The organism is Caulobacter zeae (genome assembly GCF_002858925.1).
Taxonomy (GTDB): Bacteria; Pseudomonadota; Alphaproteobacteria; order Caulobacterales; family Caulobacteraceae; genus Caulobacter; species Caulobacter zeae.
Genome location: NZ_PJRS01000021.1, coordinates 1 through 56,138, shown reverse-complemented (window position 1 = coordinate 56,138; position 56,138 = coordinate 1). Strand labels below are relative to the sequence as shown.

47 protein-coding genes, 3 pseudogenes and 1 other annotated feature (1 of these 51 running past the window's edge) are annotated in these 56,138 nt (G+C 69.5%); of the genes and pseudogenes, 18 read left to right on the top strand and 32 right to left on the bottom strand.

The features are described 5' to 3' along the window. Nucleotides 1-1,075: the 3' portion of a hypothetical protein gene (locus SGCZBJ_RS11500; protein ID WP_101718146.1), read on the top strand. The gene continues 89 nt to the left of window position 1, outside the view; 1,075 of the gene's 1,164 nt are visible here — the last part of the coding sequence; its start codon lies off the left edge, out of view; its stop codon occupies nucleotides 1,073-1,075. A gap of 13 nt (nucleotides 1,076-1,088) precedes the next feature. Here SGCZBJ_RS11500 and SGCZBJ_RS26515 read toward each other — a convergent pair. Next, nucleotides 1,089-1,242: pseudogene (locus SGCZBJ_RS26515) on the bottom strand (hypothetical protein). 6 nt (nucleotides 1,243-1,248) lie between these two features. Beyond that, a complete protein-coding gene (locus SGCZBJ_RS11495) occupies nucleotides 1,249-2,469 on the bottom strand; it encodes a multidrug effflux MFS transporter (protein WP_101718145.1) in 1,221 nt (406 codons plus the stop codon). Nucleotides 2,470-2,574: 105 nt separating this feature from the next. Between SGCZBJ_RS11495 and SGCZBJ_RS11490 the strand changes: the two genes are divergently transcribed. Further along, the gene (locus tag SGCZBJ_RS11490; RefSeq protein WP_101718144.1) at nucleotides 2,575-3,555 is read left to right on the top strand and encodes an alpha/beta fold hydrolase; all 981 of its coding nucleotides are present in this window, start codon (nucleotides 2,575-2,577) and stop codon (nucleotides 3,553-3,555) included. An 8-nt stretch (nucleotides 3,556-3,563) separates the two neighbouring features. Continuing rightward, nucleotides 3,564-3,626: pseudogene (locus SGCZBJ_RS26085) on the top strand (hypothetical protein); the annotation flags it as partial. A 64-nt stretch (nucleotides 3,627-3,690) separates the two neighbouring features. Here SGCZBJ_RS26085 and SGCZBJ_RS11485 read toward each other — a convergent pair. Next, nucleotides 3,691-5,943 carry a TonB-dependent receptor gene (locus SGCZBJ_RS11485; protein ID WP_101718143.1) on the bottom strand — a complete coding sequence of 751 codons (2,253 nt, stop codon included), beginning with the start codon at nucleotides 5,941-5,943 and terminating at the stop codon, nucleotides 3,691-3,693. 148 nt (nucleotides 5,944-6,091) lie between these two features. Here SGCZBJ_RS11485 and SGCZBJ_RS11480 point away from each other — a divergent pair, with 148 nt between their 5' ends. Together SGCZBJ_RS11480 and SGCZBJ_RS11475 are read left to right on the top strand one after the other, a co-directional pair. Continuing rightward, nucleotides 6,092-8,323, top strand: a complete 2,232-nt coding sequence (locus tag SGCZBJ_RS11480) for a S9 family peptidase (RefSeq protein ID WP_101718142.1) — start codon at nucleotides 6,092-6,094, stop codon at nucleotides 8,321-8,323. A 68-nt stretch (nucleotides 8,324-8,391) separates the two neighbouring features. Beyond that, complete coding sequence (locus SGCZBJ_RS11475; protein WP_101718141.1) at nucleotides 8,392-10,023, top strand: amidase; 1,632 nt, start codon at nucleotides 8,392-8,394, stop codon at nucleotides 10,021-10,023. Nucleotides 10,024-10,059: 36 nt separating this feature from the next. On the opposite strand, the gene SGCZBJ_RS25640 is transcribed toward SGCZBJ_RS11475, so the two are convergent. The 8 genes and pseudogenes from SGCZBJ_RS25640 to SGCZBJ_RS11445 form a co-directional block, all read right to left on the bottom strand. Further along, nucleotides 10,060-10,209 carry a hypothetical protein gene (locus tag SGCZBJ_RS25640; protein ID WP_165799305.1) on the bottom strand — a complete coding sequence of 50 codons (150 nt, stop codon included), beginning with the start codon at nucleotides 10,207-10,209 and terminating at the stop codon, nucleotides 10,060-10,062. Beyond that, on the bottom strand, nucleotides 10,203-10,694 hold the full coding sequence (locus SGCZBJ_RS11470) for a hypothetical protein (RefSeq protein WP_240621486.1): 492 nt from the start codon (nucleotides 10,692-10,694) through the stop codon (nucleotides 10,203-10,205). Before SGCZBJ_RS11470 ends, SGCZBJ_RS25640 begins: the two co-directional genes overlap by 7 nt. Then, nucleotides 10,691-12,103, bottom strand: coding sequence for a hypothetical protein (locus SGCZBJ_RS11465; RefSeq protein ID WP_101718140.1), 1,413 nt, complete (start codon nucleotides 12,101-12,103; stop codon nucleotides 10,691-10,693). The genes SGCZBJ_RS11470 and SGCZBJ_RS11465 overlap by 4 nt, the downstream gene beginning before the upstream one ends. Continuing rightward, nucleotides 12,100-13,680, bottom strand: coding sequence for a tetratricopeptide repeat protein (locus SGCZBJ_RS11460; RefSeq protein ID WP_101718139.1), 1,581 nt, complete (start codon nucleotides 13,678-13,680; stop codon nucleotides 12,100-12,102). Before SGCZBJ_RS11460 ends, SGCZBJ_RS11465 begins: the two co-directional genes overlap by 4 nt. Before the next feature lie 175 nt (nucleotides 13,681-13,855). Continuing rightward, nucleotides 13,856-14,323, bottom strand: a complete 468-nt coding sequence (locus SGCZBJ_RS11455; protein ID WP_101718138.1) for a hypothetical protein — start codon at nucleotides 14,321-14,323, stop codon at nucleotides 13,856-13,858. An 18-nt stretch (nucleotides 14,324-14,341) separates the two neighbouring features. After that, nucleotides 14,342-15,562, bottom strand: coding sequence for an acyl-CoA dehydrogenase family protein (locus tag SGCZBJ_RS11450; protein ID WP_101718137.1), 1,221 nt, complete (start codon nucleotides 15,560-15,562; stop codon nucleotides 14,342-14,344). 4 nt (nucleotides 15,563-15,566) lie between these two features. Then, a pseudogene (locus tag SGCZBJ_RS26510) lies at nucleotides 15,567-15,673 on the bottom strand (hypothetical protein); the annotation flags it as partial. Between the two features lie 37 nt (nucleotides 15,674-15,710). Next, nucleotides 15,711-16,826, bottom strand: coding sequence for an acyl-CoA dehydrogenase family protein (locus tag SGCZBJ_RS11445; RefSeq protein WP_101718136.1), 1,116 nt, complete (start codon nucleotides 16,824-16,826; stop codon nucleotides 15,711-15,713). Nucleotides 16,827-16,968: 142 nt separating this feature from the next. On the opposite strand from SGCZBJ_RS11445, the gene SGCZBJ_RS11440 reads away from it, so the two are divergent. After that, on the top strand, nucleotides 16,969-17,520 hold the full coding sequence (locus SGCZBJ_RS11440; RefSeq protein WP_101718135.1) for a hypothetical protein: 552 nt from the start codon (nucleotides 16,969-16,971) through the stop codon (nucleotides 17,518-17,520). 110 nt (nucleotides 17,521-17,630) lie between these two features. On the opposite strand, the gene SGCZBJ_RS11435 is transcribed toward SGCZBJ_RS11440, so the two are convergent. From SGCZBJ_RS11435 to SGCZBJ_RS11425, 3 genes are all read right to left on the bottom strand, one after another. Next, on the bottom strand, nucleotides 17,631-18,284 hold the full coding sequence (locus tag SGCZBJ_RS11435; RefSeq protein WP_101718134.1) for an OmpW/AlkL family protein: 654 nt from the start codon (nucleotides 18,282-18,284) through the stop codon (nucleotides 17,631-17,633). Nucleotides 18,285-18,367: 83 nt separating this feature from the next. Then, a complete protein-coding gene (locus tag SGCZBJ_RS11430; protein ID WP_101718133.1) occupies nucleotides 18,368-19,276 on the bottom strand; it encodes a hypothetical protein in 909 nt (302 codons plus the stop codon). 51 nt (nucleotides 19,277-19,327) lie between these two features. Further along, nucleotides 19,328-20,164, bottom strand: coding sequence for a hypothetical protein (locus tag SGCZBJ_RS11425; protein ID WP_133149235.1), 837 nt, complete (start codon nucleotides 20,162-20,164; stop codon nucleotides 19,328-19,330). A 180-nt stretch (nucleotides 20,165-20,344) separates the two neighbouring features. On the opposite strand from SGCZBJ_RS11425, the gene pepN reads away from it, so the two are divergent. The 4 genes from pepN (at nucleotide 20,345) to SGCZBJ_RS11405 (ending at nucleotide 27,010) form a co-directional block, all read left to right on the top strand. Beyond that, nucleotides 20,345-22,936, top strand: a complete 2,592-nt coding sequence (gene pepN, locus SGCZBJ_RS11420) for an aminopeptidase N (RefSeq protein WP_101718131.1) — start codon at nucleotides 20,345-20,347, stop codon at nucleotides 22,934-22,936. Nucleotides 22,937-23,278: 342 nt separating this feature from the next. Then, nucleotides 23,279-25,747 (top strand): cell cycle histidine kinase PleC, encoded by a 2,469-nt coding sequence (gene pleC / locus SGCZBJ_RS11415; protein WP_101718130.1) that lies wholly within the window; start codon nucleotides 23,279-23,281, stop codon nucleotides 25,745-25,747. 84 nt (nucleotides 25,748-25,831) lie between these two features. Continuing rightward, on the top strand, nucleotides 25,832-26,584 hold the full coding sequence (locus tag SGCZBJ_RS11410; protein WP_133149234.1) for a hypothetical protein: 753 nt from the start codon (nucleotides 25,832-25,834) through the stop codon (nucleotides 26,582-26,584). Between the two features lie 48 nt (nucleotides 26,585-26,632). Beyond that, nucleotides 26,633-27,010, top strand: a complete 378-nt coding sequence (locus SGCZBJ_RS11405) for a VOC family protein (protein WP_101718128.1) — start codon at nucleotides 26,633-26,635, stop codon at nucleotides 27,008-27,010. A 33-nt stretch (nucleotides 27,011-27,043) separates the two neighbouring features. Here SGCZBJ_RS11405 and SGCZBJ_RS11400 read toward each other — a convergent pair whose 3' ends face one another. Beyond that, nucleotides 27,044-28,492 carry a SulP family inorganic anion transporter gene (locus SGCZBJ_RS11400; RefSeq protein WP_101718127.1) on the bottom strand — a complete coding sequence of 483 codons (1,449 nt, stop codon included), beginning with the start codon at nucleotides 28,490-28,492 and terminating at the stop codon, nucleotides 27,044-27,046. Between the two features lie 45 nt (nucleotides 28,493-28,537). Further along, nucleotides 28,538-28,591: a sequence feature (sul1 is cis-regulatory element that is thought to sense ions involved in sulfur or methionine metabolism; They are found in Alphaproteobacteria), on the bottom strand. A gap of 69 nt (nucleotides 28,592-28,660) precedes the next feature. Between SGCZBJ_RS11400 and SGCZBJ_RS11395 the strand changes: the two genes are divergently transcribed. After that, nucleotides 28,661-31,525, top strand: a complete 2,865-nt coding sequence (locus SGCZBJ_RS11395) for a M14 metallopeptidase family protein (RefSeq protein WP_420808160.1) — start codon at nucleotides 28,661-28,663, stop codon at nucleotides 31,523-31,525. 189 nt (nucleotides 31,526-31,714) lie between these two features. Here SGCZBJ_RS11395 and SGCZBJ_RS11390 read toward each other — a convergent pair whose 3' ends face one another. The 7 genes from SGCZBJ_RS11390 to SGCZBJ_RS11360 form a co-directional block, all read right to left on the bottom strand. Then, nucleotides 31,715-32,824 carry a sugar kinase gene (locus SGCZBJ_RS11390; RefSeq protein ID WP_101718125.1) on the bottom strand — a complete coding sequence of 370 codons (1,110 nt, stop codon included), beginning with the start codon at nucleotides 32,822-32,824 and terminating at the stop codon, nucleotides 31,715-31,717. Continuing rightward, the gene (locus SGCZBJ_RS11385; RefSeq protein ID WP_058348668.1) at nucleotides 32,824-33,498 is read right to left on the bottom strand and encodes a bifunctional 4-hydroxy-2-oxoglutarate aldolase/2-dehydro-3-deoxy-phosphogluconate aldolase; all 675 of its coding nucleotides are present in this window, start codon (nucleotides 33,496-33,498) and stop codon (nucleotides 32,824-32,826) included. The genes SGCZBJ_RS11390 and SGCZBJ_RS11385 overlap by 1 nt, the downstream gene beginning before the upstream one ends. 426 nt (nucleotides 33,499-33,924) lie before the next feature. Further along, nucleotides 33,925-36,651, bottom strand: coding sequence for a phosphoenolpyruvate carboxylase (gene ppc, locus SGCZBJ_RS11380; protein WP_101718124.1), 2,727 nt, complete (start codon nucleotides 36,649-36,651; stop codon nucleotides 33,925-33,927). Between the two features lie 285 nt (nucleotides 36,652-36,936). Further along, complete coding sequence (gene kduD / locus SGCZBJ_RS11375; RefSeq protein WP_101718123.1) at nucleotides 36,937-37,692, bottom strand: 2-dehydro-3-deoxy-D-gluconate 5-dehydrogenase KduD; 756 nt, start codon at nucleotides 37,690-37,692, stop codon at nucleotides 36,937-36,939. Between the two features lie 152 nt (nucleotides 37,693-37,844). After that, nucleotides 37,845-38,687, bottom strand: coding sequence for a 5-dehydro-4-deoxy-D-glucuronate isomerase (kduI, locus tag SGCZBJ_RS11370; protein WP_101718122.1), 843 nt, complete (start codon nucleotides 38,685-38,687; stop codon nucleotides 37,845-37,847). Nucleotides 38,688-38,712: 25 nt separating this feature from the next. Next, a complete protein-coding gene (gene uxaC / locus SGCZBJ_RS11365) occupies nucleotides 38,713-40,167 on the bottom strand; it encodes a glucuronate isomerase (protein ID WP_101718121.1) in 1,455 nt (484 codons plus the stop codon). 105 nt (nucleotides 40,168-40,272) lie between these two features. After that, a complete protein-coding gene (locus SGCZBJ_RS11360; RefSeq protein WP_101718120.1) occupies nucleotides 40,273-41,355 on the bottom strand; it encodes a LacI family DNA-binding transcriptional regulator in 1,083 nt (360 codons plus the stop codon). Between the two features lie 161 nt (nucleotides 41,356-41,516). Here SGCZBJ_RS11360 and SGCZBJ_RS11355 point away from each other — a divergent pair, with 161 nt between their 5' ends. Beyond that, the gene (locus SGCZBJ_RS11355; RefSeq protein ID WP_101718119.1) at nucleotides 41,517-43,025 is read left to right on the top strand and encodes a UxaA family hydrolase; all 1,509 of its coding nucleotides are present in this window, start codon (nucleotides 41,517-41,519) and stop codon (nucleotides 43,023-43,025) included. Nucleotide 43,026: 1 nt separating this feature from the next. Here SGCZBJ_RS11355 and SGCZBJ_RS11350 read toward each other — a convergent pair whose 3' ends face one another. From SGCZBJ_RS11350 to SGCZBJ_RS11335, 4 genes are all read right to left on the bottom strand, one after another. Beyond that, the gene (locus tag SGCZBJ_RS11350; RefSeq protein WP_101718118.1) at nucleotides 43,027-44,787 is read right to left on the bottom strand and encodes a serine hydrolase; all 1,761 of its coding nucleotides are present in this window, start codon (nucleotides 44,785-44,787) and stop codon (nucleotides 43,027-43,029) included. A gap of 133 nt (nucleotides 44,788-44,920) precedes the next feature. After that, nucleotides 44,921-45,220, bottom strand: a complete 300-nt coding sequence (locus SGCZBJ_RS25635; protein WP_165799304.1) for a hypothetical protein — start codon at nucleotides 45,218-45,220, stop codon at nucleotides 44,921-44,923. An 80-nt stretch (nucleotides 45,221-45,300) separates the two neighbouring features. After that, nucleotides 45,301-46,833: a M20/M25/M40 family metallo-hydrolase gene (locus SGCZBJ_RS11340; RefSeq protein ID WP_101718117.1), complete on the bottom strand. Its 1,533-nt coding sequence runs from the start codon at nucleotides 46,831-46,833 to the stop codon at nucleotides 45,301-45,303. 70 nt (nucleotides 46,834-46,903) lie between these two features. After that, complete coding sequence (locus tag SGCZBJ_RS11335; protein WP_240621484.1) at nucleotides 46,904-48,073, bottom strand: acyltransferase family protein; 1,170 nt, start codon at nucleotides 48,071-48,073, stop codon at nucleotides 46,904-46,906. Nucleotides 48,074-48,200: 127 nt separating this feature from the next. Here SGCZBJ_RS11335 and ygiD point away from each other — a divergent pair, with 127 nt between their 5' ends. After that, nucleotides 48,201-48,971, top strand: a complete 771-nt coding sequence (gene ygiD, locus SGCZBJ_RS11330) for a 4,5-DOPA-extradiol-dioxygenase (protein WP_101718115.1) — start codon at nucleotides 48,201-48,203, stop codon at nucleotides 48,969-48,971. 107 nt (nucleotides 48,972-49,078) lie between these two features. On the opposite strand, the gene SGCZBJ_RS11325 is transcribed toward ygiD, so the two are convergent. Then, on the bottom strand, nucleotides 49,079-49,783 hold the full coding sequence (locus tag SGCZBJ_RS11325; protein WP_101718114.1) for a DJ-1/PfpI family protein: 705 nt from the start codon (nucleotides 49,781-49,783) through the stop codon (nucleotides 49,079-49,081). A 100-nt stretch (nucleotides 49,784-49,883) separates the two neighbouring features. On the opposite strand from SGCZBJ_RS11325, the gene SGCZBJ_RS11320 reads away from it, so the two are divergent. After that, the gene (locus SGCZBJ_RS11320) at nucleotides 49,884-50,825 is read left to right on the top strand and encodes a GlxA family transcriptional regulator (RefSeq protein WP_101718113.1); all 942 of its coding nucleotides are present in this window, start codon (nucleotides 49,884-49,886) and stop codon (nucleotides 50,823-50,825) included. Here the strand turns inward: SGCZBJ_RS11320 and SGCZBJ_RS11315 are convergent. Continuing rightward, nucleotides 50,822-51,376 (bottom strand): DUF1003 domain-containing protein, encoded by a 555-nt coding sequence (locus SGCZBJ_RS11315; protein ID WP_101718112.1) that lies wholly within the window; start codon nucleotides 51,374-51,376, stop codon nucleotides 50,822-50,824. The two genes, SGCZBJ_RS11320 and SGCZBJ_RS11315, sit on opposite strands and share 4 nt — an antisense overlap. A 144-nt stretch (nucleotides 51,377-51,520) precedes the next feature. On the opposite strand from SGCZBJ_RS11315, the gene SGCZBJ_RS11310 reads away from it, so the two are divergent. Both SGCZBJ_RS11310 and SGCZBJ_RS11305 read left to right on the top strand, forming a co-directional pair. Next, entirely contained in the window at nucleotides 51,521-51,700 is a 180-nt protein-coding gene (locus SGCZBJ_RS11310) for a YegP family protein (RefSeq protein WP_101718111.1), read from the top strand. A 78-nt stretch (nucleotides 51,701-51,778) separates the two neighbouring features. Beyond that, a complete protein-coding gene (locus SGCZBJ_RS11305; protein ID WP_101718110.1) occupies nucleotides 51,779-52,576 on the top strand; it encodes an SDR family oxidoreductase in 798 nt (265 codons plus the stop codon). Here the strand turns inward: SGCZBJ_RS11305 and SGCZBJ_RS11300 are convergent. Then, the gene (locus SGCZBJ_RS11300) at nucleotides 52,536-53,630 is read right to left on the bottom strand and encodes a cell wall hydrolase (protein WP_101718109.1); all 1,095 of its coding nucleotides are present in this window, start codon (nucleotides 53,628-53,630) and stop codon (nucleotides 52,536-52,538) included. The genes SGCZBJ_RS11305 and SGCZBJ_RS11300 overlap by 41 nt on opposite strands. Nucleotides 53,631-54,012: 382 nt before the next feature. Between SGCZBJ_RS11300 and SGCZBJ_RS11295 the strand changes: the two genes are divergently transcribed. Continuing rightward, nucleotides 54,013-54,231 carry a hypothetical protein gene (locus SGCZBJ_RS11295; protein ID WP_101718108.1) on the top strand — a complete coding sequence of 73 codons (219 nt, stop codon included), beginning with the start codon at nucleotides 54,013-54,015 and terminating at the stop codon, nucleotides 54,229-54,231. A gap of 189 nt (nucleotides 54,232-54,420) precedes the next feature. On the opposite strand, the gene SGCZBJ_RS11290 is transcribed toward SGCZBJ_RS11295, so the two are convergent. Continuing rightward, a complete protein-coding gene (locus SGCZBJ_RS11290) occupies nucleotides 54,421-54,801 on the bottom strand; it encodes a YybH family protein (RefSeq protein WP_101718150.1) in 381 nt (126 codons plus the stop codon). 72 nt (nucleotides 54,802-54,873) lie between these two features. Here SGCZBJ_RS11290 and SGCZBJ_RS11285 point away from each other — a divergent pair, with 72 nt between their 5' ends. Next, a complete protein-coding gene (locus tag SGCZBJ_RS11285; RefSeq protein ID WP_101718107.1) occupies nucleotides 54,874-55,422 on the top strand; it encodes a GNAT family N-acetyltransferase in 549 nt (182 codons plus the stop codon). On the opposite strand, the gene SGCZBJ_RS11280 is transcribed toward SGCZBJ_RS11285, so the two are convergent. Both SGCZBJ_RS11280 and SGCZBJ_RS25865 read right to left on the bottom strand, forming a co-directional pair. Next, nucleotides 55,423-55,710, bottom strand: a complete 288-nt coding sequence (locus SGCZBJ_RS11280; protein WP_101718106.1) for a type II toxin-antitoxin system RelE/ParE family toxin — start codon at nucleotides 55,708-55,710, stop codon at nucleotides 55,423-55,425. It lies immediately after the preceding gene. A gap of 211 nt (nucleotides 55,711-55,921) precedes the next feature. Further along, on the bottom strand, nucleotides 55,922-56,138 hold a 217-nt coding region (locus SGCZBJ_RS25865; protein WP_205685372.1), incomplete at its 5' end, for a hypothetical protein.

The window sequence follows — 56,138 nt, the reverse complement described above, 5'->3', positions numbered from 1 at the left end:
CGACTTCCAGCCCCCCGACTTCCAGACCTACGACCAGGGCCGCTTCATCCCCTTCACGCCCTGGGCGGCCGGACAGGCGCCGTTCGACGGGCCGCCGACCGTGTCGCTGCGGCTGGACGGACCGCTGGGCGCCTATGCGCCGCCGCCGGTGGTGATGGACACCGGCTCGACCGGGGTGGTGATCTCGGCCGCCGACCTGCCCGGCTGGTCGCCCGACAAGGCCAAGGCCTATCCGCGCGGCTGGGAGTTCCTGAGCAGCAGCAAGCGGCTGTGGGTGGGACACTGGGTCCCTACCAGCGTCGCCTTCGTCGATGCGGGCGGCGCCGAGCTTGCGCGGGCGCAGGTGCCGATCCTGGTGGTCGACATCGAGCACAAATGCCCCGGCTACGACGTGAAGACCTCGCCGGGGACCTGCGCCGCGCCCAAGGCCACGATCAACATGCCCAAGGGCATCGCCTATATGGGCGTCGGCTTCGGACGCGAGGGCAATGGCCAGACGCAGGGCACGCCGCAGAAGAACCCGTTGCTGAACCTTGCCGCCATCGACGGCCGGCCGATCGCGCCGGGGACCTATCGCCGGGGCTATGTGGTCACCCGCGACGGGGTGCATGTGGGCCTGACCCCGGCCAACACCGGCGGCTTCCGGTTCGTGAAGCTGGGCCAGCAGGGGCCCAACGGCGCCATGGACTGGCCGCAGGCGCCGATGCAGGTGGCCGCCGGCGGCCTGCCCGCCCAACCCGGCGCGCTGCTGATCGATACCGGCATCCCGACCATGTACCTGGGCGTGGCCGATCCGGCCGCGCTGCAGACGCGGACCCAGACCAACGCCAACGACAAGGCCCAGTCGACGGTGCTGGCGGACGGCCAGACGGTGACCATCACCGTGCCGACCCAGCCGGTCACGACCCTGGCCTTCACGACCGGCCAGGGCGACGCGGTCGCGCCGACCCAGGTGCTGGTCAACTCGCCGATGCCGACGGCCTTCGTGAACACCGGCCGGCACGCGCTGCGCCGGGTCGACGTCTTGTTCGACGCCGACGGCGGATGGTTCGGCCTGCGGCCGACGGCGCCTTAGAACCCCTCAGCCGTCATCCTGGGCGTAGGTCCGCGAAGCGGGCCGCAGACCCGGGACCCAGGGGCCGGCGCAATGCGTCGGCCGTCGCCGGGTGGAGGATCCAGGCGCGGCGCCCAGTCCCCTGGGTCCCGGCTCTCCGCTTCGCTGCGGCCGGGATGACGGGGAATTTGGTGCTAGGCCGAAACCGCCGCCTTCTTCGGAACCGCCAGCAGGAAGATCGCCAGGCTGGAGCCCACGAGGCAGGCGAACATCACGATCGCCACCGGGCGCGGGGTGCCGTCGTGCAGCAGGCCGCCGGCCCAGGCGGCCACGGCGCCCGCGCCGAAGGAGGTCCCGCCCATCAGGGCCGAGATCGAGCCGGCGCGGCGCGGGTCGACGCTGAGGGCGCCGGCCATGGTGTTGCCCGACATCAGGCCGTAGGTCGACAGCGCCAGGAACAGCACCGGCAGCACGGTCCACTCGCCGCCCAGGCCCGTCCAGGCGAAGAAGCTCAGCACCAGGGCCAGGGTGGTGGAGGCGAGGCTGGCGCGGGTCAGCACCTCGTCCGGCTTGAACCGGCGCAGCAGCAGGCGGTTGACCTGGCTGGCGCCGATGATGCCGACGGCGTTCGCCGCGAAGACGATGTTGAAGACCAGCGGCGAGTGGCCGTAGGTCCCCATGACCAGATCGGGCGAGGTCGAGATGTAGGTGAACAGCACCGAGCCGTTCAGCGCCCCGGCGATGCCGTAGCCCAGAAGGCGCTTTTCGCGCAGCAGCAGGGCGAAGGCGCGCAGCGGGTTCTCGGCCCGGGCCTGGGCGGCGGTCTCTTCCGAGCGCGACTCCTTGAGGCCCAGCAGCACCCACAGGCCGATGGCCAGGCCGAACAGCGCCATCACCCCGAACACCGCCCGCCAGCCGGCCAGGGCGAAGATCAGCCCGCCCAGTTGCGGCGCCAGCACCGGCGCCAGGCCCATGATCAGGGTCATCAGCGACAGCACCCGGGCCGTCTCGGCGTGGTCGAAGCGGTCGCGCACCACCGCGCGGGCCACCACCGCCCCGGCGCAGCCGCCCAGGGCCTGGACGAAGCGGGCGCCCAGCAGCACCTCGATGTTCGGCGCCAGGGCGCAGGTCACCGAGGCGACGGTGTAGATGACGACGCCCAGCAGGATCGGCGCGCGGCGGCCCAGGCGATCCGACGCCGGGCCATAGAGGAACTGGCCGATGGCCATGCCGGCGAAGAAGGTCGCCAGGGTCAGCTGCACCTGCTCGGGACCCGCCTTCAGCGTCTGGCCGATGGCCGGGAAGCTGGACAGGTACATGTCGATCGACATCGGCGCGAAGGCCGTCAGCGCCCCCAAAAGCAGGACGAGCCGCCAGGGCGTGGCGGAGGGAGAAGCGGGAGCGGCGGAAGTCATGGGCGCCTTCTACTCCCGTCCGCCGCCACGGGAACCCTTTATCGCTTGCCCGGTCGATCACCGCCCCGCAATCTGACCACTGATAACATAACAAGGGAGACGCCGATGGCCGCCGCGCAGACCTGGCCGCAGCCGCAGTTCGCCGACATCAACGGCTTGCGGATGGCCTATTACGAGGCCGGACCGCGCCAGGGCGTTCCCATCGTCTTCTCCCACGGCTTTCCCGAGCTGGCCTGGTCGTGGCGACATCAGGTCGCAGCCCTTGCGCAGGCCGGCTACTGGGTGATCGCCCCCGACCAGCGCGGCTATGGCCTGACCGGCAAGCCCGCCGCCGTCACCGACTACGACATGGAGCACCTGACGGGCGACCTTGTCGCCCTGCTCGACCACCTGGGCGTCGAGAAGGCGATCTTCTGCGGCCACGACTGGGGCGGCATCGTCGTCTGGGCCATGCCGCTGCTGCACCCGGACCGCGTGGCCGGGATCATCGGGCTGAACACCCCGTTCGTGCCCCGGCTGCCGATCGACCCCATCGAGATGTTCAAGGCCGCATACGGGCCGGACATGTACATCGTGCACTTCCAGACGCCCGGCGCGGCCGACGCCCTGTTCGCCCAGGACGTGGACAAGACCATGCGCTTCTTCATGCGCCTGCCGGGCGACAGCGTGGTCGGCTTTTCGTCGCGCCCGGCCGAGCGCCGCTCGCTGGCCCTGCAGCTGGCGCTGGAGCACTACGATCCGGCGACCGACGACAAGCAGTTCCTCAGCGACGAGGAGCGGGCCGTCTATGTGGAGGCGTTCGAGAACGGCGGCTTCACCGGGCCGATCAACTGGTACCGCAATTTCACCCGCAACTGGGAGCGATCCGAGCCCCTGCCCCGCCGTATCGACGGCATCCCCTGCCTGATGATCATGGCCGAGCACGACGTGGTGCTGCCGCCCTCGCTCGCCGACCGCATGGGCGACCAGATCGACGACCTGGAGAAGGTGCTGATCGAGGGCAGCGGCCACTGGACCCAGCAGGAGAAACCCGCCGAGGTGAACGCGGCGATCATCGACTGGCTGGGGCGGCGGTTTTCTAAGTAGCTCCACCTTCTTCTCGTCATCCCGGCCGTAGCGTAGCGGAGAGCCGGGACCCAGGGGCCGACGCATTGCGGTAGCCCCTGGGTCCCGGGTCTGCGGCGCTACGCGCCTCCGCCCGGGATGACGAAAAATGTGGTTCTAGAACCTAGCCCTCAGCCCCACGCGCGCCGCCCGGCCCGCCATCGGCGCCCGGTAGCGCAGGAACGAGTTGTGGGCCCGAGCCTCCTCGTCGAGCAGGTTGGTGGCGTCGACGAAGGCCTCCCACTTGGCGCCGCGCGCCGTAAAGGCGTAGGCGGCATGGGCGTCGACCAGGGTGTAGGCCGCGGTCGGAGCCTCGTTCTTGGCGACGCGATCCTGCTTCTCGTAACGGACCGCGCCCAGGCTGGCGCTCCAGACGCCCCGCGACCACGACACGTCGCCGCCGAACCGGGAGACGGGCATGCGCGGCAGGTAGTCGCCATCGAGGTTGCGGCGGAAGTACTCCTTGTCCCAGTCGGCGGTCGTCACCTTGGAGGTGAAGGGGCTGTAGCCGTCCGGCAGGGTGTAGCGGGGCTTGCTGCGCACCCGGTCGACGAAGCCGCCGAGCACGATGTCGCCGACGGCCGTGCCGCGGAAGGCCACCGAGCCCTCGATCTCCAGCCCCTCGATCCGGGTGTCGCCCTGGCGCCATTCGCGCACCGGCAGGGTTCGGGAGACGCCGGTGTTCCCCAGATAGAGATAGTTGTCGTAGTCGGTGCGATAGGCCGCCGCCGTCAGGCGGTAGCGGCCGCGCTGGAAGCCCGCGCCGAGCTCGGTGGTCTTGGCCCGCTCGACCTTCAGGCGGGCGTCGCCCTGCTCCTCGGTGAGGATGCCGAAGTGATCGCTGTTGGCGTAGAGCTCGATCAGCGACGGGGCGCGTTCGGTCTCGTCGTAGCGGGCTTCGACGAACAGGCCCTCGATCACGTCGTAGCGGACGGAACCCGACAGGTCGGTGGTCGAGTAGTCGCGGTCCTTGGCCAGCGAGCCCAGGCCCCGTCCCGGGCGGATGGTGGCCTCGTCGACGTCGTAGCGGGTGCGGCCCGCGCGGGCGCCGGCCTTCACGGTCAGGGCCCGCCAGGCGAACTGCTCGGTCCAGTAGACGGCGTCCTCGCGGGTGGCGACCGAAGGCAGGTAGGCCTTGGCGCCGTCGGTGATGAGGTCGCGCTGGCTGGCCTGCACGCCGACCAGGCCCGTAAAGCCCGCGAACGGCTTGTGCGTCACGTCGATGCGCAGGTCGTCGGCCTCGGTGCGCAGGCGGGTGTGAGCCTGGCCGTCGATGACCTCGCGGTCGTCGCCCTCGGTGCGGGCCAGGGCGAAGTCGAGGCGCGCCACGCCCAGGGCGTCGGGCGTCAGGCCGCCCTTGACGTCGAAGCGCGTCGAGCGGACCTGCAAGGCTATCGGCGAGGGCTGGGGGTGGCTGGACGTGATGTAGGCGAAGCCCGGCACGCCGTAGTCGCTGACATAGCGCTGCACGGACGCGCCGAAATAGCCGTCGGCGGTGATCCGGCTGGCGCCCAGGGTGACGACCTTGGTCGTCAGGCCGCTGCTCGACAGCCGGCCGTCGGCGCCGGGATTGCGGTCGGTGATCACCTGACGCTCGGGCGGCGTGCCGTCGACCCACAGGCCGGTGGCCGGGTCGCGCACCCAGGTCGGGTTGGACAGGCGCACCTGGCACAGGGTCTGGACATAGGTGCTGGACACCAGGGATTTCCAGGTGCGGCAGGCCGCGTCCTTGGAGCCGGACGGAATGCGCAGGTCGGGCACGTCGCGATAGAGGGCGTCGACATGCCAGGCCCACTCGCCCTGGCCGCCGTCGAGGCGGGCCATGGCGGCCGAACCGGTGTTGTAGCCGCCGCTGATCTCGGCGCGGCCGGAGAAGGCCTGGCCTGGAACACGGGTCGGGATGCGGCCGTCGCTCACGTCGACCGCGCCGCCGACGGCCTGGCCGCCGTTCAGCACCGAAGCCGGGCCCTTGGAGACGACGATGCGGTCGGCCAGGAACGGCTCGATGGGCGCGGCGTGATCGCCCGACAGGGTCGAGGCGTCGCGCGAGGGCATGCCGTTGACCAGCAGCGCCACGCGCGGACCCGACTGGCCGCGAATCTCGGGACGGCCGGCGGCGGGGCCGAAGGCGCTGTTCTGCACGCCCGGCGTCTTGGCCAGGGTCTCGCCAAGGCTGGCGGCGCGCACGCGGGCCAGGGCCTCTCCGGCCAGGACCGAGCGCGAGGCGGTCAGGACCGGGCCAAGCTCGTCTTGGGCGCCCTCGACGAGGACCGGCTGCACGGCGGTGGGGGACTCGCCCCCCTCCTGGGCATGGGCGGGAATGGCCGTGAGCGGCAGGAGCGAGGCGAAGGCGAGCAGGAATCTACGCAAGGGGGCACGCTGTCCGGGAAGGAAATGACGATGAGGGACGCGGCGGCTCGACTGAGCCGATCCGCGCGGCGCATTTCCGTTATGTTATATTGTAACTATTCTCAAGGGGAGCTTGGCAACGCACGTGCGGGGCTCTAGCGTCCGCGCCATGATCCGCCCCTCGCTCATGGCCCTGTCGGCCTGTCTCGCCCTGGCCTCCCCCGTGATGGCCGAAAAACTCACCCCCGAGCGCCTGTTCTCCGACCCGGACATCAACGGCCCGACCGCCAAGGGCGTGGCCCTGTCGCCGGACGGCAAGCGGGTGACCTACCTGAAGGCCAAGCCCGAGGCGGCCAACGTGCAGGACCTGTGGGCGGTGGACGTGAAGGGCGGCGAGCCCTACCGGCTGATCGACGCCAACGCCCTGTCGTCGGGCGACAAGGCGCTGTCGGAAGCGGAGATCGCCCGTCGCGAGCGCGCCCGGGTGCTGGCCCGCGGCGTCGTCGAATACAGCTGGGACAGCGAAGGCCGCTTCGTGCTCGTGCCGCTGGACGGCGACCTCTATGTCGACAGCGTCGCCGACGGCAAGGTGACCCGCCTGACGGAGACCCCGGGCGACGAGGTCGACGCCAAGGTCTCGCCCAAGGGCAGGTTCGTCTCCTATGTGCGCGACCAGAACCTCTATGTCCGCCCGCTGACCGGCGGCGAGGAGACGGCGGTGACCGCCGAGGGCAAGGGCGCCCTGTCGTTCGGCGTGGCCGAGTTCATCGCCCAGGAGGAGATGGACCGCGACACCGGCTACTGGTGGTCGCCCGACGAGCGCCTGATCGCCTACACCCGCGTCGACGAGAGCGGCGTCGACATCGTGCCGCGCGCCGACATCGGCCCGGCGGGCGCCACCGTGATCGACCAGCGCTATCCGCGCGCCGGCCGCCCGAACGCCATCGTCGACCTGTTCGTCAAGGACCTGGCCTCGGGCAAGGTGGTGCAGATCGACCTGGGCGCCGACAAGGACATCTACCTGGCCCGCGTGGCCTGGTCGAAGGACGGCAAGACCCTCTACGTCCAGCGCCAGAGCCGCGACCAGAAGACCCTCGACCTGATCGCCTTCAGCCCGGCCAGCGGCCAGGGCCAGATTGGGGGCAAAACGATCCTGACCGAGACCGACCCGCACTGGGTGGAGCTGCACGACGACTTCCGCCCGCTGAAGGACGGCAGCTTCCTGTGGTCGTCGGAGAAGTCGGGCAACAAGCACCTCTATCACTACGCCGCCGACGGCAAGCTGCTCGCGCAGGTGACCAAGGGCGACTGGCCGGTCGACAAGATCGAGGCCGTCGACGAGGTCGACGAGAAGCGCGGCCTGGTGTTCTTCAGCGCCTCGATCGACACGCCGATCGAGCGCCGGCTCTATTCGGTCTCCTACATCAAGCCCGGCGCCCCCAAGGCCCTGACCTCGGCCGGCGGCTGGTGGACCACGAAGGTCGCCGCCACCGGCGCCTTCGTCGGCTCGTACTCGGATCCGAAGACCCCGCCGCAGACCGCGCTCTACGACCCGAGCGGCAAGCGCGTGCGCTGGATCGAGGAAAACAGGCTCGACGCCGCCCACCCCTACGCGCCCTACGCCGCCGACCACCTGGTTCCGGAGTTCGGCACGCTGAAGGCCGCCGATGGCCAGGTCCTGCACTACTCGCTGCTGAAGCCGGCGAACTTCGACGCGGCCAAGAAGTATCCGGTGATCGTCTCGGTCTATGGCGGACCGCACGCCCAGCGCGTGACCAAGGCCTGGGGCGTCAACGACGAGGCCTTCGCCAACGCCGGCTACGTGGTGTTCAAGCTGGACAACCGCGGCTCGTCCAACCGCTCGACGGCGTTCAAGACGGCCCTGGACCGCCGCATGGGCACGGTCGAGGTCGAGGACCAGTTCGCCGGCGCGGCCTTCCTGAAGACCCTGCCCTACGTCGACGCCGAGCGCCTGGGCGTGATGGGCTGGTCGTACGGCGGGTTCATGACCCTGATGATGCTGAGCGCCGAGGGCACGCCCTTCAAGGCCGGCGTCTCGGGCGCGCCGCCGACCGAGTGGGGCCTCTACGACACCCACTACACCGAGCAGTTCATGGGCAAGCCCGACGAGAACAAGGCCGGCTACGCGGCCTCGGACTTCCTGGGTCGCGTCGACAAGCTCAAGCCCGGCAGCCTGATGCTGATCCACGGCATGGCCGACGACAACGTGATCTTCGAGAACAGCACCCGCGTGCTGGCGGCCTTGCAGAAGAAGGGCATCGCCTTCGAGACCATGCTGTATCCGGGCGAGCGCCACAGCGTGATCCGCAGCCGGTCCAAGGGCCTGCACGTGATGAAGACGCATCTCGACTTCTTCGACCGCAAGCTGAAAGGCGAGTGATCGACAAGGGCGGCCCCGACCTCACGGTCGGGGCCGTTTCCGCATGTGACGGGGGACGGATGGTGGGGATGAAGCGTCTGTTGCTGCTTGGCGGGGCCGCCCTGCTGCTGGCCGGGCCCGCCGTGGCCGCGCCGGAACAACCGAAGGCGGAGACGCCGGCCGAGTTCCTCGCCTCGCTTTCGAAGGACGCCGAGGACAAGGTCGCGCACGTCGCCTTCGTAGGCCCGCAGATGAGCCTCGCCGACGAACAGGCGCTGCAGGCCTCTGGCGAGTTGACCGCCGAGGACGCCGTGCAGGGCCGCCTCATGGTGCAGCACTTCTTCGGCGCCAGGACTAACGCCGTGCTGGCCTTCAACCCCGACGCCCTGAAGATCGCCCGCGCCCTCGACGCCGAACGCAAGGTGGGCAAGACGCGCGGCCCGCTGCACGGCCTGCCGATCCTGATCAAGGACAATATCGAGTCCCTCGATCCGATGGCCACCACCGCCGGCTCGCTGGCGCTGAAGGACAACGTCACCGGCCGCGACGCCCCTCTGGTCGCCCGGCTGCGGGCGGCGGGCGTGGTGGTGCTGGGCAAGGCCAACCTGTCGGAATGGGCCAATATCCGCTCGTCGCGCTCGACCAGCGGCTGGAGCGCCGTCGGCGGCCTGACGCGCAACCCCTATGCCCTGGACCGCAGCGCCTGCGGCTCGTCCAGCGGCTCGGGCGCGGCGGTGGCGGCGGGCCTGGCGACGGCCGCGATCGGCACCGAGACCGACGGCTCGATCACCTGCCCGGCGGCGATGAACGGCCTGGTGGGCCTCAAACCCACCGTCGGCCTCATTTCGCGCACCCACGTCGTGCCGATCAGCCATAGCCAGGACACCGCCGGCCCGATGACCACCACGGTGCGCGACGCGGCCCTGCTGCTGACCGCCATGGCCGGTTCGGACCCGGCCGATCCGGCGACGCTGGAGGCCGACGCCCGCAAGGTCGACTACGCCGCGGGCCTGTCGAAGGACGCGCTGAAGGGCGTCACCCTGGCGGTGGCGCGGTTCTACACCGGAGATTCGCCAAAGACCGACGCGGTGTTCGAACAGGCGCTGCAGGACCTGGCCGCCCAGGGCGCGACGCTGGTCGAGGTGAAGGCCTTCGATGAGGGCCCCATCGGCAAGGCCGAGGGACTGGTGCTGTTCACCGAGTTCAAGGCCGACATCGCCGCCTACCTGGCCTCGACCGACCCGAAGAAGGTTCCGACCCGCACCCTGGCCGACCTGATCGCCTTCAACGCCGCCACGCCGGAGGAGCTGCGCTGGTTCGGCCAGGAGACCTTCGAGAGGGCGCAAGCGACCAAGGGCCTGGACGACCTCGACTACCTGAAGGCCAAGGCCGACGCGAAACGTCTCGCCGGCCCCGAAGGCGTCGACCGGATCCTCAAGGAGACCGGCGCGGTCGCCCTCGTCGCCCCGACCACCGGGCCGGCCTGGACCATCGATCCGGTCAACGGCGACCATTACGGCGCCTCGGCCACCACCCTGCCCGCCGTCGCCGGCTATCCCCACCTGACCGTGCCCATGGGCCAGGTCGAGGGGCTGCCGGTCGGCCTGTCGTTCATCGGCCCGGCCTGGAGCGAGGCCCGCCTGCTAAGCCTGGGCTACGCCTACGAGCAGGCGACGATGCGGAGGAAGCCGCCGGAGATGAAGGCGACGGTGGGGCCATAGGTTTGATCCCTCTCTCTCAGAGAGAGGGTTTTCCGGTCACACCTTCGGGCGGATCATGTCGATCGGCGGCGGCGGAGGCGTGACTTCCGACGGGTGCGGCGGCGGGGGCGGACGGTGGGCCTGCGGGGTCGCGCAGGCGGCCAGGACGGCTGCGGCCAGGCCCAGCAAGGCAAGGCGGCTCAGCATCCGCGCGCGCCAGGGAAAATGCCCAGGCTGCCGCGGAAGCAGCGGTGCTCGCCGCGCGGATCCCAGTATTCGGTCGTGCCGTCCGAGCGCTTGATGGCCCAGCGCTCGCCGGTCTGGCCGTCGCGGCCGACCACGGCGATGTCGCCCGGCCCGCGCGAGGTGACCGCATAGCCGTCGCCGGTCAGGGCGTCCGACGCGCAGCTTTCGGTGACGCCGGGCTTGGAGAGATCGCCCCGCAGGCCCGCCGACGAGCCGGTGCGCTGGTTGAAGGCCGAGACCTCGGTCCCGCCCTGGCCGCTGACGAACACCTGGGTTCCGGTGGCGCGGTCGTAGGTCATGACGTCGGGCGCCTGGCCGGTCAGGGGCGCGCCGCACGGAACGCGGCCGGGCGGACCGGGACGCTTGGCGGGCCCCGCCGGCTGGGCCTGGGCCGCGCCGGCGGCAAGGGCCAGGGCGAGAACGCTGGCAGCGAACAGGCGGATCATCGCGGGCTCCCTTGCGGACCAACAGGCTGGGCGCCGACAGGACCGCCGGCGGCGGCCGAGGCCTCGTACGGATCGACGGGACCGCCGGCCAGGGCGCTCGAAGGCGGTCCCGACAGCACGGCCACCGCGCCAGCGGGCCAGTAGCTGTCGTAGTCGAGGCGTGCCCGATCGCGGGGCGTGCGGAAGAGCTCCGGCGCCTCGAACCACGGACGGCAGGTCAGGGCGCCGTCGAAATAGCCGGTGACCAGCGCCTCGCAGCCGCCGGGGCGGGCGAAGACGCGGTTGTCGCGGGCGCGGATCTGGGCCCCGCTGTCGGCGAACAGGCCCGCGCGCATCACCCCGGCGATGGCGTTGTCGGAGGCGTAGACCACGCCCGAGGCGGCGTAGATGCCGACGTCGGCGGCCTCGAGCCGGCCGTCCAGCACCCGCAGGTCGGCGCCTTCCAGCACCACCGCCCAGTCGCTGTCGCGAACCACGGGACGCTGCAAGGTGGTCTCGCCGCCGCTGATGTAGATCCCGCGCGAGAAGCCGTCGGTCGCCAGGCCGTCGATCTGCACCAGCTGGTCGCGGTTGACGCCGGTCAGCACGAAACCGGCCGAATTGCGGGTGCGCGAAGAGCCGCTCCAGTCGCCCAGCCGGACGACGCGGATATCGCGCAGGCGGCTGTCTCGGCCGGTCTCCACGGCCATGCCGATGGCGGTGGCGGCCACGTCGATGTCCTGGGCCTGCAGGCTGCCCGACAGCTTGACCACCGGCGCACGGGTGCGGCCGACGAAGGCCGTCTGGATCATCTCCACCCGGCTGTCGGCGACGTCGATGGCCGAGGCCTCGCCGTCATAGCGCACGACCACGCCCTTCAGGGCCAGCTCGGTGGCGCGGCCGACGATGCACGAGGCGGTTCCGCCTCGCGAGGCTTCCAGACCCAGGTTCTGCAACACCACGAAGGCGACGCCCGGGGCGATGCGGATGCAGGGCTGGTCGGCCGGCGCCACCAGGATCGGCCGGGTGCGCGAGGGGCTGTAGTCACGGGCGGTGATCAACACCGAGCGGGTGACGCTGAGCGACTCCACGCAGGCGCCGCCGTTGCGCGAGACCAGGGTCAGGGTGTCGCCGTCATACAGCCGGGCCAGCACGTCGTTCACCTCGCCCGGATAGGCGATGTCGCAGTCGACGACGGTGCGGTACGGCCCGTAGCCGCCGCCGGGATAATAGGGCCGGCGCGGCGGCTTGCGCTTGACCGGACGGCGCGCCCCGCAGCCCTTCGACAGGTTGGGCTCGAGCAGCAGGCCAAAGCACGGGCGGATCTGCTGGTCGATCCTGGCGTCGGGCGAAGCCGAGGCGACCTGCGGCGCGGCGCCCACGAGGCCCAGGACGACGAGGGCCGCCGCGAAGGAGGCGAGGCGCTTCATCGATAGTCCCTTTCAGCGTCAGGACGAGCGGCGTTGACCGGGGCGGCGTCGACGGGGCCGGCGTTGGCCGGGGCCACATAGGCGCGCGCCGCATAGGGCTGGGGCCGCTCGCCGGGGCCGCGCGGCGGGCGCGACACCTGGGCCAGCAGCTGTTGCAGCCGCCAGGCCGACGGCTTGAAGCCGGCCAGGGCCGCGTCCAGCTGGTAGACCACCGCCTTGGCGCGGTCCTGGTCGGCCACGCCTTGCAGGCCCAGCGAAAAGAAGGTCGACATGGCGTACTTGGCCTCGGGCGAGCCCTGGCGCTCGGCCTCCTCGTACCAGTGGTAGGCCCGGGCGTAGTCGCGCGGCACGCCGACGCCCTCGGAGTACATCACCGCCAGGACGAGCTGGGCCTTGGACGAGCCGTTGACGGCCGCGTACTGCACTGCCCTCACCTTCTCGATCGGCGACAGCCGGCCCGTGGTCGGGCGGCCGATCGAGGCCTGGAAGGTCTGGGCGTCGTTGAGGGATAGCAGCCGCTCGTCGAGCAGCGGCGCGGGCAGGATCCGCAGGTAGGACAGCGCCTCGCCGATGTGCACGAACGGCAGCTCGTGCAGACGGGCCAGCGCCGCCTCCTTGGCCTCGCCGGCCGGATCGCTCTCGTCCGAGTGGGGCACGCCGGAATCGGGCGAATCCGGCGGATAGAACTCGTAGGGCGGGATCCAGCGCTTGGCCTTGGTCTCGACGAAGGTTCCGTACGAGGCCCGCTGCGGCGAGGAGCGCTCGAAGTCCTTGAGCATGACATAGGCCGACACGTCGCCGGTCTGCACCGCCAGGTAATTGTAGAGATAGGCGTCAATATCGTTGCGGCGGAACAGGTCCAGCGCCGCCGGCGCGCCGACATGGCGGCGATCGCCATAGGCCTCGACGGCCTGCAGGTTGTCGGACGGCTCGCCATAGGGCCCGAAATAGCCGTCGTGCATCCGCGCCAGGGTGCGGTAGCCGTCGGCCCCCTGCGTCGACAGGATGTAGATCACCCGGTTGCGGACTTCTTCGCGCTCCTCGGTCGACATCCGCGACAGCTGGCGGTCGAGCGCGCCATAGGCGGCGTGGCGCTCATAGGCGCGGCAGTCGTCGAAGCGCGACAGCGCCTTGCCCGGCTTGCCGCGCGGCTCGTAGGCGGCGATCGGCGCATAGCCGGAAGGGTTGGCCAAGGCCATGGCGTACCAGGCGGCCGCCTCGACTGGATCATCCAGGTTCTTGTCGCTGGTCCGCTGGCCCTCGTAGCGCCGGGCCAGCTCCAGCTGGGCGAAGAAGTCGCCGCGGAAGCCGCCCTGGCGCAGGTTGCGGATCTCGATCTGCTGCTGGTTGAACTGGCCCGAGCCGCCTTGCGCCGCCTGCGGGCGCGGACAGGCCGTGGCCCGCTTGGCGAACAGTTGAGGCGCGGAGAAGTCGCAGCCAAACAGCGGCAGCACGGCGACCGCCGCCACCGCGCCCAGCGGAACGCGGCGGATCACATGGCGCCTGTTTTCGAGGAGATGGACGCCCGCGCGCCTCAGCCTGCGGAGGAGCGCAACAGCATCGCCGGCCTCGTGCATCGCTCCCCCTCCAGCACGCCGTTAACCATGATCGGAACCACGTTCATGAGCCGCCGGAAGCGAGACTGTCAAGCTCGCCGACCGACGTTCATCAACTCTTGTTTGACGTGCCTGAAATGGAACGGGTTTTGGGGCGTGGAACCACGGAAGTCCGTGTATTTTCACGGTTTATGACTCAGCCGCGCTCGCGCGGGACCCGCTCGACGGCGCGCAGGATCTCGTCCCGATTCTTCGCCGACTTGGCCCAGGCCGGCAGCCGCGAGACGATGGTCTGGTTGCGCGGAGCGGCCGGATCGGCGGACCGCTGCTCCACCCTGATGCGGCCCGACAGGTAGGTCTCGAGATAATCGAGGTGCGCCTCGTTCCAGGCGACCAGATCGCCGTGACGCGTCGCGGCGCGGAAGCGGGGCGCCAAGCCCATGAACGGGTCGATCGGCGCCCCGTTCGGGGTCTGCGGCTTGTCGCGCGTCGCCCCGCAGTCTCGGCAGACCATCCGGCGCGCGGCGGACGCCTGCACGTCGGACGGGTCGCGCGGCAGGATGGCCGCATACCCGCCGCACGCGGGGCAATCGACGACGAGCCGGCCCAGAAAGTCGTCGGGCAGCCGGGCGGGAACCACCGAACGTCCGTCGCCGCCCGCCATGCCGCCCCCTGTCCTGGCCTACCTGCCCGTCGGCATATCCCTGAACGGCACGTCCTTGTCCACGCGCACGTCGCCCGGCAGGCCCAGGACCCGTTCGGCGATGATGTTCTTGAGGATCTCGTCGGTGCCGCCGGCGATGCGGAGGCCCGGCGCCCACATCAGGCTTTGCTGGAAGGCCGCGCCGGCGGCGGCTTCGGGGCCGGTGAGGACGCCGTACTCGCCCTGCATCTCGACGGCGGTGTTGGCCAGGTCCTGAAGCTGGTTGGCCGAGATGATCTTGCCGATCGAGCTTTCGGGCCCCGGGGTCTGGCCGCGCGACAGGGCGGTCATGGTGCGGAAGCGGGTGAACTTCAGCCCCTGCGAGGCGACGAACCAATCGGCCAGCTTCTCGCGGAAGGCGTCGTTGGAAAGGGCCGGACCGTCCTCGCCGGGAAGCGCGCGGGCCAGCTCCAGCACCTCGCGATAGTTGGGACCGGCCGAGCCGCCGACGGCCAGGCGCTCGTTCATCAGGGTGACGAGGGCGACCTGCCAGCCCTGCCCGACCTCGCCCAGGCGCTGGCTGTCCTTAACCCGCAGGTCGCTGAAATAGACCTCGTTGAACTCGCGCCCGCCCGACATCTGGTGGATGGGGCGGCATTCGACGGCCGGATCGCGCATGTCGATCCAGAACATGGTCAGGCCCTTGTGCTTGGGCACGTCGGGGTCCGTCCGCGTAAGGAGGATGCCGAAGTCGCTGTAGTGGGCGCCGGTGGTCCAGACCTTCTGGCCGTTGATCACCCAGTCTTCGCCGTCCCTGACCGCCCGCGTGCGAAGGGCCGCGACGTCGGAGCCGCCGGCCGGTTCGGAGAACAGCTGGCACCAGATCTCCTCGCCCTTCACGGCGGGGGAGACGAAGCGCTTCTTCGTATCGGTGTCGGAAAAGGCCATGACCGTCGGCACGCACATGCCCAGGCCGATGGTGAAGTAGCCGTAGGCGACGCCGGCCTTGCCCTCCTCCTGACCGAAGATGACCGACTCGATCGGCGTGCCGCCGCCTCCCCCGACCGCAGCCGGCCAGGTGATGCAGGCGTAGCCGGCCGCGGCCTTGCGGGCCTGCCAGGCCTTGGCGGCGGCCATGTGCTCGGGGGTGTTGGGCTTGGGCTCGCCATGCTCGGCGCGGTGGGCGGCGGCGGCCTCGACCAGCCAGGCGCGGGCCTTTTCGCGGTAGGCGGCTTCGGTGGGGGAATCGTTGAAGTCCATGGCATCAATCTCCGTCATCCCGGACGACCTGAAAGGTCGATCCGGGACCCAGAGCCGGCGCACTGCGGCTGCTCCTGGGTCCCGGCTCTCCGCTTCGCTCCGGCCGGGATGACGAAGAAAGGCGGAGGAGAAAGGGTGGGCTCGAACGCTAGGCCGCGTTCTTCTTCTCGAGCTCGCTGACCAGCCGCTCCTTCCAGAGCCTCGGCGAGCCGGCGACCAGGGAGAGCTGCCGCGAGCGGCGGTAATAGAGGTGGCAGTCCACCTCCCAAGTGAAGCCCATGCCGCCGTGCACCTGGACGCTTTCCTTGCTGGCGAACCAGAAGGCCTCGGAGGCGGCGATGCGGGCGGCGGCGGCTGCCGTGGGCAGTTCGGAAGCGTCGTCGTTAAGGGCCCAGGCGCCGTAATAGGCGTTGGAGCGGGCGACCTCGTTCTTGACGTACATGTCGGCCAGCTTGTGCTTGATGGCCTGGTAGCCGCCGATCACGCGGCCGAAGGCGTAGCGGCCAAGCGCGTACTCCTTGGCCATCTCCAGGCAGCGGTCGGCGCCGCCCAGCTGTTCGAAGGCCAGCAGCACGGCGGCGCGGTCGAGGATGGCCTGGACGAGGTCGAAGCCCTCGCCCGCCCCGCCCAGCCGCTCGGCGGCCGCGCCGTCGAAGGTCAGGCGCGCGACGCTTCGGGTGGGGTCCAGACTCTCGAGCGTCTCGCGCTTCACGCCCTCGCCCGTCAGGTCGACCAGGAAAAGGCCAGGCTTGCCGCCTTCGCTGGCCAGCACGATGGCGACGTGGGCGATGTCGCCGTCGGTGACGGGGATCTTCACGCCGGAAAGCTTGCCGCCCTCCACCCGGGCCGACAGGGCCGAGGGGGTGAGGACGCCGGGGCCTTCACTGACCGCCAGGGCGCCGATCAGCTCGCCCGCGGCGACGCGGGGCAGGATCGCGGCCTGCTGGGCGGTCGTGCCGTGGGCCATGACGGCCTCGGCCAGGATGTAGACGGTGGAGGCGAAGGGGATCGGCGCGACGGCCCGGCCCAGCTCCTCGGCGATGGCGCACAGCTCGACGCGGCCAAGGCCCAGCCCCCCGTGCTTCTCGGGGATGGCCGCGCCCAGCCAGCCCTGCTCGGCCACAGCGGCCCACAGGGGCGCGTCGTAGCGCTTGGCCGGATCGTCGAGCACGCCGCGCACCACCGCGGGCGGACAGCGGCCGCCGAGGAACTTGCGGGCCTCGTCCTTGAGGAACTTCTGGTCGTCGGAATAGTCGAAATCCACGGCCGTTTTCTCCCTTGGCCGTTCTTGTCGACGGCCGTTGGAAGCGACGATGAACCACGTTTACGTGCGTGGAAAGATTGACCCGGCGTCAAGAATTTCAGGTTCTTATGGCGCCCCAGTATTTGGAGCCGTTCGAGATCCCATGGCCAAGACCGTCTATCAGCGGAACCAGAAGGTTTGGGTCGAGAGCGTCGGCGCCTGGGCGACGATCGAGAAGATCGTGCCCATCTGGGCCAAGGGCTTCGACGAACCGGTGCGGGTGACCTACGACGTGGGCCTGGGCCGCGAGTTCCTGGCCCATGAGCTGAAGCCCGAAGACAAGATGGATCCGCAGGAAGGCGGCGTCCTGTCCAACTGGCGGGTCCTGAGGGCGCGCAACAAGTGGCAGCAGGAAAGCGACTGCCTGCACCACCCCTTCCCCGGCACCTATCCGGTGGTGGTCACCGACCCCAACGACTGGGGCGGCTGGCGCACGCCGGGGGCCGAGTACGACCGCGACCCGCGCAAGATCGAGTTCCAGGCCAGGCTGATCGCCGCCGCCCCGCGCCTGCACGCCCTGTCGCGCGAGATCATGACCCTGGTCGGCGACCATCCCGAGGACGCGCCCCCCGCCCTGCTGGCCCTGGCCCAGAAAGCCGCGGCCATCGAGCGGGAGTTGCACGAGACCCCGGCGGCGGGGACGGTGGAGGGCTGAGCCAGGCGAAAACCACGCCCTTCGACAAGCTCAGGGTGAGGTTTTCTACTGCACGGCCCCAAAAATGGTCCTCATCCTGAGCTTGCCGAAGGACGAGGACCACGCACCGCCTAGAACCGCCGCCCCACGCCCACCGACACCACCATCGGGTCCAGGTTCACCTTAGACTTCAGGGCGCCGCCGTTGATCTTGGCGTCGGTCTCGAACCACACCTTCTTGACGTCGACATTGACGACGTACGGCCCCTTCACGGCGATGTCGGCGCCCGCCTGCAGGGCGTAGCCGAAGCCGTCGTCGAGATCGACGGTGAAGCCGTTCCTGTCCTTGCCGCTATAGAAGATCATGTAGTTCACGCCCGCGCCGACATACGGATTGAACCGGGCCTTGGGCGCGAAGTGGTACTGGGCCGAGACCACCGGCGGCAGCACCCAGGTCTTGTGCACCACGACGTCGGTTCCAGGCCCCACGGCCTTGACGGTGTGCTGGGTCGTGCCGGCGATCACCTCGATGGCGAGCTTGTCGGTGAGGAAGTAGGACACTCCCAGCGTCGGCATGACGTCGTCCTTGACGTCGGCCTTGAGGCCGCTGGCGGCGCCGGCCGCGGTGACGATCGGGTCGCCGGCGTCGGGCGAGACGCTGGTGGCGCGCAGGTTGACCTGCCAGGTCCCCTTGGCGGCGGGCGTGAAGGCCTCCTGGGCGTGGGCGCCGGTCGCGGCGGCGGCGAGCGTCAGGCCGGCGGCGAGAGCGAGGCGGAGGGCGGTCATTGGTCTTATCCCCTTGGACTTCGACGCGTCGAGGCGTCGGAAGGGGTGATGCGCCCGCCCGCGCATCCGGACATTGATCCGCCTCAAGCCCTCGAGAAGCGGCCCTCCTTCCAGGCGCGCCAGGTCAGCCAGACGACGGCCAGGACGCAGCCCGCCAGCAGCGGGACCGAGCTTTCCGGGCCGCCCTCGCCTCTCAGCCAGGCGATCAGCACGCCTCGCCCCGGCTCGTAGATGAAGGCCTCGGTAGAGTCATAGCCGCACTGCAGCGAATAACCGCCGATGACCGCGCCCACCAGCGCGCCCCAGCCCATGAACAGGCCCAGCCCCAGCCACAACCGCTGGCGTCGCAGCCAGACGAGGGCGAGGATCGCCCCGCCCAGGGCCGCGTTCGCGCGCTGGATCGGCGGACGCTCCACGTCAAACGAAAGGATCCAGAAAGCGGCGAGCGCCGCGAGCACGACGCCCACGGCCGGTCCCAGCGCCTGCGTGCCCAGCCGCGCGATCCCGCCCTGCACCATCAGGCCCAGCAACAGGCCCCCGAACGCTCCCTGGGAAAGGCCGGTGGCCAGCGCCCAGCGCCAGTCGACGAGAGGCGGCGGCCGCCAGACCACGCCGCCGCTCAGGGTGAGCACGCCCATCAGGAGGCCGAAGGCGATCACGGCCAAGGCGATCCCACGCCCCAGTTCGGGAAGCGCCGGGGCCAGGGCCAGCTCGGACGGCCAGCGCCTTTCGGCCAGCCGAACCAGCAGGACATAGGCTCCGACCGCGGCCGCGATCGACGCCAGGGCGGCCAGGGGCCCCGCAACCAGGTCGATGTAGAACCTAGCGCCGGAAACAGGGCTGAAGGCCAGGTCGATCCCGACATCAACGGCCCCCATCGTGACGAACCCCGCGATGAAGGGCGCCGCCGTCAGGATCATCGCCCAGACCAGGATGACGATCCGGCGGCCCGGGGCAATACGGCCCGGCGACGGAGCAAGCGCGTCGGACATGGATCCAAACCTTCCCAATCGAGTTCGCCGTCCCGGAGCGCCCTCGCCGCCTCAAGCGCGCGAAAAGCGGCCTTCCTGCCAGGCGCGCCAGGCGAGGAAGCCGGCCGCCAGCGCTCCGCCGACCAGCGCCGGGACCGAGGTGTCGGGCCCGCCCGGTCCGCGCAGCCACGAGATCAGCGGCCCCTGCTCCGGCGCGAAGATGAACGCCCGCGCGGCGTTGCCGTCGTCCCCGTGGTAGAAGCCGCCCCTGACGACCGTCATGAGCCCGTCCCAGGTCGCGACGATGCCCATGCCGAGCCACAAGCGTCCAAGGCGTACAAAGACGAGGGCCAGCATCAGCCCGTCGATCAGTGCGCCGAGTTGCGCATTGACGTGCACGCGTCCACCGGTCCACCAGGCCGCCGCAAAGGCGGCCGCGACGACGCCGAACACCGGCCCCTGCGTTTGGGCCAGCAGCCGGGTCAGCACGCCCTGAAGCACGATGGCCGTCAGCACGCCGGAAGCGATCCCGAAGGCCAGGCCGGCGGAGATGTGGCCAAGCCAAGTCTTCAAAGGCGGCGGGCGCCACGCGATCGCGCCGGCCAACGTCAGGACGACCATCAACAGGAGGAAGGCCGCAGCGGCCAAGCCCACACCTCGCGCGGCCTCGATCCAGGCGCCGCGCGGCGCGAGCTCGACGACGGCGCGTCGCTCGACCAGACGCACCAGCAGCCAGTAGACGCCGACGAAAGCGATCCCGGCGAGCGGCGAGGCGAGCGACATGTACAGGCGCAGGGCCTCGTCGCTCAGCGATGCTTCCGGCCGCAGGATGACGAACAGGCCGACCACGAGCGGGCTGACGCTCTTGTAGACGCCGAAGCCCGCGATGAAGACGGCCGCGGCCAGCACGGGCGCCCAGACCAAAGCCCCCAGGACGCGGAATGGCGCCCCCTCCGGCCCAGGCTCGGAATTGGCGACCTCTGACACTTGCAAACACCCCCCGGTTACATCGCCAACTTAACCGATAAATCGACAAGCCGCGCAACCGGCGGCCTCGCCCCCGACCCGACGGGCGACTACATTGGCCGGATGCGCACCGAAACGCCCCAGCCGATCCGGCTCTCCGACTATCGCCCGTTCCCGTTCGAGATCGAGACGACGCAGCTGTCATTCCAGCTGGCGCCGTCCGCCACGCGCGTGACCGCCACGCTGAAGGTGCGCCGCACGGGCGCGGCCGGCGAGGCCCTGGCGCTGAACGGCGAGCGGCTGGCGCTGAAGTCGATCGCCATCGACGGCCAGGCCCTGAGCGCCAACCAGTACGCGCTGGACGACGAGCGACTGGTGATCGCCGAGGTCCCCGACGCCTTCGAACTGACCACGCAGGTCGAGATCGATCCGTCGGCCAACAAGGCCTTGATGGGCCTCTACATGTCGGGCGGCCGCTTCTGCACCCAGTGCGAGGCCGAGGGCTTCCGCACCATCACTTTCTTCCCCGACCGGCCGGACGTGCTCAGCCGCTACACCGTGCGGATCGAGGCCGACGCGACCTTCGAGCACCTGCTCAGCAACGGCAACCTGATGGAGGCCGGCGAGCTGGAAGGCGGCCGCCACTACGCCGTCTGGAACGACCCCTTCCCCAAGCCGGCCTACCTGTTCGCCCTGGTCGCCGGGCGGCTGGACGTGCTGGAGGACAGCTTCGTCACCATGAGCGGCCGCACCGTGGCCCTGAAGGTGTTCGTCGATCCTGGCCAGGCCTCGCGCGCGGCCTATGCCCTGGACGCCCTCAAGCGCTCGATGAAGTGGGACGAGGAGGCGTTCGGCCGCGAATACGATCTGGACCTCTTCATGATCGTGGCCGTGCGCGACTTCAACTTCGGGGCCATGGAGAACAAGGGGCTGAACATCTTCAACTCCTCGCTGCTGCTGGCCGAGCCCGAGACGGCGACCGACTTCGACTACGAGCGCATCGAAAGCGTCGTCGCCCACGAATACTTCCACAACTGGACCGGCAATCGCATCACCTGCCGCGACTGGTTCCAGCTGTGCCTGAAGGAAGGCCTGACGGTCTTCCGCGACCAGAGCTTCAGCGCCGACATGCGCGGCGCGGCCGTGCAGCGGATCAAAGACGTCAAGGCGTTGCGCGCCCGGCAGTTCGCCGAGGACGCCGGCCCGCTGGCCCACGCCGTGCGGCCGTCGAGCTATCTGAAGATCGACAACTTCTACACCGCGACCATCTACGAGAAGGGCGCGGAGATCATCCGCATGCTGAAGACCATCCTGGGCGCCGACGCGTTCCGGGCCGGCCTTGATCTCTATTTCGAGCGCCACGACGGCGAGGCCACGACGGTCGAGGCCTTCATCGCGTGCTTCGCGGAAGCCTCGGGGCGCGACCTGACCTCGTTCTTCGCCTGGTACGAGCAGGCCGGCACGCCCGCCGTGTCGCTGACCCACGCCTACGACGCCGCCGCCCAGGCGCTGTCGATCACCCTGACCCAGAAGACCGCCCCCACCAGCGGCCAGCCCGTCAAGAAGGCGCTGCCGATCCCGGTGACCATCGGCCTGCTGGCCCAGGACGGCCGCCCGCTGCGCGACAGCGAGGTGGTGCTGCTGGAGGGCGAGAGCCTGACGGTGCGCTGGGAAGGCGTGGCGGAGGCCCCCGTGATCTCGGCCCTGCGCGGTTTCTCGGCCCCTGTGACCCTGACCACCGACGCGCGCAGCGCCGACGCCTATGTGCTGTTCGCCGCCGACCCGGACCTCTTCAACCGCTGGGAAGCCGGCCAGGGCCTGGCCCGGGGCCTGATCCTGGCCCGCGCCGCCGGGACGCCCGACGAGGTCGGCGAGGAACGCTACGCCCAGGCCCTGGGCCAGGCGCTGGACGATCCGGCCGCTGATCCGGCCTTCAAGGCCCTGCTGCTGGCCCTGCCGACCGAAGGGGATCTCGCCCTGGCGGTCGAGCCCGCCGATCCGGCCGCGATCCACGAAGCTCGCGGCGCCTTGCGCGCCCGCATCGCCGTGCACCTGGGCGAGCAGTTGGCCCGCATCCACGGCGCCATGCAGGGCGACGGCGAGTTCTCGCCCGACGCGGCCTCGGCCGGTCGCCGGGCGCTGCGCAACGCCTGCGTCGACCTGCTGTCCGCCGATCCGCACGCCGACAACGTCCAGCGCATCGTCGGCCACTTCGAGGCGGCCGCGGCGCTGACCGACGCCATGGGCGGCCTGTCGGCCCTGCTGGCGGTAGGCGGCGAGCCCTGCGAGACGGCCCTGGCCGCCTTCCACGCCAAGTGGCGGCACGAGCCGCTGGTGCTGGACAAGTGGTTCTCGGTCCAGGCCCGCGATCCGTCGGACAACGCGCTGAAGCGGGTGCTGGCCCTGACCGAGCACGCCGACTTCGACGCCGGCAATCCCAACCGCTTCCGCGCCCTGGTGCAGGGCTTCGCCAGCGCCAACCCGGCGCGGTTCCACGACGCCAGCGGCGCGGGCTATCGCTTCCTGGCCGACCAGATCCTGGCGGTGGACGGCTTCAACCCGATGACCGCCGCCCGCCTGGTCGAGCCGCTGGGCGGCTGGCGGCGCTACGTTCCGGCGCTGGGCGACCTGATGCGCCGCGAACTGGAGCGCGTGCAGGCCGCGCCGGGCCTGTCGAAGAACGTGCTGGAACTGGCGACACGGGCGCTGGAGTAAGCCGCCTGCGGCGGCCCCCTCAGTCGCTCCGCGACAGCTCCCCCAGCGGGGGAGCATCTGGGCGCTCAAGATCCTCCCCCGTGGGGGAGGTGGCCCGGAGGGCCGGAGGGGGTCTTACCGCGAGAGCTTGAGGTGATTCCTCCGCGCAACGGTTGCGACCAAAGCGCTCATCCCCGCTTATTCGCCTCTCCCCCGGGTGACGGCGCATGAACGGGTACGGTAGATTCACCATGTCGGCGAACTGACTCGCCTGGGGTGCTAGAGGTTCAAGCGTTGCGAATTGGCGGGGCGAAACCCGGAAGGCCGGCCAAGGCCGGACTTTCGGCTGCGGGCGTGGCCCGCATGCGCGCCGCCCGGTCGTCGCAGGCCTATGTCCGCATCGTGATCCTGGCCGCGCTGCTGCTGCTGGCCGTCTACACCGCCCTTGGCCTGCACAGCCTGCAGAAGGAAGCCTCCGCTCCGCCCGGCGGCGCGGGCCTGGCCGCCGAGGCCCAGATCCTTTCCGGCAAGGTCGAGACCAACCTGGCCGCCCAGCGCGCGGGCCTATCGGCCGCCGCCGACATGTTGGAGCGCGACCCGACCTCGGCCATCGACGCGGCCGAAACCGCCCTGCGCGCCGCCGGCGGCGAGGCCATGGCCGTGGCCGTGACCACCAGCGCCGAGGTGCTGGCCGTCGCCGGTCGCGACCCGTCGGCCGACTGGCGCATGGCCGCCAAGGCCGCCTCGGCCTCGGGCCGCAGCGTCTGGGTCGGCGGCGTCGGCCGCAGCGGCCGCCTCTATGTCGCCATGGCGGCCCAGACCAGCGCCGGCCGCGGCTATGTCATCGCCGCCGGCGATCCCTCGCGCCTGCTCGGCGAACCGGGCAAGGAGCGCTCGGTCGCGCTGTTCCTGGCCGACGGCGGCCTGCTGGTCGGCGCCGGGCGCGCCGTGCAGGGCGCCGCCAGCCTCAGCCAGGCCTACACCCTTTCCGTCGAGGACCTGCAAGGGGGCGCGGCCGCCCTCACCGGTCGCGGCGTCGACGGCTCGAGCCTGGACGTGGCCTTCGAGCCCCTGGCCCAGGGCGCCGTCATCGTCGCCGTCAGCACCCCCAGCCACACCGTGGCCAATGTCGATCGCCGCGTCATGGAAGGCGCGCTGAACCTGCTGATCCCGCTGGCCGCCGGCATCGCGCTCGCCCTGATCCTGATGCTGCAAAGCCGCCGCGCCGAAAGCGCCCAGAAGGAGTTCATCGACAGCGAACAGCGCTTCCGCCTGGCCGTCGAAGCGGCCCGCTGCGGCATCTGGGAATGGGACCTGCGCTCGGACGAGGTCTACATGTCCGACGTCACCGGCGCGATGTTCGGCTGGGGCGGCGGCGGCGTGGCCCCCGGCCAGGACCTGGTCGAGCGGATCTCGGCCGACCACCGCGACCGGGTGCGCCAGGCGCTGGCCAACGCCGCCCAGTTCGGCGCCTTCGACGTGTCGTTCCGCATTCCCGCCCGCGAGCACGGCGGCCGCTCGATCTGGGTGGACGCCCGCGGCCAGGGCTTCGGCAAGCCGGGCGAGGACGGCTATTCGCGGATCATCGGCGTGGCGCTGGACGTCACAGAGGAGCGCCTGGCCCAGGCCCGCGCCCAGGCCGCCGAGAACCGCCTGCGCGACGCCATCGAAAGCGTGTCGGAGGCCTTCGTGCTCTGGGATCGCCAGGGTCGCCTGCTGATGTGCAACAGGAACTACCGCAACGTCTTCTCGCTGGAGCCCAAGCTCCTGAAGCCCGGCGCGGCCCGCGCCGAGGTCAACCGCTTCGCGGCCCTGGCCATCCGCCAGGAGATCCCCGACCCCACCGGCGCCAAGGGCGTGCGCGAGGCCGAGCTGAACGACGGCCGCTGGATCCAGATCAGCGAGCGGCGCACGGCCGAGGGCGGCCTGGTCATGACCGCCGCCGACATCACCGCCATCAAGACCCAGGAAGAGGCCCGCCGCCGCAACGAGGAGCAGCTGCAGAACGCCGTCGCCGGCCTGGAGCGCAGCCAGGAGCAGCTGGCCGAGCTGGCCCGCAAGTACGAGATGGAGAAGGTCAAGGCCGAGGGCGCCAACAAGGCCAAGAGCGAGTTCCTGGCCAACATGAGCCACGAGCTGCGCACGCCGCTGAACGCCATCAACGGCTTCTCCGAGATCATGATGAACGAGATGTTCGGCCCGCTCGGCGACCAGCGCTACAAGGGCTACAGCCTCGACATCCACAATTCCGGCCAGCACTTGCTGGCCCTGATCAACGACATCCTCGACATGTCGAAGATCGAGGCCGGCAAGATGGCGCTGAAGTTCGAGCCGCTGCACCTGGAGGACGTCACCGAGGACGCCGTGCGCCTGGTGCGCAACCGCGCCGAGGCCGCCGGCCTGAAGCTCGAGGTCGACTTCCCGCCCCTGCCCGAGATCGAAGCCGACTATCGCGCGGTCAAGCAGGTGCTGCTGAACCTGTTGAGCAACGCCATCAAGTTCACCCCCCGCCAAGGCCGTGTCGTCGTCCGCGCCGAGATCCGCCGCGACCCGCTGGGCGAACGCGTGAAGGTGTCGGTCACCGACACCGGCATCGGCATCGCCGCCGAGGACCTGGCCCGCCTGGCCCGTCCGTTCGAGCAGGTCGAAAGCCAGCACTCCAAGACCACTCAAGGCACCGGCCTTGGCTTGGCGCTGACCAAGTCGCTGGTCGAGATGCACGACGGCGCGCTGGAGATGGTCTCGACCCCAGGCGACGGCACCACCGTCAGCTTCACCCTGCCGATCAGCCAGAGCAGCCCGATGCAGGTGCGCGACTACGCGGTGGCCTAAGGCGCCCGAGACGAAAACGACCCAACAAGCTTGACCGCTTGCGGCAACAGCTAAACTCTCGCTTGCAGTAGCAGGAGAGACTTCTTGAAGATGGTGCGTTTTCCATATGCGTGCAGGCTCGCCCTAGGACTGGCGCTTCTGGCGCTTTCGACGGCCGCCGCAGCGGCCGAAGCCGACAAGGCGAAGGCCCTCGAGAACATCACCGTTCCGCAGGGCTCGACGCTTATTCTGAACCCTGGCTTGACGCTAATAGGCCAGCTGCAGCTCGGGCCCGGTGCGCAGATCATCACCAGAGGCGCTTCGGTGCAGTTGCAGATCCAGGTCCTGATCATCGAAGACACGGCCGAGCTAATAGCCAACACCCCCGCGGGGCTCAACACCGGCCCAATCGAGCTGACGGTCGGCGCCGTGGCCGGCAGCGGTCTCTCGATCCTCAACGCCGGGACGCCGGGCTTGCCAGGCCCGAATGCCTCGCCTCGCGACCAATCCACCTGCGCAGCCGACGCCGCCGCCTCGGCGGGCAACCCCGGCGGGCCGGGACAGAACGGTGGTGACGCGGGCAGTGTCTCCATCTCCACCATATCGCAGTCGAACTTGGCGGCCTTCCAGGTGCTCACAGACACGAACGCCGCCGGGCAGCCTCAGGATTGCGGCGGCCACATCTGCGGGGGTTTCGGCGGTCCAGGCGGCGCGGGCGGCAGCGGTGTTCCCGTCCAGCCCGCATGCGACAGCAACGCCCTCGGACCGAACGGTCCCCAAGGCGCGGCGGGGGCGACAGGCCACAATGCGCAGTTCAAATCCCAGGTCACGTGGGGTGGGTCCATCGCCAAACCCTAGCTTTCGCGGCAGGATTCGCGGAAAGCACCTCGCGGGGAGTGAAAGACCATGCCGGCCGCCTCCGGAACGCCCGTCGCCTTCGTCCATGTCAGCGACCGCCAGCGCGCGCTGGACTTCTATGTCGGCAAGCTGGGCCTTGTGGTCCGCAGCTCCGATCCGTTCGGCGACTTTCTTGAGGTCGGCGCGGCGCTGATCCGCCTGACCGCCCTGCCCGACTACAAGGCCGGCGCCCATCCGGTGTTCGGCTGGCACGTCGAGGACATCGAGGCCGGCGTGCGGGCGCTAACCGACAGGGGCGTCGCCTTCACGATCTACGAGGGCTTCGGCCAGGACGCCCTGGGGATCTGGACCGCCCCGGGCGGGGCGGCCAAGGTCGCCTGGTTCACCGATCCCGACGGCAACGTGCTGAGCCTTTCGCAGGGGTGAAAGTGTTCCCGCTCCCAGAGGGAGAGTGGGTTCTCAGTGCGCCGCCAGCCTGGCCACCAGCGCCGCGCCCGCCTCGTCCAGCCCCACGACCTCGACCGCCGCGCCCTGGCGGCGATAGCGCAGCACCACCTTGTCGAGCGCGCCGACGGCGGTGAGGTCCCACAGGCGCACGGCGGTCATGTCGATCTCGACGCTGGTGGGATGGCCGTGGAACTCGAAGCCGGCGGCGAACAGTTCGGCCGAGACGAAGAACAGCTGGCCTTCGACGACGTAGCGGCGGGCGGTCTGCGTGCTGTCGGAGCGCTCGGCGACGTTGATCATCTTGCCGACCTTGCGGGCGAAGAACAGCACGCTGAGCAGCACGCCCAGCACGACGCCCTTGGCCAGGTCGTGGGTGATCAGCACCGTCACGGTAGTGGCCAGCATGACGATGGTCGACTGCAACGGCGTCGAGCGCAGCTTGCGCACCGAGTTCCAGTCGAAGGTGGTGAAGGCCACCATGATCATCACCGCTACCAAGGCGGCCATCGGGATCTTCGCCACCCAGTCGCGCAGCACCAGGATCAGGATCAGCAGGAACAGGCCCGCCCAGAAGGTCGACAGGCGCGATCGGCCGCCGGACTTCACGTTGATGATCGACTGGCCGATCAGCGCGCAGCCGGCCATGCCCCCCAGCAGCGGCGAGACGATGTTGGCGATCCCCTGCCCCCGGGTCTCGCGGTCCTTGTCGGATGGGCTGTCGGTCAGGTCGTCGAGCAGGTTGGCGGTCAGCAGGCTTTCCAGGAGGCCCACGAACGCCAGGGTCAGCGAAACCGGGGCGATGATCTTCAGGGTCTCGAGCGTCAGCGGCACGGCCGGCAGGTGGAAGCCGGGCAAGGCGGTCGGCAGATGGCCCATGTCGCCGACGGTGCGCACCGGCAGGTTCAGGGCGATAGCCACGGCGCTGAGCGCCAGGATCGCCACCAGCGACGAGGGCACCGCCTTCGTCAGGCGCGGGAAGAGATAGATGATCGCCAGGCCCGCGCCGACCAGGGCGAAGGTCTGCCAGTTGCCGCCGATCAGCTGGGGCAGCTGGGCCATGAAGATCAGGATGGCCAGGGAGTTGACGAAGCCGCTCATCACCGAGCGCGAGACGAACTTCACGTAGCGGCCCAGGCGCAGCAGGCCGATGACGATCTGGATCACGCCAGTCAGCAGGCTGGCGGCGAACAGGTACTCGACGCCATGCTCGCGCACGAGGCCGCCCATCAGCAGCGACATGGCGCCGGTGGCAGCCGAGATCATCGCCGGCCGGCCGCCGACGAAGGCGATGGTCATGGCGATGACGAAAGAGGCGTAGAGCGTCACGGCCGGATCGACGCCGGCGATGAACGCGAAGGCCAGGGCCTCGGGGATCAGGGCCAGGGCGACGACCGTGCCGGCCAGCAGGTCGCGGCCAGGATTGGCGAGCCATTGCTGGCGCGTCTTGGCGAGGAAGCTCATGGGATCGGTCTTGCGTGGTGCGGCGGCGCGCGATCGCGCCGCGAAGGTTTCCCGAGGGATCGGCGCCCGGGGTAGCCATCCGGCGAGGCCGGATCCGTTGTGCGGCCTGCTGATGCCGCATCCGGCCGCGCGGGGCAAGCGCCCCGTCCGCGAACTATTTTTCCGTCGATGGTGGCCCAACTTGCGGTTTCGTGCTCCGCCTGCGTCAAGCTTAGGGGGCCGGCGAACAAGCACGCCCCGCTTTGGTGGATGGGGAGTGCGATGACGCGACACGTAGCGATGGCCGGGGCCGCCCTGGCGCTGGTGATGACTTTCGGCGGCCAGGCCGCCTACTCGGCAGAGATCACCCCGCCCGCCCAGGCCTTCGCCCAGGACCCGGGCAGCGACTACTTCCTGGCCGACTACACCGCCTATGAGGCCTATCTGAAGACCCTGGCCGGCCAGTCCGACCGCATGAAGCTGGTCGACATCGGCAAGTCCGAGGAAGGCCGCACCCAGTGGGTGGCGATCGTCTCCTCGCCCGCCAACCTGGCAAAGCTGGACGAATACAAGGCCGTCGCCCGCAAGCTGGCCAAGGGCGAAGTCAGCAAGGAAGAAGCCGAGAAGCTGGCCGCCACCGGCAAGGCCGTGGTCTGGATCGACGCGGGCATGCACGCCACCGAAACGGTGACCTCGCAGGGCCAGATCCAGGTTCTGTACCGGATGCTGACCAAGACCGATCCCGAGACGATGCGCATCCTCGACGACGTCATCGTGCTGTTCGGCCACGACAATCCCGACGGCATGGAGCTGGTCTCGGACTGGTACATGCGCAACCAGGATCCGCAGAAGCGCGAGTACAACTCGATCCCGCGCCTGTACCAGAAGTACGTCGGCCACGATAACAACCGCGACAGCTTCATGTCGCAGATGTCGGAAACCACCAACGTCAACAAGGTGCTGTTCCGCGAGTGGTATCCGCAGATCATCTACAACCAGCACCAGCCGGCCCCGAACGGCATGGTGGTGTTCGTCCCGCCGTTCCGTGACCCCTTCAACTACAACTACGACCCGCTGGTCATGACCTCGCTGCAGGAAGTCGGCATGGCCATGCACAGCCGCCTGGTGGCCGAGGACAAGCCCGGCTCGGGCGCCCGCAGCGCCGCCCCCTACTCGACCTGGCACAACGGCATGGAACGCTCCATCGCCTACTTCCACAACGCCGTGGGCCTCTTGACCGAGATCACCGGCTCGCCGACGCCGATGCCGCTGAACCTGGTGCCGGACGTGCAGCTGCCCAACGGCGACCGCCCGATGCCGGCCCCGCCGCAGACCTGGCATCTGGCCCAAACGGTCGAGTACCAGTGGAGCCTGGACCGCGCGGTGATGGACTACGCCTCGCGCAACCGCGAGCGCATGCTGTTCAACATCTGGAAGATGGCCAGCAACTCGATCGCCAAGGGTTCGAAGGACAGCTGGACCATCACCCCGACCGAGATCGACGACCTGAAGGCCGCCGGCGCCAAGGTGAAGTTCGAGGGCCGCGTCACCGGCTCGCCGACTTCGGCCTCGGTCGATCCGTCGCTCTACAAGACCATCCTGCAGGCCCCGGAAAAGCGTGACCCGCGCGGCTACATCCTGACCGCCGACCAGGCCGACAAGCCGACCGTGGTGGCGTTCCTGAACGCGCTGATCAAGGCCGGCGTCGACGTGGACGAGGCCACCAAGCCCTTCACCGTGGCCGGCAAGACCTATCCGGCCGGCTCCTATGTGGTGAAGACCGCCCAGGCCTATCGCCCGCACATCCTCGACATGTTCGAGCCGCAGGACCACCCGCACGACGCCGAGTATCCGGGCGGCCCGCCCAAGGCCCCCTACGACGTCACCGGCTACACCCTGGCCTACCAGACGGGCGTGAAGTTCGACCGCGTGCTCGACGGCTTCGACGGACCGTTCCAGCGCGTGCCCGACCTGATCGCCGTCAAGCCGGGCGCCGTGAAGGGCTCGGGCAAGGCCGGCTGGCTGATCGACCACGCCCCCAACAACGCCTTCACCCTGACCAACCGCCTGCTGAAGGCCGGCGCCCAGGTCTCGTGGCTGAAGGACGGGGCCAAGGCCGGCAAGCAGAGCTTCGCCGCCGGGGCCATCTGGGTCCCCTACTCGCCCGCCGCCGCGCAGGTGATCGGCGCCGGCGTCAAGGAACTGGGCATCGACGCCTGGGCCGTCGGTTCGAAGCCGGGCGGCTCGGCCCTGCCGCTGAAGCCGATCCGCGTGGGCCTGGTGGACGTCTATGGCGGCTCTATGCCTTCGGGCTGGAACCGCTGGATGTTCGAGAAGTTCGAAGCCCCCTTCCAGGTGGTCTATCCGCAGCGCCTGGACGCCGGCGACCTGGCCAAGGACTTCGACGTCCTGGTGTTCGCCGACGGCGTGGTGCCGGCCACGCCCGGCGGTCCGTTCCGCGCCGGCCGCGGCTATCCGCAGCCCAAGGCCGAGGAGATCCCGGCCGAGTACCACAGCTGGCTCGGCACGGTGTCCGACGAGACCACCATCCCGCAGCTCAAGGCCTTCGCCGAGAACGGCGGCACGGTGATCGCCATCGGCGCCTCCACGCGCCTGGCCACCGCCTTCGGCGCGCCGGTCGAAGTCGCAACGGCCAAGACCGAGAACGGCAAGCTGGTGGGCCTGTCGACCAAGGAGCTCTACATCCCCGGCTCGGTGCTGCGGGCCAAGGTCGACGTCACCCAGCCGCTGGCCTACGGCATCCCCGCGGACGTGGACATCTTCTACGATCGCTCGCCGACCTTCACCCTGAAGTCGGACGCCAAGGGCGTGTCGAAGGTCTCGTGGTTCGACACCGACAAGCCGCTGCGCAGCGGCTGGGCCGTCGGCCAGGAACGCCTGAAGGACACCACGGCGATCCTCGACGTCGACGTCGGCAAGGGCAAGCTGTTCGTCATGGGTCCGGAAATCACCCAGCGGGCGCAGTCGTACGGGACCTTCAAGTTCCTGTTCAACGGCATGCTGTACGGGCCGGCGGTGAGCGCGGGGAAGTAGGCTCCAGAGCCTGAAAATGGAAAAGCCCCGGTCGCAGGACCGGGGCTTTTTTCTTGGGAACCTCCCCCCTGTGGGGAGGTGATCGCGAAGCGATCGGTGGGGGGAGTGGCTGCGAACCTGGCAAACGCCTTGGCAACTGAAAACGCCCCCCTCCGGCCTTCGGCCGCCTCCCCCAAAGGGGGAGGTTCGCTACCGAATAACCCGAGCCCCCGCGCCCTTCACCAGGGCCTCGACCTCCTTCAGCCGCACCATCGAGGTGTCGCCCGGGGTGGTCATGGCCAGGGCCGCGTGGGCCGCGCCGTAGTCGACGGCGGCTTGCGGACCCAGGTTCTCCATCAGGGCGTAGGCCAAGCCAGAGGCGAAGCCGTCGCCGCCGCCGATGCGGTCGTAGATGGCCAGGCCGTCGCGCATCGGGGCCTCGTAGAAGGCCCCGTCGGCCCACAGGATGGCGCCGAAGTCGTTGACGCTGGCCGAGCGCACGGCCCGCAGGGTGGTGGCCAGGACCTTGAGGTTCGGGAAGGCCTTCACCGCCTGCGGGGCCAGGGTCTTGAAGTTGGCCGGATCGGTGGGTTCGAGACCCTTCGCCAACCCGTCGATCTCCATCCCCAAGCACACCACGAAGTCATGATCGTTGCCGATCATCACGTCGGTCATGGCGGCGATCTTGCGGTTCAGGGCCTGGGCGGCGTCGAGGCCGCCGCGGTCCTTCCACAACGAGGCGCGGTAGTTCTGGTCGAAGCTGACGATGACGCCGTGCTTCTTGGCGACCTCAAGGGCCTCCAGAACCACCTCGGCGGTGTTGCTGGCCAGCGCGGTGAACACGCCGCCGGTATGGAACCAGCGCACGCCCTCCTCGCCGAACAGCCGCTCCCAGTCGATCTCGCCGGGACGCAGTTGCGAGGCCGCCGAGTTGGCGCGGTCGGAGACGCCCAGCGCCGGGCGCACGCCGAAGCCGCGCTCGGTGAAGTTCAGGCCGACCCGAGTGTTGCGGCCCAGGCCGTCGAACTGGCGCCAGACCACGTGGCTCATGTCCACGCCGCCCTGGCCGATCAGGTCCTGGACCAGCCAGCCCAGGTCGCTGTCGGGCAGGGCCGTGGCGACGGTGGCGCGCTTGCCCCAGCACTTGCTCATGCCGCGGGCGAAGTTGTACTCGCCGCCGCCTTCCCAGACCTGGAACTGGCGGGCGTTGCGCACCCGGCCGTCGCCCGGATCCAGGCGCAGCATCACTTCGCCCAGCGCCGCGCAGTCCCAGCGGGTCTCGGCGGCCGGGCGCAGGTTGAGGATCGGCTTGTCGCTCATCAGGCCTTGCCGCGCACCTTGGCGATCAGGTCGACCGTCTCGCGCACCTTCTTGGAGATGCCGGCGTAGTCCTTGGCGTCGAGGGCTTCCTGGGTGATCAGCTTGGAACCCATGCCGGCGGCGACGATGCCCGCGCCGAACCACTTCTTGATCGAGGCCTCGTCCGGATCGACGCCGCCCGTCGGCATGATCTTGGTCCAGGGCATCGGGCCCATCACGGCCTTGATGAAGTCCGGGCCGCCGACCGACGAGCCGGGGAACACCTTGACGATCTCGCAGCCCAGTTCCTGGGCGTAGGAGATCTCGGTCGCCGAGCCGCAGCCGGGGCTGTAGGGGATCATGCGGCGGTTGCAGAGCTTGGCCACGTCGGCGTTGACGATCGGGCTGACCATGAACTTGGCGCCGTTGGCGATATAGAGGCCGGCGGTCGGCGCATCGACGATCGAGCCGACGCCCATGATCACGCGCGGATCGGCCGAGGCGAAGTGCTTGGTGACTTCGTAGAAGACGTTGGCGGCGAAGTCGCCGCGGTTGGTGAACTCGATGCAGGGCGCGCCGCCGTCGGCGCAGGCCTGGATGACGTTCTTACAGATCTCGACGTCCGGGTGATAGAACACCGGCACCACGCCTTGGGTCTCAAGGGCCTGCAGCACCGCCATACGGTTCTTCAGCATTCTCGTACTCCTCCCGGAAAGGGCCGTTCTTGCGCGAGGCGCCGCCGTGGCGCGCCGCGCGTGGAAGATCTGTTCGGGCGATCCCTTAGCCCGCGCGCGCGACTTGCGCCACAGCGCGTGGCTGCCGCCGCGTCACTTTCCGCCAGCCCCCTGCCCCCGGCGAAATAAAGGGCGCCGAGCTACAGCTCGACGCCCTGGAAAGTTTGCGCAGGAGCGAACTCAAAGAGCCGCAGGACGCCGGGTCGGGGGAGCCGACCCAAAACGTCGTGACACCGGTATCAATCAGAGCTCGGCTCGTTTTGTCACCGGTGTCATAGACAGATAAGCGCAGTTTCGACATTTGAGCAAGCCTGTAGAAAACGCAGGTTCGCGAGCATCGCGTTTTTGACGGGCGCGCCGAATGAGCGGCGGCGCGCCCTTCCCGGATCAGCCGGTGTTGCGCAGGCCCGCCGCGATGCCGGCCACGGTGAGCTGGATGGCCAGGCGCACGTCCTCGGCCTGCTCGCCGCCGCGACGGCGGGCCAGCAGTTCCAGTTGCAGATGGTTCAGCGGGTCGACCGAGTGACCGGCCAGGGCCACCGACTCGGCCAGCTCCGGCTGGTTGTCGAGCAGGCTGGAGCCGCCACGGATCGCCAGGGCGATCTCTGCGGCCTTGTCGTGCTCGCGCTTGATCGTCTCGAAGATCCGCTGGGCGTTGGTCTGGTCAGGCGACAGGGCCACGTAGCGGGCGGCGATACCCATGTGGCTCTGGGCCAGCGCCAGTTCCATGTTCGACAGCAACGAGGCGAAGAAGTCGAAGTCGCCGGCCAGGTCCTGAAGTTGGCCCGTCGACAGGCCCGCGCGCTCGACGCCAGAGGCGAAGCCGTACCAGCCCGGCAGCATGAAGCGCGCCTGCGACCAGGAGAACACCCACGGGATGGCCCGCAGGTCCTCGATCTTGCGGCTGGCGGTGCGGCTGGCCGGGCGGCTGCCGATGTTCAGGCCGACGATCTCGCCGATCGGGGTGGCCGACCAGAAGAAATCCTCGAAGGCCGGGTCGTCATAGACCAGGGCGCGGTAGCCCTCGAAGGACGACTGGGCCAGTGCGGTCATGGCGCTCTCGACCTTGGGGTCGGGGCGGTTGACCGGGCGCTGGCTGGACTGGACCACGGCCGCGGCCAGGCCGTCGAGGTTGCGGCGGGCGGTGGGCTGGTCGCCGAAGCGGCGGGCGATCATCTCGCCCTGCTCGGTCATGCGGATGCGGCCCTGGACGGTGCCGGCCGGCTGGGCCAGCACGGCCTCGGCGGCCGGTCCGCCGCCCCGCCCGACGCTGCCGCCGCGACCGTGGAACAGCTGGATGCCGACGCCCATGCGGTCGGCCTCGAACGCGAGCGCAGAAGCCCCCCGCGCCACGCCCCGACGCGAGGCGACATAGCCGCCGTCCTTGTTGCTGTCGGAGTAGCCGAGCATGATCTCCTGCACCGGCCGGTCGCCCAGGATGGTGCGGCTGATCGGCAGCTCCAGCCACTGGCGCAGCACGCGCGGACCGTTTTCCAGGTCTTCGATGGTCTCGAACAGCGGGGCGATCTTCAGCGACGAGCGCGGCGCCGCCCCGCCCCAGACGAGGCCCACCTGCTTGAGCAGGACGAGCGGCTCAAGGATGTCCGACAGGGTCGCGGACTTGGAGATGATGTAGGCGCCGATGCAGGCGTGGCCGTAGTCGCGCACGGCCTGGGCGGCCGCTTCCATCGTGGCCAGCTCCTTGGCCGTCTCCTCGCCATAGGCGGTGAACGGCGACACCAGGGGCCGCTGGTGCGACAGCTCCTCGATCAGCAGCTTGGAGCGGGCTTCCTCGTCGAGGTCGAGGTAGCGCACGCCCGAACCCGAGCGCTGATAGAGTTCATGGATGGTGCGCTCGTGGACGTCTGCGTTCTGGCGCAGGTCCAGGCTCATCAGGTGGAAGCCGCAGGCCCTGGCGACGGCCACCAGGGTGCGCAGCGAGGCTCCGACCAGGCGCTCGCCGCCGTTGGCTTCCAGCGACTCGATGATGATCTGCAGGTCGGCGACGAAGGCGTCGGGGTGGGCGTAGGGCTCGACGTCCGTGCGGCTGGTGGCGTAGGCCACCCACTGGCCGGTCAGCTTCTGCGACACGGCGGTGAGGCGGTCGAAGATCAGCTCCAGGGCCAGGCGGTAGGGCTCGTCCAGGCGGTGCACCGACGGGTCCTTGGCCTGGGACGCCAGGGCCAGCAGTTCGTCGGAGACGGGGGTGTAGGCGGTCGAGACGGCGAGGTTCGACCACAGCTTGCGCACCTCGCCGGCGTACCAGTCGAGGATCACCCGCGACTGCGACGAGAGGGCCAACTTCAGGGTGTCGCCGTTGACGCCGGGGTGGCCGTCGCGGTCGCCGCCCAGCCACGAGCCCATCTTCAAGAGCGGGGCGATGTGGCCATGGCTGCCGATCTTGCCCGACCATTCCTCGTAGAGATCGACCATGGCCGGCAGGATCGAGGTGCGGACGATCGACAGGGCGTTGCGGATCTCGTCCTTCACGGTGATCCGCTCGGGGCGATAGAGGCGCGTGCGCCACATCAGGGCGATCTCGCGGAACAGGCGCTCGCGGATGTCGGCTTCCAGGTCGGCCGGCAGGTGGTGGCGGCGCAGGGTCATCAGCCGCGAGATCTCGGTCTCGCGATCGACCATGCTGCGGCGGCGGACTTCGGTCGGGTGAGCGGTCAGCACCGGCACCACGTTCATGGCGGCGAAGACCTTGGCCAGTTCCGCGTCGGTCTTGCCCTGCGCCTTCAGGACCGCGACGGCGTCGACCAGGGTGCGGGCGCGCTCGTCGCCGGGACGGGCGTCGGCCTCGGCGTGGCGGCGGCGGCCGGCGACGTCCTCGCCGATATTGGCCAGCAGCGAATGGCTGGCGAAAGCCCGCGCCAGGAACACGGCCTGGTCGTTGGAGAGGCCTTCGAACAGGTGGTCGAGACCCGGGGCCTCGCCTTCGTCGGTTTCGTGCGCGGCGGCTTTGCGGGCCTTGGCCACCAGGCCGGCGGCCTCCTCCCCTTCCAGATAGCCGATGGCCTCGATCAGCAGGTCGCCAAGCAGGTTGGCGTTCTGCCGGACATCACGGCTGGTGGGACGGCTGGCGCCGAGGGAGAGGGCCGAGTCGCGCATGCGCATGCTCCATCACCACCGCCAGGGAGAACGGTGGATCGTCGGGACTGTAAGAACTGATCTAACGGTTCTCGCGTTCAGCCCGGCCCGGTCGAACGCTGTGCGGGCTCTAGCGCCCTTCTTCTCCCGGGGGAAGTCGGGAGGTGAAATGGTTGCGCTACCATTGTTCGGCGGCGCGCTTTTTATGCGTGAGGGCCGTCGCCCCCCGCTCCAGAAACGAAAATCCCCGCGAAGTCGCCTTCGCGGGGATCGTTCGGTCTGGTGACGGCCCCAAGGCCGGCGGCCTTAGCGGGCCAGCCAGCCGCCGTCGACCGGCAGGGTCACGCCCTGAACGTAGTCGGCGGCCGACGAGGCCAGGAACACCGCGGCGCCGCCGAGGTCTTCCGGACGGCCCCAGCGGCCGGCCGGGATGCGGGCCAGGATCGAGGCGTTGCGGTCGGCGTCGGCGCGCAGGGCCTCGGTGTTGTTGGTGTCGAAGTAGCCGGGCGCGATGGCGTTGACGTTGATCCCCTTGGTCGCCCACTCGTTGGCCAGGATCTTGGTCAGGCCGGCCAGGCCCGACTTGGCGGCCGTGTACGACGGCACGCGGATGCCGCCCTGGAAGGAGAGCAAGCTGGCGATGTTGATCACCTTGCCGCCGCCCTGGGTCAGGGCCTGCTTGGCGAAGGCTTGCGTGAGGAAGAAGACGACCTTGAGGTTGGTGTCCATCACCGCGTCCCAGTCGGCTTCCGAGAACTCGATCGAGTCGGCGCGACGGATGATGCCGGCGTTGTTCACCAGGATGTCGACCTTGCCGAAGGCGGCGACGGTTTCGTCGATCACACGCTGCACGGGTTCGGTGGTCGAGAAGTCGGCCTTGATCGACACGAACTTGCGGCCCAGCGCCTCGACGGCGGCCTTGGTGTCGGTCGGTTCGCTGCGGCCCGCGGCGGCGATGTCGGCGCCGGCTTGAGCGAGGGCGATGGCGATCCCTTGCCCGATGCCGGTGTTGGCGCCGGTGACGAGCGCGACCTTGCCTTCGAGGCTGAACGGATTGGCCATTTTATCTGCTTCCTGATCCCAATTGCTTCATCCCGGACGGCCCTAAAGCCGATCGGGACCCAGGGTGGCGCATTGCTGCGGCCCTGGGTCCCGGCTCTACGCCCTGCTCCGGCCGGGATGACGGCCGGAGGAGCGCGGGTGGCGTGTTACGCCTACTTCAGCTGGCAGATGTCCAGCACGTTCATGTCGGTGTAGTCGAGGTTCTCGCCGCCCATCGCCCAGATGAAGGTGTAGTTGGCGGTGCCCGAACCCATGTGGATCGACCACGGCGGGCTCATGACGGCTTCCTCGTTGGCGATCACGATGTGACGCATCTCGTCCGGCTCGCCCATGTAGTGGAACACGCGGTCGTTCTCGCCCAGGCCGAAGTAGAAGTAGGCTTCCGAACGACGGTCGTGCAGGTGGGGCGGCATGGTGTTCCAGACGCTGCCCGGCTTCAGGACGGTCATGCCCAGCAGCAGCTGAGCCGACTTGCAGGTGGTCGGGACGATGTACTGGTAGATGGTGCGCTCGTTGCTGGTCTCGAGAGCGCCGCGCTCCAGCGGGATGGCGTCGGCGAAGGCCAGCTTCTTGGTTTCGAACGAAGCGTGGGCCGGCAGGCTGACCAGGTAGAAGCGAGCGGCTTCGCCGCCCGTGCCTTCGAAGGTCACGTCCTTGGCGCCCATGGTGACGTACAGGCCGTCACGTGGAACGATGTCGTAGACGACGCCGTCGACGGTGATCTTGCCGGTGGTCTCGCCGACGTTGATCACGCCCAGCTCGCGACGCTCCAGGAACGGGTGCCCGGCGGCCGAGGCGGGCTCGGTCTGGTCGGGCAGCTTCACGGCGGTCGAGGCGACGACGCCGCCGACCACGAAGCGTTCGGCGTGGTTGTAGTTCAGGACGATCTCGCCTTCGACGAAGAGGTCCTGCATCAGGTAGCGGTCGCGCAGGTCGTCGTTGCTGACGGCGAACATCATGTCCGGATGGGTGGCGTGGTAGGTCTTGGCGAACATCGTGTTTACTCCGGAAGTGGTGTTCTTATTCGGCAGCGAGCGCCGGGGCCGGGAGAGGCCGCGGCTGATCGAGCTTGTAGGCCTTCTTAGGCAGATTGTACGTCAGGTCTACGATGAGCTCCTGAGCTTCCACCAAATCCATGCGGTGCTCGCTCACCATGCGCGCCAGGAAGGCGCTGTCGACGCGACGGGCGACATCGTGGCGGGCGGGAATCGACAGGAAGGCGCGGGTGTCGTCGTTGAAGCCGACGGTGTTGTAGAAGCCGGCGGTCTCGGTGACCTGCTCGCGGAAGCGCATCATGCCTTCCGGGCTGTCGTGGAACCACCAGGAGGGGCCGAGCTTCAGCACCGGATAGTGGCCGGCCAGCGGGGCCAGCTCGCGGCTGTAGGTCGTCTCGTCCAGGGTGAACAGGATCACCGACAGGCGCTTGTCGTTGCCCAGGCGCGTCAGCAGCGGCTTCAGCGCATCGACATATTCCGTACGCATCGGAATGTCGGCGCCCTTGTCGCGGCCGTGCGATTCCAGCAGGCCGACATTGTGGTTGCGGTGCGAGCCGGGGTGGATCTGCATCACCAGGCCGTCCTCGAGGCTCATCTTGGCCATCTCGGTCAGCATCTGGGCGCGGAACAGTTCGGCCTTCTGCGGCGTGACGTTGCCCTTCACCAGGTCGGCGAACAGGGCCTCGGCCTCGGCCTCGCTCAGGTCGGCGGTGGCGGCGGTCGGATGGCCATGGTCGGACGAGGTGGCGCCGGCCTCGATGAAGGCTTTGCGGCGGATGCGGTGGGCTTCGAGATAGCCCTTCCAGCTGTGGACGTCCTGGCCCGAGATCTCGGCGAAGCGTTCGAAGGCGCGCGGGCTGCGCTCGTCCTCGAAGTCGATGACCGCATCGGGACGATAGGCGGTGATGACGTGGCCGCCCCACCCGCTCTCGCGGATGGCCTTGTGGTGCTTCAACGGATCATGCGGCCCCTCGGTGGTGGCCAGGGTCTCGATGTTGAAGCGGTCGAACAGGGCGCGCGGGCGGAAGGCGTCGGTGGCGAGCGCTTCGTTGATGCCGTCGAAATAGGCGTCGGCGTTGTCCTCGCCCAGGAACTCGGTGAAGCCGAACACCTTGCTGAACACGTGGTTCAGCCAGATCCACGACGGCGTGCCGCGGAACAGGTGGAAGTTCTGGGCGAACAGCTTCCAGGCCGCGCGCGGATCGGTGGCGGGCACGCCCGACTTGCGCGGCACCTTCAGGTCGTCCAGCGCCACGCCCTGGCTGTAGAGCATGCGGAAGACGTAGTGGTCGGGCGCCAGCAAGAGGTCGGTGGCGTCGCGGAACGGCTCGTTGGTGGCGAACCAGGCCGGATCGGTGTGGCCGTGCGGGCTGATGATCGGCAGGGCCGCGACCGTCGAATAGAGCTCGCGGGCGATGCCGCGGACGGTCGGATCGGCCGGGAACAGGCGATCGTCGTGCAAAATCAGGGGCCGGGCCATGGCGTGTCTCCTCGTCCCTTCGCCGGCGGCTGCTAACGGGCCGCTTCGTGGCGCTTGGTAACCGGTGTCAAAGTTCGGTGCAAGGTGCAGGGCGCGCGGCGCACCCTACACTTTCTTCGGTGGGGCGGAAGACTCGCGCGTCACCAGATAGGGGATCGTCTTGGCCGGATCGCCCGGCTCGTAGCCGTCGCGGGCGATCAGCTTCTCGGCGGCCATGCGGCCCACTTCGCGCGTCGGGATGTGGATCGTGGTCAGCGGCGGCCAGACGGCCTGGGCGATCTGGAAGTCGTCGAAGCCGACCACGGTCAGGTCTTCCGGCACCGTCAGGCCGGCGCGGCGGGCGGCCTGCAGCACGCCGGCGGCCATTTCGTCGTTGCCGGCGAAGATGGCGGTCGGGCGCGGGGTCTTGGCCAGCAGCGCCTCGCCGCAGGCCAGGCCCGATTCGAAGGTGTAGGCGCCCTGCACCACATAGTTGGGGTCGAGCTTCACGCCGGCCTTGGTCAGCGCGTCCTCGAAGCCCCCTCGCCGCTCGTGCGACGACCGGAAGCTGGGCAGGCCAGTGATGAAGCCGATGCGCTCGTGGCCCAGGCCGACCAGGTGCTCGCCCATGGCCTGGGCGCCCAGCCGGTCGTGACCGACGATCATGTGCTCTTCTTCGTCGAGCGGCACCGAGGCGATGCGGATGTATTCGCAGCCGATGTCGCGCAGCAGGTCGGCGACGCGCTCGTCCTCCGACACCGACGGCGGCAGGATCACGCCGAACAGCTTCTGCCGCTCGATGAACATCCGCACGTCCTGCAGGAAGGTGGGGCTGCCACGGTCGCAGGGGTGGACCACCAGCTCGAAGCCCGAGCCGCGCATGCCGTCCAGCAGGCCAAGCTGCATGTTCACGACGTACTGCGGGTTGGGGTTGTCGTAGATCATGCCGATCAGGAACGAGCGGCGGAAGGCCAGGCCTCGAGCCTGGGGATCGGGGGCGTAGCCCCACTCGGCGATCACCGCCTCGATCCGCACCCGCGTCTCTTCGCGGACGAAGGGCGACTGGTTGATCACCCGCGAGACGGTCTTCTTGGAGACCCCGGCCAGGCGGGCGATGTCGTTGATGGTGGCGCGGCGGCGGCCGCTTTCCAGCGCGGCGTTCACATCCGACTCGTCGGCGGACTTTTTGGGCGTCTTTGACGAGGTCACGGCGTTTCCATGCGGCGGGCGTTCTTTTCTTTTGTCATACTCCAGCGTCGAAAGCGTAGCCAATCTGCGGCTAAAAGCGCGCTGGCGAAGCTCTTGACACCGGTTTCCACTCCCTTAGGACCGGATGGCAACACAAAAAGTCGCAAAGACAAAGACCCCAGATGAGCGAAACGGCCACCTTTCCCGGCGAATCGATCCACGGCGTCGATCCGCGCGACCACGTCGCCACCGCCCTGCGTCCCCTGTCGGCCGGCGAAACCGTCGATCTGCACGGCGAGCAGATCCGGGTGCGAAGCGACATTCCCAAGGGCCACAAGATCGCCGTGCGCGCGGCGGCCAAGGGCGAGGACGTGCTGAAGTACGGCTGGCCGATCGGCCGGGCTGTCAGCGACATCGCCGTCGGCGACCACGTGCACGTCCACAATGTCGAGACGCGCCTTTCTGGCGTCGAAGGCTACGCCTACGCGCCGGCCGGGACCGACAACACCGAGGTGGTCGGCGACCGCAGCTTCCTGGGCTATCGCCGCAAGAACGGCCGGGTCGGCACGCGCAACGAGATCTGGGTGCTGTGCACCGTCGGCTGCGTGGCCAACACCGCCCGCCGTATCGCCGAAAAGGCCAATGCCCGCTTCGCCGGCCGCGTCGACGGCGTCTTCGCCTTCCCCCACCCGTTCGGCTGCTCGCAGCTGGGCGATGATCTTTCCCACACCCGCCAGCTGATCGCGGGCCTGGCCGCCCACCCCAACGCCGGCGGCGTGCTGATCCTGGGCCTGGGCTGCGAGAACAACCAGCTGAAGGCCCTGCTCGACAGCGCCCCGGACCTGGATCCCGAGCGCCTGCGCTCGTTCACCACCCAGTTCGTGGAAGACGAGTACGAACAGGGCCTGGAGGCCATCGAGACGCTCATCGAGATCGCCGAGAAGGACAAGCGCGAGCCCGCGCCGCTTTCCGAACTGGTGGTTGGCCTCAAGTGCGGCGGCTCGGACGGGTTCTCGGGCGTCACGGCCAATCCGCTGGTCGGCCGCATCGCCGACAAGGTGGCCGCAGCGGGCGGCACCCCGGTGCTGACCGAGATCCCCGAGGTGTTCGGCGCCGAGAACGTGCTGCTGCAAAGGGCTGCAAGCCGCGAGGTTTTCGACCAGGCCGTCGAGGTGATCGACGACTTCAAGCGCTACTTCATCGACAACCACCAGCCCATCTACGAGAACCCCTCGCCCGGTAACATCGCCGGCGGCATCACCACCCTGGAGGAGAAATCCCTGGGCGCGGTGCAGAAGGGCGGCCGCGCGCCTCTGGTCGAGGTGCTGCGCTACGGCGAGCGGGTCGGCCCGCACGGGCTGACCTTGCTCGAGGCGCCGGGCAACGACGCGGTGTCGTCCACGGCCCTGACGGCGGCCGGCGCCACGGTGATCCTGTTCACCACCGGCCGCGGCACGCCGCTGGGCTTCCCCGCCCCGACGCTGAAGATCGCCTCGAACAGCGCCCTGGCCGCCCGCAAGCCGTCGTGGATCGACTTCGACGCCGGGGTGGTGCTGGACGGCCAGACCATGGACCAGGCGGCGGATTCGCTGCTCGACCTGGTCGTCGCCACCGCCTCGGGCCAGGAAACCAAGGCCGAGCGCAACGGCGAGCGCGAGATCGCCATCTGGAAGTCGGGCGTGACGCTGTAAGCTAGGGGACGCGGGGCGCCGGCAGGGCGCGTCCGTTCTGGTGCAGCACCAGGCTGATCGCCTTGCCGTCGGCGCCGAGCACGAACTGCGCGCGGGCCGGAACCACAGCCCAGACCACCTCTGTCGGGCTCTGCGGGAAGACCTCGAAGACGGGCTGGCCGGTCAGTTGAGCGAACAACCGCCCCTCCCGCCGCGTCACCTCCAGGATCATCGCGGGGGCCAGGGCATAGCGGCCGACGAGGGCGTCCAGCGCCTGTGGCGACAGGGCCACGACCTTGGGCGTCGGTGCGGCCGGCGGCTCGGCGCCTTCGGCCAGTCGCGGCGCCGGCGTGTTCTGGCCGTTCTGATGCAGGGTCACGCTGCTCGCGCGTCCGTCCGCGCCGACGGTGAAGGTCAGCTGTGCGTCAACGACCCTGGTGAAGAAAGCCGTCGGCCCCTCGGCGAAGATCTCGATGCGGGGCTGGCCGGTCAGCTGGCCGAACATCCGCTGGCCCTCGCGGGTGATGGCCATCACGGCGCCGGGCCCCAGCGCGTAGCGGCCGGTCAGGCCGTCCAGCACAATCGGCGGCAGGGTCTTGGCCTCGCGGACCTTGACCTTGGGCGCAGTCTTCAGCGGCGCGCCGGTCAGCAGGTGCAGGCCCAGGTCCTCGACGCCCATGGCGCCCGAAGCGTTGCTCAACACCACGACGCCCACCCCGCTCGTCTGGTCGAAACCGACGAATGTCTGGAAGCCCATGGTGCCGCCGCCATGACTGACGATCTCGCCCTTGGGCGTCGCGGCGACGTGCCAGCCGAGCGCGACCTGGACATCGCCGCCCACCGGACGCCGGGGATCCAGCTGGCCGACCATGGCGGCCCTCAGCGGCGTGTCGACATAGCCAAGCTCGGCGGCCAGCAGTTTCAGCAGGTCGTCGGCCGAGGATCGCAAGCCGCCCGCCCCGGCCAGGGTCGGCAGGTCCCAGTGCGGCGTGGTCGCCAGATCCGCGGTGTGGCCCGGCGAAAAGCGGGCCTCGAGCGCCGGCGATAGCGCGATAGCGGTGCTCGACATGCCCAGCGGCGCCAGCACCCGCTTGCGCAGCACCGTCTCGTAGTCGCCGCCCGCCCGCTGGGCCAGCGCCCGGCCCAGCAGTCCTGCGCCTAGGTTGGAGTATTCATAGGCCGCGCCGACGTCGCGGGTCAGGCTGTAGCGCCGCAGGAAGGCGTCCAGCAGGTCGGGACCGTAGTCAGCATAGGGATTGAGCGGGTCGGTCATCGGCATGTTGTCTGGCAGCCGCGGCAGGCCCGAGGTATGGGTGGCCAAGTCTATAAGGGTGATGGCCTTGCCGTTGCGCTCGGGCGCGACCGAGCCGGCGGGCAGCAGCTTGACGAGGGGCTCGTCGAGCGTGACCTCGCCACGCCGGACCATGTCGGCGAGCAGCAGGCCGGTGAAAGCCTTGGTCACCGAGCCGATCTCGAACAAGGTCTGGCCGTCGACGGGGCGAGGATCGGCCGCGTCAAAGACGCCCCGGGCAATCACGCGGCGGCCCTTGGCGTCGATGACGCCAACGACGATGCCGGCGGCCTGCTTGTCGACATCGACCCGCTGGACCAGCACCTGGCGGATGGCCGCGTCCGACAGGCGCGTCTCGGCGGCGGCGGAAGGGCTCGCAGTCTGGGCCGCGGCGGGCATGGCGACGAGCAGGGCGACGAGCAGGGCGGCGGCGGCGATCGCCAACCTACGGAACAGGCCGACGCTCAAGGCGGCCACGGCGACTTTCCGCATGTTCCCCTTCCCCCGGCTCCCGTACTTGCCGGAGCCACGCCCTCACTATGGTTGTGGAGATCGCGCGAGGAAAGGTGGTTCGGCCATGGAGCCGAGGGCGCCGGGCGGCGCTGAGCGCGCCGCCCGGGCCAGGTCAGTGTGCGGCGTCCTTGGCCTTTTCGCCGGCCTTCTCCGCCTTGTCGCCGGCCTTCTCGGCGGCTTCGCCCGCAGCGGCGGCGGCGTCGCCGGCCGCCTTGGCGGTGGAGGTGTCGCCGGCGGCGGCCGCGTCGGCGCTGGCGTCGGCGGCCGTGTTGGCGGCGCTCGACGCCTGGGCGGCGGCCTCGGCCGCCTTCTGGCTTTCGACCGAGGCCTCGGCGGCCTTCTCGGTCTTGTTCTCGCAGGCGACGACGGTCAGGGCGACGGCGGCCAGACCGACCAGCAGAGTATGACGCATGTGGATTCTCCCGAACGAGCTTCGCCGGTCTGTCGCCGGCTAGGGCTCAACCACATGCGCCCAAGGATCGTTCCCTGCCGCTAATTGGCCTCGGCGATCTCGTACATCAGGTCGACATAGCTCATCGTGCCGCCGACCAGGCCCTGCACCTTCGGGTTGCTGCTCTCGATCACGTAGTACTCGTTGGGCGCATGGGCGCCGCTGCCGTGACCAAGGCCGAACTGGCCCGCCGGCAGGCTGACGGGCGGCGAGGTGAAGACCGTGCCCGGCCACGAGCCGGCCAGGCGCGGATAGAGCGTCGCCGGCGCGCCCAGGCGCTTGTAGCTGGCCAACTGGGCGCGGATCAGGCGGCTGTCCTCGGGTGTCTCGGTGGGGTCGTAGCCGCCGCTGACCTTGATCTCGACGTCGTTGAAGCCGCGCTTGTCGAGGTGGGCGCGGATCTTGGCCACAGCGTCGTCCATGGTCATGTTCGGCACCAGCCGCAGGTCGATCTTGGCGACGGCGCGGCCCGGCAGCACGGTCTTGCCGCCGGGGCCGGTATAGCCCGAGACCAGCCCCTCGATATTGATGGTCGGCTGCGAGGCCAGGCGCTCCAGCGCCTTCTCCCACGGCAGGTCGTCGATCCAGCGGTCGACGCCCAGGGCCTTCTTGGCGTCGGCCTCGGTCATGCGCTGGGCGGCCAGGGAGATCAGCTCCTTCTCGCGGGCGGTCAGCGGCCGGACCTTCTCGAAATAGCCGTCGACGGCAGGGGTATTGCCGTCGGGCGTGACCAGGGTGGTCAGCGCCTGGACCAGCCGCCAGGCCGGGCTGTCGACGCGCGCCTTCTCGCTGGAATGGATGTCGGTCTTGGGACCCCTGCCCCATTTCTCGCCGCTGGCCACCAGCTCGAACTCGACCACGCCCTTGGCGCCCAGGTTGACGCTGACGCCGCCGTTGCTGGGGCTCTGCCAGCCGGCGGGGATGATCACGCCCTCGCACTTCTTCAGGGCGGCCAGCACGTTGGGCCGGGTGACGATCTGGCGGAAGTGCGGGCTGCCGATCTCCTCCTCGCCCTCGCAGACCAGGACGAGGTTCACCGGCGGCTTCCTGCCGGCGGCGCGGATGGCGTGCAGGGCGGCCAGCAGCGAGGCCTGAGGTCCCTTCTGGTTCACCGCCCCCCGCCCGACGATCACCTTGCCGAAGCCGGGCTTGTCGACGATGCGCGCCTCCAGCGGCGGCGAGCTCCACTCGGCCGGATCGTACTGCTTGACGTCGTACATGAAGTAGATCGCCAGCCAGCGCCTGGCGCCGACGTCGAGCACGCCGAACACGCCAGGCGCGCCGTCGGTCGGGATCTTCTCGACGTTCGTGAAGCCGGCGTCGCTGGCCAGGGCCGCCATGTAGTCGGCGCCCTTGTCCATGTCGCGGTTCTCGGCGGCGATCGACGGCAGGGCGATCCAGTCCTGGATGCGCTTGACCGAGGCGTCGTAGCCGGCCTCGGCGGCCTTGCGGATCGCGGCCATTTCGGCCTCGCGTGCTGACGTCTTGGCGGCGGCGCCGGCCAGGCCGGGAACCAACAGGGTGGCGGCGGCCGCGCCGGTCATCAGCGTGCGGCGGCTAGGAGCGTTTGACATCGTCTTCCCCACGAAACTCTGCGTGGAGAGGATAGGAGGCTACGACTCGGCGGGGAGCAAGACGCGCGCCTCAGCCGCGGCCGCGCACCCAGGGCATGATGCGATCCTGCACGGGCTGGTCGACATAGGTGTGGAACAGCCAGGCCGCGCCGATGGCCAGCGGGAAACCGGCCAGCCACATCAGCCACTGCCAGCCGATGCCGATCGGCACGGTGTCGATCAGCTTGTGCACGGCGCTCCAGTAGATCACGCCGACCAGGATGTGGGTGATGAACAGGGCGAAGGACAGCTTGGCGCCCTCCTCGATCCAGGCCTTGGGATGCTTCACCGGCAGGCGGCCGGCGCCGAGGATGATGGCGGCCAGGCAGGTCAGGCTGGGCAGGTCGAAGCGGCCGATCACCTGCAGGACGACAAGGCCCGCGCAGCCGAGGGTCAGCAGCACCTTGGCGGCCTTCTCGCTCGGCCAGGAAAGCTCGACGGCCCGCGCAAGGCACAGACCCAGCAGGAACAGCGGAATCGCGCGCAGCACGCCGATGCGCAGCGGCAGGTCGGAAAGGCCGATAGACACCTCGGCGAACCCGAAACCGTTGGTGCGCCGGGCGGCGATGTCGAACAGCACCACGACCACGGCCGCCAGCACGATGGGCAGCCAGGGCCGGCGGGTGGCGCTGGCGGCGCGCCAGAACCAGGGGAATAGGGCGTAGCAGACGATCAGCGCCGACAGCGACCAGCTCGGCAGGTTCCAGCCGTCGCTGTTGAAGCCCCAGGCGTGCATCAGCATGGCCTGTAGCGGCAGCTGGTCCCAGGCGAATCGCGAGGGCTTGTGGGCGTCGGTGCCGACCACGTTCAAGGCGAAGACGAGCCCGGCCATGGCGGCCAGCACCATCAGGTGGCCCGGCCAGACGCGGGCGGCGCGGCGCAGCCAGAACTGGAAGTGGGTGATCCGGCCGGAGATGGCCGACGGTCCGTAGGCGCGGCCCAGAACGTAGCCCGACAGCATCAGGAAGAAGTCGGTGGCCAGGTAGCCGCGCGCGAACACCGGGTGAAAGCGCTCGATCCGCAGCGGGCTCTCGGCCCCGAAGTGGTAGACCACGATCAGCAGAGCGGCCAGCAGGCGCAGCAGGTCCAGGGCGCCGCCACGGGTGGCCGGACGGGACGAATGGCCGACGGGTGACGCGACCGGGGCGGCGGATCCCGAGGGGGACGCGGCCGACTCCGAGGATGACTGGGACGTGCTCACGAGGGGAGGCCTTAACAAAGCCGAGCCCCCGGGGGAAGCGGCGGAAGGTCGCGCGGCCCCCTGCTTGACCACCGAGGGGCGAGCGCCCATCTGTAACTGCGCAAGTTTCTATTCGGATATCGCCGCCATGACCCGCATGCCCGTCCTCTTCATCGGCCACGGCTCGCCGATGAACGCCATCGAGGACAACGCCTGGAGCCGCGCCTGGGCGCAGCTGGGCCGCGACCTGCCGCGCCCCAAGGCCGTGCTGATGGTCAGCGCCCACTGGGAGACCATGGGCGGCACGGCGCTGAGCGCCGCCGAACGTCCCGAGACCATCCACGATTTCGGCGGCTTCCCGCAGGCGCTGTTCGACGTGCAGTACCGGGCGCCGGGCGATCCGGCCCTGGCGCAGCGCGCCGCCGACCTGCTGGCGCCGCAGCGCACCGTGCAGCATCCGACCCGCGGCCTGGACCATGGCGCCTGGAGCGTGCTGCTGCCGATGTATCCCGACGCCGACGTGCCGGTGGTGCAGCTGAGCATCGACCGCGGCCAGCCCAACGCCTGGCACTACGAGGCCGGCCGCAGGCTGGCGGCGCTGCGAGACGAGGGCGTGCTGATCATCGGCAGCGGCGACATCGTCCACAACCTGCGGGCCGTGAACTTCCGCACCGGCGAGACCCCCGACTGGGCGCCGCGCTTCAACGAGCGCGCCAAGGCCCTGATCGCGGCCGGCGACCACCAGCCGCTGATCGACTGGGAGAGCCTGGGTCCGGACGCGGCGCTGTCGATCAACAGCGCCGAGCACTACCTGCCGCTGCTCTACGTGCTGGGCGCGCAGGGCGAAGGCGAGCCGGTGTCGTTCTTCGCCGACGACGTCTTCGCGGCGATCTCGATGACCGGCGTACAGGTGGGGTGAGGCCAGCGTGATCCCCGCCCTTCGACAAGCTCAGGGTGAGGATCATGGCTAAGGCCGTGCAATAGAAACCTCATCCTGAGCTTGTCGAAGGACGGGGTTTCGTCCCCTTAAGCCCTCTCCAGCGCCCCCTTCCCCAACCTCGCCGCCGCCGCCACGGCCGCCGCGCGGCGCTCGTCCATGCCGTTGTCGTAGATGCGCCGCACCCGGGCCAGGATCTCGGGCGGGGCCAGCTCGGGCCGACCCGACTGGAACGGCGGGTCGGGCGCGTATTCCACGGCCAGCTGGATGGCCTGGGCGACGCTCGGGCCGGCGATCTCGGCGACCAGGGTCAGGGCGAAGTCGACGCCGGCGGTGACCCCGCCGCCGGTGACGAAGCGGCCGTCGCGGGCCACGCGGCTCTCGTCGGGAATGGCGCCGAACAGGGCCAGCTGGTCGCGCCAGGCCCAGTGGCAGGCCGCACGCTTGCTTTCCAGAAGCCCGGCCGCCGCCAGCACCAGCGAGCCGGTGCAGACGCTGGTGACATAGCGCGCGCTCCAGGCCAGCCGCCTGACCTGATCCAGGAAAGCCTCGTCGCCCATGGCCTGCGTCGTGCCGAAGCCGCCGGGAATGCAGAGGATGTCGCACGCCTCGATCTGGTCGAGCCTGGCCAGATGGGCGAAGATCAGGCCGTCGGCCTCGATCTCGCCGCCGGCCAGGCTGGCGACGGTGATCTGGGCGCCGGGCAGCCGCGCCAGGATCTGGTGCGGGCCGGTGAAGTCGAGATGGGTCACGCCCGGGAACAGGGCGAAGACGATGCGGATCGGGTCGGCCATGGGGCGGCGCTCCTGGTTTGACGACCGATGCTCTCCCAGATAGCGTTCGGCGGAAATGACGGAGATCCCTCGATTTCCGCCACCATTCGGGGGGAATGCCATGCCTCGCGCCGTCGGCATGCTGGTCTATCCGGGCTTCCAGCTTCTGGACGCCGCAGGGCCCATCTCGGCCTTCGAGATCGCCGCGCGGTTCGATCCCGGCGCCTATGGCCTGACGGTGGTGTCGCGCGACGGCGGCTGGACCGCCAGCAGCTCGGGCGCGGCCTTCGACACCGTGGCGTTCGACAAGGCCCCGGCCTTCGACACCCTGCTGGTCTCCGGCGGCGACGGCGTCCGTGCGCCCTCCACCTGTGAAGCGACCCTCGACTATGTGCGCAGGAACGCCCACGCGGCGCGGCGAACGGCCAGCGTCTGCTCGGGAACCTATGTGCTGGCCGCCGCCGGCCTGCTGGACGGCAAGCGGGCGACCACCCACTGGAGCCGCACCAAGGATTTCCAGAAGCGCTTTCCCAACGTGCGGCTGGAGGCCGACCGGATCTGGGTGCAGGACGGTCCGATCTGGAGTTCGGCGGGCATCACCGCCGGCATCGATCTGGCCCTGGCCATGATCGGCGCGGACCTGGGCGAAGCGATCGCCAAGCGCACTGCCCAGCAGCTGGTGGTCTATCACCGTCGCCCGGGGGGCCAGTCGCAGTTCTCGGCCCTGCTGGAACTGAAGGGCGGGCGCTTCGACGCCCTTCTGGCCTGGGCCCGCGAAAACCTCGCCCTTTCACTTTCCGTCGAGGAACTGGCCGAGCGCGCGGCCATGAGCCCGCGGAACTTCGCTCGACTGTTCGCCGCCGAGACCGGCTCGACCCCGGCCAAGGCCATCGAGCGCCTGCGCGTCGAGGCCGCCCGCGCCCTGCTCGACAGCGCGCCGCTGCAGGTCGAGGACATCGCCCTGGAGGCCGGCTTCGGCGATTCCGAGCGCATGCGCCGAGCCTTCATCCGCGTCTACGGCCAGCCGCCCCAGGCCCTGCGCCGGGCGGCCAAGGCCAGCTAGGCGCCCCGCAGGGCCTTCACCTCGGCGCGTAGTTCGTCGAGGCAGACGGTGTTGGCGCGGGCCATGTCGGACAGCTCGGCCATGCGCAGGGCGTCGAGCTTGTCGTGCAGGCGCATGATCTCGAGCTCGGCGCGCAGGTTGACGACGTAGTCGTGCTCGGCGGCCTCGCGGTCCTTCGTGGCCTGGCGGTTCTGGCTCATCATGATGATCGGGGCCTGGATCGCCGCCAGGGTCGAGAGCACCAGGTTCAGGAAGATGAAGGGATAGGGATCGAAGGCCTTGTGGAACGGCATCAGGGCCAGGTTCAGGATCACCCAGGCCGCCAGCACCGCCGAGAAACCGCCGATGAAGCCCCAGGACCCGCCGATCGCGGCCACCCGGTCGGCCAGGCGTTCCCAATAGCTGCCTTCCTTCTCGGCCAGGACCGGCGCGAGCCCCGTCGGCGCCTCGGCGGCGATCAGGTCGATGACGCTGCGCTTGACGGCCGAGAGGTCGGCATAGGCCTCGCCAAGCAGGGTGCGCGAGAGGTGGTCGAGTTTGTCCGCGCTCATGGGTCCGTCCGGCCTGATGAGGCTCCATCATTCCGTGCGTCGGGCTTCACCGCAACGCGGTTGACAGGGTCGCGTCAGGAGCGCGAGGGTCGCTGCGTCGGCTCGTCGACCAACGACCAGTCATCATCCCGGGAGCACCACCAGATGGCCCACAAGTTCCTGATCAAGAAGAACAAGGCTGGCGAGTTCGTCGCCTATTTCACCTACAACGGCGAGAGCATCTTCTGGACCGAAGGCTACGCCTCCAAGGCGTCGGCCAAAAACGCCATCGAGTCGATCAAGAAGAACGGCCCCGACGCCGAGGTCGACGACCAGACCGACTGACGCACGCGTGAACTTGACCCCTCCCCGTCGATCGCTGTCTGATCGGCGATAACGAACGATAACGACGGGGAGGCGGACATGTCGGCTCGCAAGGCCATCTTCATCACCGGCGCGGCCAGCGGCATCGGCCTGGCCAGCGCCAAGCGCTTCGCGGCCGAAGGCTGGTTCGTCGGCCTCTCGGACATCGACGAGGCCGGCCTTTCCCGCGCCCTGGCCGACATCGGACCGGACAACGGCTCAATCCATCCCCTGGACGTTCGCGACCGCGAGGCCTGGACGCCCGCCCTTTCCGCCTTCGCCCAGGCCTCGGGCGGCCGGCTGGACGTGCTGTTCAACAACGCCGGCGTCGCCCGCTTCGGACCGTTCGCTGACAGCGATCCTCAGGGCGACGACCTGATGCTGGCGGTCAATGTGCACGGCGTGCTGAACGGCGCGCGGGCCGCCCTGCCCTTCCTGAAGGCCACGCCCGGCTCGCGGCTCGTCAACATGGCCTCGTGCGCGGGGATCTACGGCTCGCCGGGCCTGGCGGTCTATTCGGCGACCAAGTTCGCGGTGCGGGGCCTGTCCGAAGCGCTGGACGCCGAGTTCGCCGCCTTCGGCGTCAGCGTGGCCTGCGTCATGCCGTGGTTCGTTGAGACGCCGATCCTGCGCAACTCGCAGCCGGGCAAGAACGCCGACATGGGCGAGGAGCTGCGCAAGAGCGGCCTGCCCGTCTACGGCGTCGACGAGGCGGCGCAGACGGTGTGGCAGGCCGCGCACGGCCGCGAGCTCTATTATCTGGTGGGCAAGCGGGCCAGGCAGATGCGCTTCATGGCCCGCCTGGCCCCCGGATTCCTCAGGAACCAGCTCCGGTTGCGATCACTGAAGACGGCTTGACCGCATCGGCCTTGTCGGCGGCCTTGGTCGGATGCATGGCCGGGGCCGAGGCCGGTTCGGGACCGACCTTCTCGGGACCGCCCATGCCGCCTTCCTTGGCGATCGCCATGGCGCTGGCGACGTAGATCATCGGCTTGCCGTCGGCGCTGGGCGCCTGCGGCAGGGCCGTCAGGACGGGCGCGTTGGGCAGGTCGTCGATGGTCGACGGACGCGGCTTGTCGGTGAAGGCGCCCGGCGCGCCGGCGCGACCGCCAAAGCGGTAGAACACGTGCATGCCGACCTGGGCGACGCGCATCAGGCGCGGACCCCAGTTCGGCGCGACGCCGGTGGTGTGGAAGTGGGTGGCCGAGCCGACCTCGGACATCACCGTGCCGGCCAGGGCGCGCGAGGCGACCTTGCGGGCCCGGGTCCAGGCGGCGCGCTCGCGACCGGCGCGCATCGAGCCGTCGCAGGCGAAGCTGAACTGGCAGCCGGTGCGGGCCGAAGCGCCCTGGAAGACCACGCCGCAGATCGACTTGGGGAACGAAGGGTGGCGTACGCGGTTTAATACGACTTGAGCCACCGCGGCCTGGCCGCTGGAGGTCTCGCCCCGGGCTTCGTAGTAGACGGCCTGGGCCAGGCACTCGAGTTCGCGCGAGCTTTCGAGGGCGTTGGCGAGGTGGAACGGCGCGGCGGCCGGATTGAACGAACCGCCGAGGGTGGCCCGCATCAGGAGCGGCTTGTCCTCGGTCTGGTCACCGCTCTCGAGGCGGGCGGCGAGCAGAGAAGCCTGGCGGTCACGCTGGGCGTCGCCGGACACGGTGTAGGGGTCATGGCGGCGGGCGATGGCGAGCGCCCCGGCGTCCATGCGCGACGCGGCCTGATGCAGCGCCGCTTCGGAGTAGCTCCCCGCGGCGCTGTCGGCCAGGCGCGTAACCCGAGCGTGCTGAGCGGCGGTCTGGGCCATGCCCCCCGCCAGATAGACGCCGCCAAGCGCCAGGCCCGTGACGGACCCGACCAATACGGCGCCGATCAGCCCGCGCGCGTCAGCGCACGTCTGCGACTTGATGTTCAAAACTTGCGTCCTGCGCGACGAGGGCGCACCGGCCCCCCGACAAAAACGCTCCCAAGACACCCGGAAAAAGTACTATCGGGCCGGTCTGGCAGCGGAGGTTCGACCGTTCGCAATGAGGTCGAGATCCTGCTTATGCCTCGCCTTATGACCGAACTATGACCGAGTCGCAAGCGCCTGCTGCACCGCAACATGGATTCTGCTCGGCTTTTCGGCGACCGATACCGTTAACACTTTGATTCACAGGAAAAACCTGGACGGGCGCCAAAACGCCGCAGCAGCGCGGTTTTTGCCGCTTCGCGCGGCCGCGTCGGAACCTCGACCAAGCTTCGCCGTTAACCGCTGCAGTTTCATCGGCCCCATGCCGACGCCTTGGAGACCCGCCATGCCCCGCCTCTCGCCGTCCGTCCCGCGCCTGGCCGCCGTCCTGGCCCTGGCCGCCCTGACCACGGCCTGCGGCCACAACATGGAACAGCGGGCGGCCACCGGGGCCATCGCCGGCGCGGTCGTGGCCGGACCGTTCGGCGCCGTGGTCGGCGCGGGCGCGGGTGCGGTCGTGGACAAGACCTCCAAGCCGGCGCCGCGCTCTAAGAAGCGGCGGTAGGACGCGGGCCTCAGGCGCCAAGACGCTCCCCCTTCAGGGGGAGGATCTGGAACTGCGAACCTCCCCCCGTGGGGGAGGCGATCGCGTCAGCGGTCGGTGGGGGAGCAGGTGATGAGTTTTCAAGGCCTCGAAAGCTGAAAACGCCCCCTCCGTCGCCTTCGGCGACACCTCCCCCAGAGGGGGAGGATCTCACCCCAGGGTCACGAACAGTTCGTTCTCGATGACCCACTGGCCGGCGAGCTTGCGCCAGGTGGCCAGGTAGGTTCCGCTCTGGGTCGCGCCTTCGCCTTTCCAGGTTCCGACCCAGCGGCCGCTTTCCGCCGCGCGGGCGCCGTCGGCGTCGATCTCGATCAGGTCGCTGGTGCGGACGTAGGAGACGAAGTCACGATCGGCGAACTGTCCGGCGAAGGCCTCGATGATCTGGTCGCGGCCCAGCAGCAGCGAACCGTCGCCGGCGATGACCTTGGCGTCGGTCGTGAAGAAGGGAACGAGGCGTCCCGCGTCCTTGCCGGCGATCAGCCGGTTGGTGAGCTTGCGACGGGCGGCGACGGCGTCCTGCGGCGCGATCATGAACTGACGGGTCCCTTCTTTATGCAGGTCGATATAGGCTGCGCCGTCGCCCCTCAGCAAACCCGGACCCCGATGCCGCTCGACGACCTCGCCGCCCGCGCCGCCGCCCTGCCCGTCCTGACGACGCCGCGCCTGACCCTGAGCCCGCCGGAGACCTCGGACTTCGACGACAGCGTGGCCATGTGGTGCGAGCCGGAGGTCTATCGCTATGTCGGCGGCCGCGCCTCGACACGCGAGGAAAGCTGGGCGCGGCTGCTGCGGGCCCGGGGCCTGTGGGCGCTGCTGGGCTACGGCTACTGGGCGGTGCGCGAGACCGCGACGGGGCGATATGTCGGCGAGGTGGGCTTCGCCGACTTCCACCGCGACATCGAGCCGTCGTTCGAGGGCGTGCCGGAGATGGGCTGGGTGCTGTCCAGCTGGTCGCACGGCCAGGGCTTCGGAACCGAGGCGGTCAGCGCTGGCCTGGCCTGGGGCGAGCGGCGCTGGGGCCAGGATCCGGTGGTTTGCATCATCCACCCCGACAACGCCGCCTCCCTTGCCCTGGCGGCCAAGACCGGCTTCGTCGAAGAGACCCGCACGACCTACAAGGAAAGCCCGACGGTCTTGTTTCGGCGTGGATGATCAGGGCTCGCGATCTTCGAGCGCATGGGAGATGCGCAGCACCAAGACAATTTCCGGCTCGACGCGATACTGGATCACGTAGCCATCGCGGCCGAAGTCCACATTCAGTTCCCGCAGGTCGCTGGCCGTCACTCGCCCACGCAACGCGAAAGTCTCCAGCGACCGGACAGCCGCCTTGATCGCGTCAGCCGAACGCCGAGCCGCTTGGGGACTCTTGCCGGCAAGGAAATCGGACAGTCGCACAAGATCGCGCTCGACGGCGCGCGCAAGAACGACCCGCCGCTTCAAGCCGGCCGCGTTCCGTGTCGGGCGAGAGAGGCGTCGAAGAACTCGAAAGCCTCTTCGATGGACATGACCTCTCCGCCACGATCCACGTCGTAGGCTCTGGCTCTCGCGATCGTAAAGCGCGGGCCGCCCCTGCTATCCTGCTCAAGCACCGCAAGAGCATAAGCCTCACGCGATACGCCGGCCTCCGCCGCAGCAGCAGATAGCTGCTCGGCTAGTTCAGCATCGATATCGAGGGTGAAACCATCGGCCATGGCTGATGATAGCCCAACGAGCCGCTTCTGTCCTCGCCGCATCCCACCCGCACCATCCCCGCGAAAGTGTTGTGTCCCGAGAGCTTGGCGAGGAGTTCGGCGGGAGCCTTGTGATCGAGGCATAGCAATCGGGTCTGATTGTAGAGCTCGACGAAGTTGAAGAGGAAGGCGTCGCGC

Coding starts and splice junctions, on each gene's coding strand:
- SGCZBJ_RS11400 (WP_101718127.1), bottom strand. CDS start 28,492: ATGAGCTTCCTCGCCAAGACGCGCCAGCAATGGCTCGCCAATCCTGGC.
- SGCZBJ_RS11320 (WP_101718113.1), top strand. CDS start 49,884: ATGCCTCGCGCCGTCGGCATGCTGGTCTATCCGGGCTTCCAGCTTCTG.
- SGCZBJ_RS11495 (WP_101718145.1), bottom strand. CDS start 2,469: ATGACTTCCGCCGCTCCCGCTTCTCCCTCCGCCACGCCCTGGCGGCTC.
- SGCZBJ_RS11465 (WP_101718140.1), bottom strand. CDS start 12,103: ATGAAGCGCCTCGCCTCCTTCGCGGCGGCCCTCGTCGTCCTGGGCCTC.
- SGCZBJ_RS11430 (WP_101718133.1), bottom strand. CDS start 19,276: ATGTCCGACGCGCTTGCTCCGTCGCCGGGCCGTATTGCCCCGGGCCGC.
- SGCZBJ_RS11305 (WP_101718110.1), top strand. CDS start 51,779: ATGTCGGCTCGCAAGGCCATCTTCATCACCGGCGCGGCCAGCGGCATC.
- SGCZBJ_RS11455 (WP_101718138.1), bottom strand. CDS start 14,323: ATGGCGGGCGGCGACGGACGTTCGGTGGTTCCCGCCCGGCTGCCCGAC.
- SGCZBJ_RS11450 (WP_101718137.1), bottom strand. CDS start 15,562: ATGGACTTCAACGATTCCCCCACCGAAGCCGCCTACCGCGAAAAGGCC.
- SGCZBJ_RS25635 (WP_165799304.1), bottom strand. CDS start 45,220: ATGCGTCATACTCTGCTGGTCGGTCTGGCCGCCGTCGCCCTGACCGTC.
- SGCZBJ_RS25640 (WP_165799305.1), bottom strand. CDS start 10,209: ATGCTGAGCCGCCTTGCCTTGCTGGGCCTGGCCGCAGCCGTCCTGGCC.
- SGCZBJ_RS11435 (WP_101718134.1), bottom strand. CDS start 18,284: ATGACCGCCCTCCGCCTCGCTCTCGCCGCCGGCCTGACGCTCGCCGCC.
- SGCZBJ_RS11340 (WP_101718117.1), bottom strand. CDS start 46,833: ATGTCAAACGCTCCTAGCCGCCGCACGCTGATGACCGGCGCGGCCGCC.
- kduD (WP_101718123.1), bottom strand. CDS start 37,692: ATGGCCAATCCGTTCAGCCTCGAAGGCAAGGTCGCGCTCGTCACCGGC.
- SGCZBJ_RS11395 (WP_420808160.1), top strand. CDS start 28,661: ATGGTGGCCCAACTTGCGGTTTCGTGCTCCGCCTGCGTCAAGCTTAGG.
- SGCZBJ_RS11355 (WP_101718119.1), top strand. CDS start 41,517: ATGAGCGAAACGGCCACCTTTCCCGGCGAATCGATCCACGGCGTCGAT.
- kduI (WP_101718122.1), bottom strand. CDS start 38,687: ATGTTCGCCAAGACCTACCACGCCACCCATCCGGACATGATGTTCGCC.
- SGCZBJ_RS11440 (WP_101718135.1), top strand. CDS start 16,969: ATGGCCAAGACCGTCTATCAGCGGAACCAGAAGGTTTGGGTCGAGAGC.
- ygiD (WP_101718115.1), top strand. CDS start 48,201: ATGACCCGCATGCCCGTCCTCTTCATCGGCCACGGCTCGCCGATGAAC.
- SGCZBJ_RS11470 (WP_240621486.1), bottom strand. CDS start 10,694: ATGATCCGCCTGTTCGCTGCCAGCGTTCTCGCCCTGGCCCTTGCCGCC.
- pepN (WP_101718131.1), top strand. CDS start 20,345: ATGCGCACCGAAACGCCCCAGCCGATCCGGCTCTCCGACTATCGCCCG.
- pleC (WP_101718130.1), top strand. CDS start 23,279: ATGCGCGCCGCCCGGTCGTCGCAGGCCTATGTCCGCATCGTGATCCTG.
- SGCZBJ_RS11405 (WP_101718128.1), top strand. CDS start 26,633: ATGCCGGCCGCCTCCGGAACGCCCGTCGCCTTCGTCCATGTCAGCGAC.
- SGCZBJ_RS11460 (WP_101718139.1), bottom strand. CDS start 13,680: ATGCACGAGGCCGGCGATGCTGTTGCGCTCCTCCGCAGGCTGAGGCGC.
- SGCZBJ_RS11385 (WP_058348668.1), bottom strand. CDS start 33,498: ATGCTGAAGAACCGTATGGCGGTGCTGCAGGCCCTTGAGACCCAAGGC.
- ppc (WP_101718124.1), bottom strand. CDS start 36,651: ATGCGCGACTCGGCCCTCTCCCTCGGCGCCAGCCGTCCCACCAGCCGT.
- SGCZBJ_RS11480 (WP_101718142.1), top strand. CDS start 6,092: ATGATCCGCCCCTCGCTCATGGCCCTGTCGGCCTGTCTCGCCCTGGCC.
- SGCZBJ_RS11285 (WP_101718107.1), top strand. CDS start 54,874: ATGCCGCTCGACGACCTCGCCGCCCGCGCCGCCGCCCTGCCCGTCCTG.
- uxaC (WP_101718121.1), bottom strand. CDS start 40,167: ATGGCCCGGCCCCTGATTTTGCACGACGATCGCCTGTTCCCGGCCGAT.
- SGCZBJ_RS11325 (WP_101718114.1), bottom strand. CDS start 49,783: ATGGCCGACCCGATCCGCATCGTCTTCGCCCTGTTCCCGGGCGTGACC.
- SGCZBJ_RS11290 (WP_101718150.1), bottom strand. CDS start 54,801: ATGATCGCGCCGCAGGACGCCGTCGCCGCCCGTCGCAAGCTCACCAAC.
- SGCZBJ_RS11390 (WP_101718125.1), bottom strand. CDS start 32,824: ATGAGCGACAAGCCGATCCTCAACCTGCGCCCGGCCGCCGAGACCCGC.
- SGCZBJ_RS11350 (WP_101718118.1), bottom strand. CDS start 44,787: ATGCGGAAAGTCGCCGTGGCCGCCTTGAGCGTCGGCCTGTTCCGTAGG.
- SGCZBJ_RS11310 (WP_101718111.1), top strand. CDS start 51,521: ATGGCCCACAAGTTCCTGATCAAGAAGAACAAGGCTGGCGAGTTCGTC.
- SGCZBJ_RS11295 (WP_101718108.1), top strand. CDS start 54,013: ATGCCCCGCCTCTCGCCGTCCGTCCCGCGCCTGGCCGCCGTCCTGGCC.
- SGCZBJ_RS11490 (WP_101718144.1), top strand. CDS start 2,575: ATGGCCGCCGCGCAGACCTGGCCGCAGCCGCAGTTCGCCGACATCAAC.
- SGCZBJ_RS11315 (WP_101718112.1), bottom strand. CDS start 51,376: ATGAGCGCGGACAAACTCGACCACCTCTCGCGCACCCTGCTTGGCGAG.
- SGCZBJ_RS11475 (WP_101718141.1), top strand. CDS start 8,392: ATGAAGCGTCTGTTGCTGCTTGGCGGGGCCGCCCTGCTGCTGGCCGGG.